General features: G+C 59.2%; 54 protein-coding genes (2 of these 54 running past the window's edge). 19 read left to right on the top strand and 35 right to left on the bottom strand.

Translation table 11 applies throughout. The features are described from left to right. From glgA to RAN89_RS11500, 7 genes are all read right to left on the bottom strand, one after another. Window positions 1-912, bottom strand: partial view of a glycogen synthase GlgA gene (gene glgA, locus RAN89_RS11530; protein WP_313866443.1) — the 5' portion only. It extends 558 nt beyond the left edge of the window; 912 of the gene's 1,470 nt are visible here — the first part of the coding sequence; it begins with the start codon at window positions 910-912; the stop codon falls past the left edge of the window. A gap of 38 nt (window positions 913-950) precedes the next feature. Further along, a complete protein-coding gene (glgC, locus tag RAN89_RS11525) occupies window positions 951-2,255 on the bottom strand; it encodes a glucose-1-phosphate adenylyltransferase (RefSeq protein ID WP_428983757.1) in 1,305 nt (434 codons plus the stop codon). A 60-nt stretch (window positions 2,256-2,315) separates the two neighbouring features. After that, entirely contained in the window at window positions 2,316-3,947 is a 1,632-nt protein-coding gene (locus RAN89_RS11520) for an alpha-D-glucose phosphate-specific phosphoglucomutase (protein WP_313866442.1), read from the bottom strand. 28 nt (window positions 3,948-3,975) lie between these two features. After that, entirely contained in the window at window positions 3,976-6,066 is a 2,091-nt protein-coding gene (gene glgX, locus RAN89_RS11515; protein WP_313866441.1) for a glycogen debranching protein GlgX, read from the bottom strand. A gap of 8 nt (window positions 6,067-6,074) precedes the next feature. Beyond that, on the bottom strand, window positions 6,075-8,261 hold the full coding sequence (gene glgB / locus RAN89_RS11510; RefSeq protein WP_313866440.1) for a 1,4-alpha-glucan branching protein GlgB: 2,187 nt from the start codon (window positions 8,259-8,261) through the stop codon (window positions 6,075-6,077). A gap of 190 nt (window positions 8,262-8,451) precedes the next feature. Beyond that, window positions 8,452-9,414, bottom strand: a complete 963-nt coding sequence (locus tag RAN89_RS11505) for a TraB/GumN family protein (RefSeq protein WP_313866439.1) — start codon at window positions 9,412-9,414, stop codon at window positions 8,452-8,454. Next, window positions 9,404-10,039, bottom strand: coding sequence for a hypothetical protein (locus RAN89_RS11500; protein WP_313866438.1), 636 nt, complete (start codon window positions 10,037-10,039; stop codon window positions 9,404-9,406). Before RAN89_RS11500 ends, RAN89_RS11505 begins: the two co-directional genes overlap by 11 nt. 139 nt (window positions 10,040-10,178) lie before the next feature. On the opposite strand from RAN89_RS11500, the gene yiaA reads away from it, so the two are divergent. Next, entirely contained in the window at window positions 10,179-10,613 is a 435-nt protein-coding gene (gene yiaA / locus RAN89_RS11495) for an inner membrane protein YiaA (protein WP_313866437.1), read from the top strand. 9 nt (window positions 10,614-10,622) lie between these two features. On the opposite strand, the gene RAN89_RS11490 is transcribed toward yiaA, so the two are convergent. Beyond that, window positions 10,623-13,082: a YgiQ family radical SAM protein gene (locus tag RAN89_RS11490; RefSeq protein WP_313866436.1), complete on the bottom strand. Its 2,460-nt coding sequence runs from the start codon at window positions 13,080-13,082 to the stop codon at window positions 10,623-10,625. 296 nt (window positions 13,083-13,378) lie between these two features. Here RAN89_RS11490 and RAN89_RS11485 point away from each other — a divergent pair, with 296 nt between their 5' ends. The 7 genes from RAN89_RS11485 to yihG all read left to right on the top strand — a co-directional run bounded on the left by RAN89_RS11485 (window position 13,379) and on the right by yihG (window position 20,711). After that, entirely contained in the window at window positions 13,379-14,224 is an 846-nt protein-coding gene (locus RAN89_RS11485; protein ID WP_313866435.1) for an ABC transporter substrate-binding protein, read from the top strand. 69 nt (window positions 14,225-14,293) lie between these two features. Further along, window positions 14,294-14,980, top strand: a complete 687-nt coding sequence (locus RAN89_RS11480) for an ABC transporter permease (protein WP_313866434.1) — start codon at window positions 14,294-14,296, stop codon at window positions 14,978-14,980. Beyond that, complete coding sequence (locus tag RAN89_RS11475; RefSeq protein WP_087493732.1) at window positions 14,977-15,690, top strand: ABC transporter permease; 714 nt, start codon at window positions 14,977-14,979, stop codon at window positions 15,688-15,690. The genes RAN89_RS11480 and RAN89_RS11475 overlap by 4 nt, the downstream gene beginning before the upstream one ends. A 5-nt stretch (window positions 15,691-15,695) precedes the next feature. After that, window positions 15,696-16,826, top strand: a complete 1,131-nt coding sequence (locus tag RAN89_RS11470) for a succinylglutamate desuccinylase/aspartoacylase family protein (RefSeq protein ID WP_313866433.1) — start codon at window positions 15,696-15,698, stop codon at window positions 16,824-16,826. 43 nt (window positions 16,827-16,869) lie between these two features. Continuing rightward, entirely contained in the window at window positions 16,870-17,649 is a 780-nt protein-coding gene (locus tag RAN89_RS11465) for an ABC transporter ATP-binding protein (protein ID WP_313866432.1), read from the top strand. Window positions 17,650-17,665: 16 nt separating this feature from the next. Then, window positions 17,666-19,750, top strand: a complete 2,085-nt coding sequence (locus tag RAN89_RS11460) for a diguanylate cyclase domain-containing protein (RefSeq protein WP_313866431.1) — start codon at window positions 17,666-17,668, stop codon at window positions 19,748-19,750. A gap of 52 nt (window positions 19,751-19,802) precedes the next feature. After that, window positions 19,803-20,711: a 1-acylglycerol-3-phosphate O-acyltransferase, YihG family gene (gene yihG, locus RAN89_RS11455; protein WP_313866430.1), complete on the top strand. Its 909-nt coding sequence runs from the start codon at window positions 19,803-19,805 to the stop codon at window positions 20,709-20,711. 17 nt (window positions 20,712-20,728) lie between these two features. Here the strand turns inward: yihG and RAN89_RS11450 are convergent, their stop codons facing one another. The 5 genes from RAN89_RS11450 to RAN89_RS11430 all read right to left on the bottom strand — a co-directional run bounded on the left by RAN89_RS11450 (window position 20,729) and on the right by RAN89_RS11430 (window position 24,060). Continuing rightward, the gene (locus tag RAN89_RS11450) at window positions 20,729-21,232 is read right to left on the bottom strand and encodes a DUF4405 domain-containing protein (RefSeq protein WP_313866429.1); all 504 of its coding nucleotides are present in this window, start codon (window positions 21,230-21,232) and stop codon (window positions 20,729-20,731) included. Between the two features lie 84 nt (window positions 21,233-21,316). Next, a complete protein-coding gene (gene ybgC, locus RAN89_RS11445) occupies window positions 21,317-21,718 on the bottom strand; it encodes a tol-pal system-associated acyl-CoA thioesterase (RefSeq protein ID WP_313866428.1) in 402 nt (133 codons plus the stop codon). Further along, window positions 21,715-22,185 carry an SRPBCC family protein gene (locus RAN89_RS11440; protein ID WP_313866427.1) on the bottom strand — a complete coding sequence of 157 codons (471 nt, stop codon included), beginning with the start codon at window positions 22,183-22,185 and terminating at the stop codon, window positions 21,715-21,717. The genes ybgC and RAN89_RS11440 overlap by 4 nt, the downstream gene beginning before the upstream one ends. 11 nt (window positions 22,186-22,196) lie before the next feature. Next, entirely contained in the window at window positions 22,197-22,946 is a 750-nt protein-coding gene (locus RAN89_RS11435; RefSeq protein ID WP_313866426.1) for a sulfite exporter TauE/SafE family protein, read from the bottom strand. Window positions 22,947-23,061: 115 nt separating this feature from the next. Next, window positions 23,062-24,060 (bottom strand): Bug family tripartite tricarboxylate transporter substrate binding protein, encoded by a 999-nt coding sequence (locus RAN89_RS11430; protein ID WP_313866425.1) that lies wholly within the window; start codon window positions 24,058-24,060, stop codon window positions 23,062-23,064. A 113-nt stretch (window positions 24,061-24,173) separates the two neighbouring features. Between RAN89_RS11430 and RAN89_RS11425 the strand changes: the two genes are divergently transcribed. The 3 genes from RAN89_RS11425 to RAN89_RS11415 are packed head-to-tail and all read left to right on the top strand — an operon-like array spanning window position 24,174 to window position 27,194. Then, window positions 24,174-24,854 (top strand): response regulator, encoded by a 681-nt coding sequence (locus RAN89_RS11425; protein WP_313866424.1) that lies wholly within the window; start codon window positions 24,174-24,176, stop codon window positions 24,852-24,854. Continuing rightward, complete coding sequence (locus tag RAN89_RS11420) at window positions 24,820-26,205, top strand: sensor histidine kinase (RefSeq protein WP_313866423.1); 1,386 nt, start codon at window positions 24,820-24,822, stop codon at window positions 26,203-26,205. The genes RAN89_RS11425 and RAN89_RS11420 overlap by 35 nt, the downstream gene beginning before the upstream one ends. Continuing rightward, a complete protein-coding gene (locus tag RAN89_RS11415; protein ID WP_313866422.1) occupies window positions 26,202-27,194 on the top strand; it encodes a tripartite tricarboxylate transporter substrate binding protein in 993 nt (330 codons plus the stop codon). Before RAN89_RS11420 ends, RAN89_RS11415 begins: the two co-directional genes overlap by 4 nt. A 12-nt stretch (window positions 27,195-27,206) precedes the next feature. Here the strand turns inward: RAN89_RS11415 and RAN89_RS11410 are convergent, their stop codons facing one another. After that, a complete protein-coding gene (locus RAN89_RS11410; protein ID WP_313866421.1) occupies window positions 27,207-28,370 on the bottom strand; it encodes an acyl-CoA dehydrogenase family protein in 1,164 nt (387 codons plus the stop codon). 128 nt (window positions 28,371-28,498) lie between these two features. Between RAN89_RS11410 and RAN89_RS11405 the strand changes: the two genes are divergently transcribed. From RAN89_RS11405 to RAN89_RS11380, 6 genes are all read left to right on the top strand, one after another. Next, on the top strand, window positions 28,499-29,704 hold the full coding sequence (locus tag RAN89_RS11405) for an acetyl-CoA C-acetyltransferase (RefSeq protein WP_313866420.1): 1,206 nt from the start codon (window positions 28,499-28,501) through the stop codon (window positions 29,702-29,704). A gap of 73 nt (window positions 29,705-29,777) precedes the next feature. Further along, window positions 29,778-31,937 (top strand): 3-hydroxyacyl-CoA dehydrogenase NAD-binding domain-containing protein, encoded by a 2,160-nt coding sequence (locus RAN89_RS11400; protein WP_313866419.1) that lies wholly within the window; start codon window positions 29,778-29,780, stop codon window positions 31,935-31,937. A gap of 3 nt (window positions 31,938-31,940) precedes the next feature. Then, on the top strand, window positions 31,941-32,828 hold the full coding sequence (locus RAN89_RS11395; RefSeq protein WP_313866418.1) for a lipase family alpha/beta hydrolase: 888 nt from the start codon (window positions 31,941-31,943) through the stop codon (window positions 32,826-32,828). 19 nt (window positions 32,829-32,847) lie between these two features. Further along, window positions 32,848-33,561, top strand: a complete 714-nt coding sequence (locus tag RAN89_RS11390) for a metal-dependent hydrolase (protein WP_313866417.1) — start codon at window positions 32,848-32,850, stop codon at window positions 33,559-33,561. 166 nt (window positions 33,562-33,727) lie between these two features. Continuing rightward, a complete protein-coding gene (locus RAN89_RS11385; RefSeq protein ID WP_313866416.1) occupies window positions 33,728-34,333 on the top strand; it encodes a chromate transporter in 606 nt (201 codons plus the stop codon). Next, a complete protein-coding gene (locus RAN89_RS11380) occupies window positions 34,330-34,935 on the top strand; it encodes a chromate transporter (RefSeq protein WP_313866415.1) in 606 nt (201 codons plus the stop codon). The genes RAN89_RS11385 and RAN89_RS11380 overlap by 4 nt, the downstream gene beginning before the upstream one ends. Before the next feature lie 70 nt (window positions 34,936-35,005). On the opposite strand, the gene RAN89_RS11375 is transcribed toward RAN89_RS11380, so the two are convergent. The 4 genes from RAN89_RS11375 to rlmB all read right to left on the bottom strand — a co-directional run bounded on the left by RAN89_RS11375 (window position 35,006) and on the right by rlmB (window position 37,651). Continuing rightward, window positions 35,006-35,755 (bottom strand): hypothetical protein, encoded by a 750-nt coding sequence (locus RAN89_RS11375; protein WP_313866414.1) that lies wholly within the window; start codon window positions 35,753-35,755, stop codon window positions 35,006-35,008. Between the two features lie 228 nt (window positions 35,756-35,983). After that, window positions 35,984-36,478: a hypothetical protein gene (locus RAN89_RS11370; RefSeq protein WP_313866413.1), complete on the bottom strand. Its 495-nt coding sequence runs from the start codon at window positions 36,476-36,478 to the stop codon at window positions 35,984-35,986. Between the two features lie 11 nt (window positions 36,479-36,489). Then, window positions 36,490-36,849: a hypothetical protein gene (locus RAN89_RS11365; protein ID WP_428984445.1), complete on the bottom strand. Its 360-nt coding sequence runs from the start codon at window positions 36,847-36,849 to the stop codon at window positions 36,490-36,492. Window positions 36,850-36,871: 22 nt separating this feature from the next. Next, window positions 36,872-37,651 carry a 23S rRNA (guanosine(2251)-2'-O)-methyltransferase RlmB gene (gene rlmB / locus RAN89_RS11360; protein ID WP_313866412.1) on the bottom strand — a complete coding sequence of 260 codons (780 nt, stop codon included), beginning with the start codon at window positions 37,649-37,651 and terminating at the stop codon, window positions 36,872-36,874. 145 nt (window positions 37,652-37,796) lie between these two features. On the opposite strand from rlmB, the gene RAN89_RS11355 reads away from it, so the two are divergent. Next, entirely contained in the window at window positions 37,797-40,634 is a 2,838-nt protein-coding gene (locus RAN89_RS11355; protein ID WP_313866411.1) for a CHASE domain-containing sensor histidine kinase, read from the top strand. A 68-nt stretch (window positions 40,635-40,702) separates the two neighbouring features. Here the strand turns inward: RAN89_RS11355 and RAN89_RS11350 are convergent, their stop codons facing one another. Beyond that, window positions 40,703-41,389, bottom strand: coding sequence for an ABC transporter ATP-binding protein (locus tag RAN89_RS11350; protein WP_313866410.1), 687 nt, complete (start codon window positions 41,387-41,389; stop codon window positions 40,703-40,705). Between RAN89_RS11350 and RAN89_RS11345 the strand changes: the two genes are divergently transcribed. Continuing rightward, window positions 41,388-42,041, top strand: a complete 654-nt coding sequence (locus RAN89_RS11345; protein ID WP_428984444.1) for an arylesterase — start codon at window positions 41,388-41,390, stop codon at window positions 42,039-42,041. The genes RAN89_RS11350 and RAN89_RS11345 overlap by 2 nt on opposite strands. 54 nt (window positions 42,042-42,095) lie before the next feature. Here the strand turns inward: RAN89_RS11345 and RAN89_RS11340 are convergent, their stop codons facing one another. The 16 genes from RAN89_RS11340 to ispG all read right to left on the bottom strand — a co-directional run. Further along, window positions 42,096-42,284 carry a hypothetical protein gene (locus RAN89_RS11340; protein ID WP_313866408.1) on the bottom strand — a complete coding sequence of 63 codons (189 nt, stop codon included), beginning with the start codon at window positions 42,282-42,284 and terminating at the stop codon, window positions 42,096-42,098. A 46-nt stretch (window positions 42,285-42,330) separates the two neighbouring features. Beyond that, window positions 42,331-43,224, bottom strand: a complete 894-nt coding sequence (locus RAN89_RS11335; protein WP_313866407.1) for a DUF2189 domain-containing protein — start codon at window positions 43,222-43,224, stop codon at window positions 42,331-42,333. 53 nt (window positions 43,225-43,277) lie between these two features. Then, a complete protein-coding gene (locus RAN89_RS11330; RefSeq protein ID WP_313866406.1) occupies window positions 43,278-44,483 on the bottom strand; it encodes a PLP-dependent transferase in 1,206 nt (401 codons plus the stop codon). A gap of 28 nt (window positions 44,484-44,511) precedes the next feature. Next, window positions 44,512-45,036 (bottom strand): phosphoribosyltransferase, encoded by a 525-nt coding sequence (locus tag RAN89_RS11325; protein ID WP_313866405.1) that lies wholly within the window; start codon window positions 45,034-45,036, stop codon window positions 44,512-44,514. Window positions 45,037-45,111: 75 nt separating this feature from the next. Beyond that, the gene (locus tag RAN89_RS11320) at window positions 45,112-46,488 is read right to left on the bottom strand and encodes an adenylosuccinate synthase (protein ID WP_313866404.1); all 1,377 of its coding nucleotides are present in this window, start codon (window positions 46,486-46,488) and stop codon (window positions 45,112-45,114) included. Window positions 46,489-46,499: 11 nt separating this feature from the next. Further along, window positions 46,500-47,648 carry an ATP phosphoribosyltransferase regulatory subunit gene (locus RAN89_RS11315; RefSeq protein ID WP_313866403.1) on the bottom strand — a complete coding sequence of 383 codons (1,149 nt, stop codon included), beginning with the start codon at window positions 47,646-47,648 and terminating at the stop codon, window positions 46,500-46,502. Between the two features lie 55 nt (window positions 47,649-47,703). Further along, a complete protein-coding gene (locus RAN89_RS11310) occupies window positions 47,704-47,895 on the bottom strand; it encodes a DUF2065 domain-containing protein (protein ID WP_313866402.1) in 192 nt (63 codons plus the stop codon). A 1-nt stretch (window position 47,896) separates the two neighbouring features. After that, the gene (gene hflC, locus RAN89_RS11305; protein ID WP_313866401.1) at window positions 47,897-48,799 is read right to left on the bottom strand and encodes a protease modulator HflC; all 903 of its coding nucleotides are present in this window, start codon (window positions 48,797-48,799) and stop codon (window positions 47,897-47,899) included. A 9-nt stretch (window positions 48,800-48,808) separates the two neighbouring features. Continuing rightward, complete coding sequence (gene hflK / locus RAN89_RS11300; RefSeq protein ID WP_313866400.1) at window positions 48,809-50,149, bottom strand: FtsH protease activity modulator HflK; 1,341 nt, start codon at window positions 50,147-50,149, stop codon at window positions 48,809-48,811. A 68-nt stretch (window positions 50,150-50,217) separates the two neighbouring features. Then, window positions 50,218-51,390, bottom strand: coding sequence for a GTPase HflX (gene hflX / locus RAN89_RS11295; RefSeq protein ID WP_313866399.1), 1,173 nt, complete (start codon window positions 51,388-51,390; stop codon window positions 50,218-50,220). A gap of 53 nt (window positions 51,391-51,443) precedes the next feature. After that, complete coding sequence (gene hfq / locus RAN89_RS11290; RefSeq protein ID WP_313866398.1) at window positions 51,444-51,689, bottom strand: RNA chaperone Hfq; 246 nt, start codon at window positions 51,687-51,689, stop codon at window positions 51,444-51,446. Between the two features lie 116 nt (window positions 51,690-51,805). Beyond that, complete coding sequence (gene der, locus RAN89_RS11285) at window positions 51,806-53,143, bottom strand: ribosome biogenesis GTPase Der (RefSeq protein ID WP_313866397.1); 1,338 nt, start codon at window positions 53,141-53,143, stop codon at window positions 51,806-51,808. Between the two features lie 12 nt (window positions 53,144-53,155). Beyond that, on the bottom strand, window positions 53,156-54,250 hold the full coding sequence (gene bamB, locus RAN89_RS11280) for an outer membrane protein assembly factor BamB (RefSeq protein WP_313869385.1): 1,095 nt from the start codon (window positions 54,248-54,250) through the stop codon (window positions 53,156-53,158). Between the two features lie 38 nt (window positions 54,251-54,288). Then, the gene (locus RAN89_RS11275) at window positions 54,289-54,936 is read right to left on the bottom strand and encodes a YfgM family protein (RefSeq protein ID WP_313866396.1); all 648 of its coding nucleotides are present in this window, start codon (window positions 54,934-54,936) and stop codon (window positions 54,289-54,291) included. Window positions 54,937-54,948: 12 nt separating this feature from the next. Continuing rightward, complete coding sequence (gene hisS, locus RAN89_RS11270; RefSeq protein WP_313866395.1) at window positions 54,949-56,262, bottom strand: histidine--tRNA ligase; 1,314 nt, start codon at window positions 56,260-56,262, stop codon at window positions 54,949-54,951. Window positions 56,263-56,268: 6 nt separating this feature from the next. Next, a protein-coding gene (ispG, locus tag RAN89_RS11265; protein ID WP_313866394.1) for a flavodoxin-dependent (E)-4-hydroxy-3-methylbut-2-enyl-diphosphate synthase crosses the window boundary here: on the bottom strand, window positions 56,269-57,110 show its 3' portion. Its footprint extends 415 nt past the window's final position; the window shows 842 of its 1,257 coding nt (coding positions 416-1,257); its start codon lies off the right edge, out of view; the stop codon is at window positions 56,269-56,271.

Below are 57,110 nucleotides of genomic sequence, written 5' to 3'. Positions count from 1 at the left end.
GAGCGGCGCATCCGGCTCAATGGCAAGGCCCATGGCGCCTTGCAGCATGGCCTTGTTGATCGCTTTGCCTGCCATGTGGCGGGCGTCAAAATTTTGTTCCAGCAAGGCGTCGCTGGCAGGGTTCCACACCGTGTCATCCACTGCATTCAGGATGCCGCTCAGGGCATCCCGCCTTGCCATCAGCAAACCGTCCAGCCCGCAGCCCTGCTCAGGCGTCTGGATCTCGCGGGCATAGGTGGGGCTCACGGTAGTGATGTGGCTGGCATAAAACAAGCCTGCCTTCATGAAGGAGAGCTGGCCATGGAATTCCATGCCCTGCACGTGAAAAGCTTCGCCCGGCAGGCCCAAGTCGCCGAAGTATTGCGGGCCAAATATGCCTTGGTACGCCAGGTTGTGCACGGTAAATACCGAGGGTACCCGCGTGGCGCCGCGGTCGGCCCAGAGCTTGAGGTAAGCGCTGGCCAAACCTGCGTGCCAGTCGTGGCTGTGCACCAGTTGGGCGCGCCACAAGCTGTCCATGCCATGCGCCAGATGGGCTGCGGCTTGGCCAAGTGCCGCGAAACGGCGGTGGTTGTCGCCATAGGGCTGCTTGTTGGCATCTTCATACGGATTGCCCGGTCGTTCGTAAAGGCCAGGCGCTAACAGCACATAAGCGCCCTGCTGCATGTCGCCGCGGGCGAGCGCCGGCAAGTCGCCATAGACGACTTCCACCATTTCGCCCCACGGCATCACAAAAGCGCCCACCGGACTGGGGTTGCGCAAGCCCGCCACGATGGCCGGAAAGCCAGGCAACAGCACCCGCACATCGCAGCCGGCTTCATGCAAAGCCGCCGGCAGCGCACCGGCAATATCAGCCAGCCCTCCGGTTTTAAGCAGAGGGAATATTTCGGCACTGACTTGCAGGATGCGCATAGGTTCTTTCTTTACAGAGGGGGGAGACGCGCAGCGGCTCAGGGGGTGCTTAACTTCTTGAGCATGTCTTTGGTCACCAGCACCACGCCGTTGTCGGTGCGCTCAAAGCGTGCCGCATCTGCCACCGGGTCTTCTCCAATCACCAAGCCATCCGGCACTTCCACACCCCGGTCAATGACCACACGGCTCAGGCGACAGCCACGGCCGATGGTGACTTCGGGCAGCAGCACGGCCTGGTCAATCACGCAGAACGAATGGATGCGAACGCTGCTGAACAACACCGAGTTGCTGACGATGGAGCCCGACACAATGCAGCCGCCCGACACCATGGTGTTAATGGCCTGGCCGTGCTTGCCGTCCGCGTCCTGCACAAACTTGGCAGGTGGCAACTGGCGCTGGCTGGTCCAGATGGGCCAGTTGGTGTCGTAAATATCCAGCTCAGGGGTGACCGAGGCGAGGTCGAGGTTGGCTTCCCAAAAGGCGTCGATGGTACCCACATCGCGCCAGTAAGGCACGGCGTCCGGGGTGGACGACACACAGGACATGGAGAAGGGATGGGCCACCGCCCTGCCCTCGCGCACCACGCGGGGAATCACGTCTTTGCCGAAATCGTGGCTGGACTCAGGGTTGGCTAAATCGTCTTCCAGCAGATCGTACAGATACTTGGAGTCGAAGATGTAAATGCCCATGCTGGCCAGAGACACAGCATCATTGCCCGGCATGGCGGGCGGATTGGCGGGTTTCTCGACAAACTCGGTGATCTTGCGGCTGCCGTCCACGGCCATCACACCAAAGGCAGTGGCCTCTTCGCGTGGTACTTCAATGCAGCCCACGGTGCAGCCAGCGCCGCTCTCCACGTGGTCTTTGAGCATCAGCGAGTAATCCATCTTGTAGATGTGGTCGCCGGCCAGCACCACCACGTACTCAGGCTTGCTGCTTTGGATGATGTCCAGGTTCTGGTAGATCGCATCGGCCGTGCCGCGGTACCAGTGCTCCTCGTCCACCCGCTGCTGGGCGGGCAACAGGTCGACCATCTCGTTCAGCTCAGCACGCAAGAAGCTCCAGCCACGCTGCAAGTGGCGCAACAGGGAGTGCGACTTGTACTGGGTGATCACGCCGATGCGGCGGATACCGGAGTTCACGCAGTTGGAAAGCGCAAAGTCAACGATACGGAACTTGCCACCGAAGTACACCGCAGGCTTGGCGCGCCGGTCGGTCAGCTGCTTGAGGCGGGAGCCACGGCCACCCGCCAACACCAGGGCGATGGTGCGGCGCACCAGCATATGGGGCTGCATGTGGCGCTCTTGGAGCGCGAGGTTGCGGGCGTTGTCTGTAGTACTCATGATTTTGTCTCCTGTCGCTTGGTTTTGATGTGATGAAAGTGAGGCCTGCGCTTCTGCGGCTCAGGTCGTCACAGTGGGTTGGTTCATGCCGGTGAAATGGCGGATGCGTGCCACCATTTCAGCCAAGGCAATCAGGGGTTGCAGTGCCTCTTGGGCGGGGATGTCCTGACGAGTGGCATCGGGCTCATGGCGCTCCAGGTAGATGCGCAAAGTCGCGCCTTCGGTGCCGGTGCCCGAAAGGCGGAACACCACGCGAGAACCATCGGTCAGCACGATGCGCACGCCCTGCTTCTGGCTCACGCTGCCATCCACCGGGTCGGTATAGGCAAAATCATCCGCAAAGTCCACCGGCAATCCGGCGATGGAGGTGCCACCCAAGGTTGGCAGAGACGCGCGCAAGTCGCGCATGAGCGCATCGGCCTGCTCGGTGGGAATGCCTTCGTAATCGTGGCGGGAATACACGCAACGGCCGTATTGCGCCCAGAGCTCGCGCACCAGCTCCTCCGCCGATTTGCCGCTGGCGGCAATCAGGTTGAGCCAGAACAGCACGGCCCACAAACCGTCTTTTTCGCGGACATGGCTGGAGCCGGTTCCGTAGCTTTCTTCGCCACACAAGGTGACTTTGCCGGCATCCATCAAGTTGCCGAAAAACTTCCAACCCGTGGGGGTCTCGAAACACGGAATGCCCAGCGCCTTGGCGACGCGGTCCACAGCAGTGGAAGTCGGCATGGAGCGCGCGACACCCGCAATGCCAGCGCGGTAGCCCGGCACCAAGGTGGCATGGGCTGCAATGACGGCCAGGCTGTCGCTGGGCGACACCACAAACTTGCGGCCGACGATCATATTGCGGTCAGCGTCCCCATCGCTCGCAGCACCCATGTCCGGGGCATCGGCAGCGAACAAATGGGCGATCAGGTCTTCGGCATTCACCGGATTCGGGTCCGGGTGCAAACCACCGAAATCTTCGAGTGGCGTGCCATTGACCACTGTTCCTGCTGGAGCACCCAGCTCGCCCTCCAGCAAGGCTTTGGCATAGGGGCCGCCCACGGCGCACATGGCGTCATAACGCAGGGTGAAGCCGCCCGCAAACAACTTGCGGATGGCGTCAAAGTCAAACAAGCCGCGCATCACTTCGGCATAGTCGGATACGGGGTCAATCACCAGCACCTCAGTGCTGCCGATGTGTTGGCTACCCAAAGTGTCCAGGCTGATGTCGGCCGTATCCATGGTGCGTATCTCACGAACGACCTTGGTGCGCTCAAAAATCGCCTCGGTGACCCTCTCAGGTGCGGGGCCGCCGTTGGCCACGTTGTATTTGATGCCGAAGTCACCCTCCGGACCACCGGGGTTGTGACTGGCGGACAGCACGATGCCACCGCTGGCGCCATGGCGGCGGATCACAGCACTGACAGCAGGGGTCGACAAAATACCGCCCTGCCCGACGAGTACCCGGGCATAGCCCTTGGCTGCAGCCATACGCAAGATGGTTTGAATGGCCACGCGGTTATGGAAGCGGCCATCGCCCCCCACCACCAGCGTCAAGCCGGCAGCATCCGGCAGCACATCGAATAGGGCTTGAACAAAGTTTTCCAGGTAACGGGGCTGCTGGAACACGGTAACTTTTTTGCGCAGGCCCGAAGTACCGGGGCGCTGGCCGTCAAAAGGCGAGGTAGGTATGGTGATGCGTGACATGGTGGTGTGACAGTGGTTGGGTTTGAATCTAGAAAACAGGCCGCATAGCGCTGAGCAAGACCAGACTATCGGCTTGTACTGTGAATAGGGGACTGACCGTTGAAGCGGGTTCGGCCCCGACACTTTCCGAGGCTGTATCCAGGCAAAGATGCCAATCGCCCGCCGGCAAGGTGAATGCTTGTGCCGAGGCCGATGGGTTGAGCAGCAACAGGACCGCTTCCGAAGTGCCGAGCTGCAATTGAACCGCCAATGGCCCGCCCTGAGGTGCTTCCCAATCGCCAGCTTCCAAGGTGCGACCGTCGGACAATGCCCACATTGCCACCGGGCCGGACCCAGCTTCACCGGCATGGCTGCGCCACCATCCGGTGGCCTGCAAGGCCGGCAGCGCACGGCGTAACGCAATGGCACGGGCGACAAAAGTGCTCAGGTCGTGGCGAGTCGCTTCCCAATTCAGCCAAGTGATGGCGTTGTCCTGGCAATACGCGTTGTTGTTGCCGCCTTGGCTGTGGCCCAGCTCGTCACCCGCCAAAAGCATGGGCGTGCCCAGCGAAAACAGCGTGGCGGCCAACAGAGTGCGGCGGTGGCGTGCACGGGCTTGCACCACTTGCGCATCGTCACTCGCACCCTCCACCCCATGGTTGACACTCAGGTTATGGCCATGGCCATCGCGGTTTCCCTCTCCGTTGGCGTCGTTATGACGATGGCAGTAGCTCACCACATCCATCAGGTTAAAACCGTCATGCGCCGTCACAAAGTTCACGCTGCTGTATGCCGCGCGACGCAATGGACTGAAAGCCTCTGCGGAACCCGCCAGGCGGTTGGCCAATGCACCGCGGTGGGTACTGTGTTGCAGCCAAGCGCTTCGCTGCGTATCGCGGAAACGGTCGTTCCACTCCAGCCAACCCGGTGGAAAAGCACCCACCTGGTAGCCGCCAGGCCCGATGTCCCAAGGCTCAGCCACCATCATGCAATTGCGCAGCGTCGGATCCTGCGCGATCGCCATCAACAACGGGGCATGGGGATTGAAGCGGTAGTCTGTCTCCGCAGTTCCACGGGCCAGGACGGGCGCGAGGTCAAAACGGAAGCCATCCACCCCATAGTCCGTGACCCAGGTGCGCAAGCTGTCCATCACGGTACGCAAGACCACCGGGTGGTTCAGATTGACGCAGTTGCCGCAACCCGTCCAGTTAAGGTAACGGGATGCGTCGCCAGGCTCCAGGTGGTAGTAAGTGCCGTTGTCGATGCCACGCAGACTGAGCAGGGGGCCAAATTCATCGGTCTCCCCCGTGTGGTTGTAGACCACGTCCAGAATCACCTCTATCCCTGCTGCGTGCAAAGCATCGACCATGGCCCGGAACTCGGTGCGGGGAGTGCTGCCGGCGGTGCCGCTCCAATACCGGATTTCCGGCGCGCTCCACGCGATGGGGCTGTAACCCCAGTAGTTGGACAAGCCCAGGCGCTGCAAACGCTCTTCATCGGCACGGAAGGCAACGGGCATCAGACTCACGGTGGTGACGCCCAGCGCCTTCAGATGTGCAATGGCTGCAGGATGCGCCAGGCCCGCATAGCTGCCCCGCAGCGCCTCCGGCACGCCCGTATGCAGCCGGGTGAAGCCTTTGACGTGCATCTCATACATCACACGTTGCTCGGGCCGCACCACGGGCCCGGGATTCACAGTTGGCAGCGGCGCACAAACGCGTGCTTTCAATGCGGTAGCGGCATTGTCCCGGCTATCGGGCAGCTGCCGGCCGCGCGCGGAATCCGGCGTATGCGCCCAGTGAAGGTCCGAACCGTCATAGCGCCCCAGCACCTCGCGGGCATAGGGGTCCAACAGCAACTTGGCCGGATTGAACCGGTGGCCTTGCTCGGGTGCCCATGGCCCATGGACACGAAAGCCGTATACCTGCCCCGCACGCCCGCCGGGTAGCAGGCCGTGCCACACATCGCCTGTTTTGGCGGGCAAGGGCAAGCGCTGCAACTCGGTCAGGCCTGCCTCATCAAAGAGGCACAAGTCCACCGAAGTAGCGTTAGGCGCTGCCAAGGTGAAATTCACCCCCTCCGGCGCGAGGGTGGCGCCCCACTCGGCAGCATTTCCCGGCAACATGCTCGACAAAGACATGGAACGACTCATTCTTCTCCGGGAATGAGCACAAGGCATGCCAGCGGCGGCAAAGTAATGACCAGCGACTGACCCAAGTGATGCGCTGCGACCGGCTCAGTGCTTCGCGCGCCCGAACTCAGGCTGCTGCCGCCATACACACCGTTGTCGGTGTTGATGATTTCGCGCCAGGCCCCTGCCACCGGAACACCGATGCGGTACCCGGGTCGAGGCACGGGTGTGAAGTTACAAACCACCACCACGACCCGACCGTCTTTGGCCCGCCGTTGAAAGGCGATCACGGACTGTGCGGAATCGTCATGGGCAATCCACTCAAAGCCCTCTGGCTGCACATCCTGCTCATGCAACGCAGGGAACGCGCGGTACACGCGGTTCAGATCACGCACCAAACGCTGCACCCCCTGATGCGGCGCTTGTTGCTCCAGATGCCAAGGCAGCTGTGCGCCGTCGGCCCACTCAGTGGGTTGGGCCAACTCGCATCCCATAAACAGCAATTTCTTGCCCGGGTAGGCCCACATGAAACCGTACAGCGCACGCAAATTCGCAAACTTTTGCCATTCGTCCCCCGACATCTTGCCAAGCAAGGACGCCTTGCCATGCACCACTTCGTCGTGTGACAGGGGAAGCACGAAGTTCTCGGTAAACGCGTACATCAACCCGAAGGTGAGTTGGTTCTGGTGGTACTTGCGGTGTACCCCGTCCATGGAGGCGTACTGCAAGGTGTCATGCATCCAGCCCATGTTCCATTTGTAATGAAAGCCCAGGCCACCGCTCTGCAAGTCCGGAGACGGCGGACGGCTCACACCGGGGAACGCTGTGGATTCTTCTGCGAGTGTGATCGCTCCAGGACGCTCGGTACCCACCACATGGTTCATGCGGCGCAAAAATTCGATGGCCTCCAGGTTCTCTCGGCCACCGTGTTTATTGGGAATCCACTGCCCCGCCGCACGGCTGTAGTCCCGGTACAACATGGAAGCCACTGCATCCACCCGCAGACCATCCACCCCGAAACGTTCCAGCCAATACAGCGCATTACTCACCAGAAAGTTGCGCACTTCGGTGCGACCGAAGTTGTAAATCAGGGTGTTCCAATCCTGATGGAAGCCTTCTTTTGGATCTGCGTATTCATAGAGGTGGGTGCCATCAAATTCTGCCAAGCCATGTGCATCACTCGGAAAATGGGCAGGTACCCAATCCAAAATCACACCCAGCCCTGCAGCGTGGGCAGCATCCACAAAATACTTGAAATCCTCGGGCGTCCCAAAACGCGAAGTGGGCGCAAAAAGCCCCAAGGGCTGGTAGCCCCACGATCCGTCAAAGGGGTGCTCACTCACCGGCAAGAGCTCCAAGTGCGTGAAACCCATCTCACGTGCGTAGGGCACCAAGGTATCTGCTAATTCGCGGTAATTCAGCCAGCGCCATCCATCGGCCTTGCGCCAAGAGCCCAAGTGCACTTCATAAATGCTGAGTGGCTGTTGCAGGCCATTCGCGCGGACGCGGTCACTGCCCATGGGCAGGCGGGGCAACAAACCGCAAACCACGCTGGCAGTATCAGGCCGAAGCTGCGCTGAGAACGCAAAAGGGTCCGCCTTGGTCGTGATGGCATCGCGGGCGTTCCATATCTCGAACTTGTAGAGATCACCCTTGCTCACATGCGGAATGAATATCTCCCAAACACCGCACTCCCGTCGCAGCCGCATCGGGTGCCTGCGCCCATCCCACCCATTGAAGGAACCCACCACCGACACACGTTTGGCGTTCGGGGCCCACACGGCAAAGCTGGTGCCGTCGATTCCGCACATTTGGGTGGGATGAGCGCCAAGGCACTCATAGGGGCGCAAATGGGTGCCTTCAGCCAGCAGCCATATATCCATCTCCTGGAGCACGAACGGAAAGCGATAAGGATCCTCGAGGGTGGAGACTCCTGCTTGCAGGTCCTGCCAATGAACTTCTAACCTGTAATCAGGAAAAGATGCTGTGTCAGCCAGCACCAATGAGAAAACATCCGTGCCCTCATGCCGTGCCAATTCACCAAGCACTTCGCCGGATTTGCGATCCACAGCGAGCACCTTGTGTGCCGCAGCAAACAGCGCCGTTATACGCACACCGCCCGCTTCCGTATGGGGCCCGAGAATGCTGAAAGGGTCTGCATGTTGGGCCCGCATCAAGGCACCCAGGTCGTGGTCTGTCAGCATATGTCTCTCACATTCACCCGTGCTCATGGGCAACAGGTTTGTCATTGGTTTAAATCACAGCTTATTCCATAAGTCTGCAAAAAAGAACGCTCCGCTTCAGGTGATTCGTGAAAATCAAAATTTTGTAACCGTTACGACAAAAAGTTACCAACATAGTGATGCCTCGTGAGGGTGCGGTGTGCCTTGCGCATCAGGGTAAACGCTCAATGGCATAGCCCATTCGGGCTAACACGGCCGGCAAGCCCCGTGGACCGGACATGTGGAGACTCCCAACCGCGGCCAAAACTCGCGAACCACTTCGGTGCATTGCATCAATTTGGCGCGCCATGGCCGGGTTTCGCTCGTCCAACAAACGCTGCATTTGTAACTTTTCCATGGGAGTTACCACGCACTCGCACCAGTGCTCGTAGGTATCCAAGCGGCGGACATCGCCGCTCTCCCACATGCTCACCAAATCCAGCAAGCTCTCTCTGGCATGACCGGATTCCAGCTCATTAAGCCCATCGATGAGGATCTGACCTGCCTCTGCATCATCTGCGGCCAAAAGCGCCCGAAGCTGTAACTCCACGGTTTCCAGCGAAACGATTTTCATACCGCGCGCGCGCGCCATCATGGCCAGAAACATTTCTGAACCGAATTGACCATCCAACCCATCCCGGCGCGCGAGGTTCAGGGACAAACCCGCCAGCAACAATTCCGCAGGAACTTGGTCAGCGGACTCGACCGGCATGCACTGCACCTGCAACTGGCGCCCCAGTCGTGCCCGCGCACCCTCCTCCAATTTGCGTTTGGGCGTCTTGGCCAGAGCTTGCCCCATTTGCACAGCCACATCAGGATCCAGCGGGTCCAACTCCAGGGCCAATGTGTTGGTGCTTCTCAGCGCCTGCTCCAATGCAGGCCCAGCGGCCAGCCATGCCTCACGGCCCACATGCAAAGTGCCATAAAGATAGGAGCTGTGCCCGTCCTTGCTCACTCGCCATAGAAAACCCCGGTCGCGGGCCTGCCGCTGGGCCACAGAAAACATTTCGGGAGACAAAGGCTTGGGCTCGGGCGGGCACTCGTTTTCAGCGGCCGCAGTCCACGCCGATAAACCCAGCAGACAGGCACCAAGAACTCGATGCTTGAATGATTGCCAAAAGGTTCTAGCGTTCATGGGCTTTGCGAACCGTTTTGCGCAAGCGCTCAACCATGGCTGCTGTGGCTTCATGGCACATATTCAGACTGACGCGGGTACCGCCATCCCAAAATTGAAAATCCTGCATCCCGGCTGGAGCGACACATGCTGCGGGTTGTGGCACCGCTGCCGCGCTCAATTCCAACAGCTCTTTGCTGAGCTTTTGCATGCGCTGCACCTCAGACACGTAGTTGCGCTCTGTGTGCACGACCTCCAGCATCTCAGGACCCTGCAGCGTACGGACCAAGCGGCAACGGCCGTAATCCCTGGGTAGCACTAACCTGAGAGAAAGTTTCTTGTCGCGGGAGAGCGCCTGCCCATCCACCAGAATGAAGCTGCGCTTGTCCCGATCAAAAACGAAAACTGAATACAGACCGGTTTGCGGATTTTGCGTGACCACATCTACGAATCCGTTTCGCAGGGAGCGCACCTCATCAGGGGCCTTGTAACTCTCCGCTTTCACGACAGGACAGCGCTCGACCAGGCTTTCAAGCGTGCTCGATTCGTATTGCTGGATGGCCTTCGGACTGTTACTGAACTGAATGGGCGCCTGGGCCCAGGCAAAGGCGGGCAACAGCAACGCTATCGTGATTACCCTGATCATTTTTTGGAAAAAGTCCGACATTTATTGAGAGAATGGCGCCGGCACTGCACGTGCAACCAAAAACAATAGCTTAGCGCCATCGGGCAGCCGCACTCCGGTTCGTCGAAGCCAATCCTTTTATTTCGTCACACATCTACCCATGAAAACATCTATCCAGTTTCCACAGTCTTCTTCCGGCGCCTATGTGGGCGCCACTTTCGCGTGCCTGGGCTTGGGCGCCGGTGGTTTTCTGCTCGGCCTGTGGAATGCTGAAATGCAGCTGAACGAAAAAGGCTACTACTTCACCTTGCTGGCCTTTGGCTTGTTCGCCGCCGTGTCGCTGCAAAAATGTGTACGCGACAAGCTGGAAGGAATTCCGGTCTCCGGCGCCTACTATGGCATCTGCTATCTGGCGGTAGGTCTGTCGTTGCTCTTGTTGGGCACCGGTTTGTGGAATGCAACCCTGCTGCTATCCGAGAAGGGCTACTACGCCATGTCCTTCGTGCTCGCCTTGTACAGCGCCGTTACCGTGCAAAAGAATGTGCGAGACAAAAAGGCCATCGCCGCCGGCGACGACGGCGACACCCTGCAGTAACTAGCGAAATCAGCGCGGCTTACGAACCGCCTTGAATGAGGGTTTGGGCGCTCCGGTGTCACGGGGCGGCAAACCGGTGTGCTGGGTCAGGATGCGACCCTTGACCGGCGCTGCGGCTTTTCCGAGTGGCTGCACCCGAGCGGCGGCAGACTTCACCGGAGCCACCGTCGAGTTCTTTTTGCGGGCGCTCTGATATCCACCGTCCACCAGGGGCTGGAAGGTCGGAATCAGGTGGTGCTTGCCATTGCCGATCAGGTCAGCGCGGCCCATCGCCTTGAGCGCCTCGCGCAAGAGTGGCCAGTTGTTGGCGTCGTGGTAGCGCAAAAACGCCTTGTGCAAGCGGCGACGCTTTTCACCCCGCACGATGTCCACCGTTTCCTCTTCACTCTGGGCGGTGCGGTGCACCCGCTTCAGGGTGTTACGACCGGAGTGGTACATGGCCGTAGCGGTGGCCATGGGGCTGGGGTAAAAGGTTTGCACCTGGTCTGCGCGGAAGCCGTTTTTCTTGAGCCAGATGGCCAGATTCATCATGTCCTCATCGCTGGTGCCAGGATGGGCTGCGATGAAATATGGAATCAGGTACTGCTTTTTGCCTGCTTCGGCGCTGAACTTTTCGAACAGCTGCTTGAACTTGTCGTAGCTGCCGATGCCGGGCTTCATCATCTTGGTGAGCGGACCCAGTTCGGTGTGCTCCGGCGCAATCTTCAGATAGCCGCCCACGTGGTGCTGCACCAGTTCTTTCACGTACTCCGGGCTCTTCACCGCGAGGTCGTAACGCAGGCCGGAACCGATCAGGATCTTCTTGATGCCCTTGAGGGCACGGGCGCGGCGGTAGATCTTGATCAGCGGATCGTGGTTGGTCGTCAGGTTCTGGCAGATGCCGGGGTACACGCAGCTGGGCTTGCGGCAAGCTGCTTCAATCTCGGGGCTCTTGCAACCCAGGCGGTACATATTGGCCGTGGGGCCGCCGAGGTCAGAAATCGTGCCGGTGAAGCCTTTGACCTTGTCGCGGATATCTTCCACCTCTTTGATGATGGACTCTTCCGAACGGCTCTGGATGATGCGGCCTTCATGCTCGGTGATGGAGCAGAAGGTGCAGCCGCCGAAGCAGCCACGCATGATGTTCACGCTGAAGCGGATCATCTCCCACGCCGGGATTTTGGTGGCGCCATCATGGCTCCCGTTTTCATCGGCGTAGGTCGGGTGGGGGCTGCGGGCGTAAGGCAGATCAAACACAAAGTCCATTTCCGCCGTGGTCAGCGGAATGGGCGGCGGGTTGATCCATACATCGCGGGCGGTCGCGCCCTCGCCGTGCGCCTGCACCAGCGCGCGGGCGTTACCGGGGTTGGTCTCCAAGTGCAGCACCCGGTTGGCATGTGCGTACAGAATGGGATCGCTCTTGACCTGCTCATAGCTGGGCAGTCGGATCACCGACTTTTCACGCGGCGGCACCTTGAGCTTCGCTTTACCGGACAGCGCGGGGTTCGCGAAAAAGGTCAGAGGCGCAATGACTGCATTGACGTCCGCTTTGGAGTCTTTTTGGGCACTAGCGCCCATGGAATCTGCGCGAGCAGCTCCTGAATTTGTAGCGCCCGCAGCCTCAGCGGCAGCTGCCGTGGCTTTCGCTTCATCTTCCTTGGCGCAGGTGGCGCCATTTTCGGCAGCTAGCTCGCTGGTGGTCATGTAGGGGTTCACATGGGCTTCGACCCGGCCCGGCTCATCCACCGTGGTGGAGGTGATTTCGAACCAACCCTTGCCCGTTTCGTCCTCAGGTCGACGCACAAAAGCGGTGCCCCGCACGTCTGTGATGTTCTCGACCGGCTCCTTCGCAGCCAAGCGGTGGGCAATTTCCACAATCGCGCGCTCGGCATTTCCATAAAGCAGCAAATCGCACTTGGCATCCACCACGATGCTGCGGCGAACCTTGTCGCTCCAGTAATCGTAGTGCGCGATGCGGCGCAGACTGCCTTCGATGCCACCCAACACAATGGGCGTGTCTTTGAAGGCCTCGCGGCAGCGCTGGCTATACACAATGGCCGCCCGGTCCGGGCGCTTGCCGCCCACATCACCCGGCGTGTAGGCATCATCACTGCGTATCTTGCGGTCCGCGGTGTAGCGGTTGATCATGGAATCCATGTTGCCGCTGGTCACCCCCCAGAACAGGTTGGGTTTGCCCAGCGCCTTGAATGCTTCAGCACTGGTCCAGTCCGGCTGGGCGATGATGCCCACGCGGAAGCCTTGTGCCTCCAACATGCGACCAATGACCGCCATACCGAAACTCGGGTGGTCCACATAGGCATCGCCCGTAACGATGATGATGTCGCAGCTGTCCCAGCCCAGCTTGTCCATTTCCGCGCGGCTCATGGGCAGGAAAGGGGCGGTGCCAAAGCGGGACGCCCAGTACTTGCGGTAACTGGAAATCGGCTTGGCGGCGCGCGCGAAGAAGGAGACGTCGACTGGGGCGTTCATAGGAGTCCGGGGGATAACCCGCGAGTGTAAGGTTTTAAGTCCGCCAACGCACTTTTAGGGGCTTAGCAACGGGCACCGCAATTCCGAAATCGCAGGGCCAGTCGCCTCAGAGACTTTTCGCATTCGGAACTTTTTATTACTTTCGACTTCCGAAAACGCCAAAAGCGCATTTTCCACCGGTACAAACCCCCATGCCCTGAGTTGGGGCGGCACCAAATTTGCTGTGCTTAGCCCGTAGAATGATTTTTCTTGTTTTTCAACCGCCGGCACTGTCCGGCAAATCTAAGGACTTTTCCATGAAGAAACTCCTGCTGGCACTGGCAGTCACCTCCGTTTTGGCTGCTTGCGGCAAAAAAGAAGAAGCTGCTCCTGCAGCGCCTGCTGCGCCCGCATCGGCTCCTGCCGCTGCTGCTCCCGCTCCCGAAGCCGGTCCCCTGAAGGTCGCCATCGACCCCACCTACGAGCCGTTCACCTTCAAGTCCGCCGACGGCCAGCCCACCGGCTTTGACGTGGACATCGCCAATGCCCTGTGCGAGCAGATCAAGCGCAAGTGCGAATTCGTGGAACAAGTCTGGGACAGCATGATCCCCGGCCTGAACGCCAAGAAGTACGACGTCATCATTTCCTCCATGTCCATCACGGATGACCGCCTGAAGGAAGTGGACTTCACCGACAAGTACTACAACACCCCCAGCCGTCTCGTGCTGAAAAAGGGCACCAAGTTCACGGACGCAGCTTCCATCAAAGGCAAGAAGATCGGTGTTCTGAAGGGCTCTACCCAAGAGAAATACGCTCTGGGTGACCTGAAGCCTGCTGGCGTGATCGTGAACTCCTACGAAGCACAAGACCAGGTCTACCTGGACATCAAGTCCGGCCGTCTGGACGGTACCGTGGCCGACTACATGGAAGTCACCGGTGGCTTCCTCTCCAAGCCTGAAGGTGCCAAGTACGAGTTGGTCGGCCCTGACTTGAAGCAGCCCCAGTACTTCGGTTACGGCGCCGGCATTGCGCTGCGCAAAGGTGAAGACAAGCTCAAGGGCGAGTTGAACGAGGCCATCAAGGCCATCCGCAGCAATGGCACTTACAAGACCCTGAACGACAAGTACTTTGCCAAGTACAACATCGACGTTTACGGCGAATAAGTCTTGTAAAACCGCATCCAACGGGGCGCATCTCTGCGCCCCGTTGCGTTGATTGCCCCCTCTGCTCCCATGAACTCCTATTACGTCGCCATATTGCAAGGCTCGGTGCTGACCATCGGCGTTTCGCTGTGTGCCTTGCTGGTGTCTATCGTCCTCGGCCTGCTGGGAGCAGCAGCCAAACTGTCAGGACGACCGGTGCTGGTTGCCCTGTCCAGCACCTACACCACCGTCATCCGGGGCGTCCCGGATCTGGTGGTCATGTTGCTGGTGTTTTACGGCGGCACCATCGGAATCAACCACTTGCTGGAACTCTCCGGCAGCAAAAAAACCGTCGATATCAACCCCTTTCTGGCCGGCGTGCTCACGATCGGCTTCATCTACGGCGCCTACATGACCGAGACGTTCCGCGGCGCCATTCTCTCCATCCCCAAGGGCCAAATGGAAGCTGCTTGGGCCTTCGGCATGGGACGCATCCGAGCCTTCATGCGCATTACTGCCCCGCAAATGGTACGCTACGCCCTGCCCGGCTTTACCAACAACTGGCTGGTATTGATCAAATCCACAGCGTTGGTCAGCTTGATAGGTTTGAAGGAGATGACCTATCTCTCCAAGCAGGCCAGCGCGGCCACCCGCTCACCGTTTGAGTTTTTCTTGTTCAGTGCAGCCCTTTTCTTGATTTACACCAGTGTCTCCCTGTTCGTGCTCCGCAAAGTGAATGCGCGTTACAGCCTGGGAACCAAGCGGGGTGAGCTATGAAGTGGCATGTCATCTTCGAGCCGCAGAACCTGCAGCTCTACATCACCGGCATCTACACCACCCTCGGCCTGCTGGCTTCATCGCTGGCGATCGGCGCCGTATTGGCATTGATCTTCGCCCTCGCGCTGACCAGCCGCTGGGCCATTCTGCGTTGGGTGGTGGGCAGCTACACCTATGTCATCCGCGGCACGCCACTGTTGATTCAGGTCTACCTGATCTATTACGGACTCGGCCAGCTGGAATGGATCCAGGCGCGCTGGGACGATGTCTGGCCTTGGACGCACTTCAAGGAGCCCTTCTTCTGCGCCTTGCTGGCATTCAGCCTGAACACGGCCGGCTACACCGCGGAAATGTTGGCCGGCGCGATCCGCGAGACAGCAGCCGGCGAATTGGAAGCTGCGCAGGCTTACGGCATGAGCCGTTTCCAGGCCATGCGCCGCATCGTGCTACCCAGCGCCCTGCGTCGCACCTTGCCCGCGTACAGCAATGAGGTCGTGATGATGCTGCAGAGTACCAGCCTGGCGAGCGCCGTGCCCAGCATGCTGGACGTGACTGCCGCTGCAAGCCGCGTTTACTCAGACTATTACCTTCCCTTCGAGGCCTACATTGCGGCCGCAGCCATCTATTTGGTAGCGTCTTTCTGCCTGATCGGTATTTTCCGCGTGGCTGAAAAGCACTTTCTTGCCTACCTCGCGCCCCGCAAACACTGACCATCATGCAACGCAAAGACCACACGCTGCTTTCCAACAGCTTGGGCAGCCATCGCAGCCTGAGCAGTTTTCATTACGGCCAGGCGGGTGCCCGCCCCAAGGTCTACATCCAGGCCAGCCTGCATGCGGAAGAACTGCCAGGCATGCTGGCGGCATTTCATTTGCGGGCTTTGCTGGACCAAGCGGAGGCCGAAGGCCGGATCAGGGGCGAAGTGATTCTGGTGCCCGTGGCCAACCCCATTGGGCTCGCGCAACGCATAGACCACAAGCCCTTGGGGCGATTTGAGCTCGACAGCTCGGAGAATTTCAATCGCCATTACCCGGACCTTGCCAAGGCCGTGTACGACACCATCAAGCCCCTGATGGGCCCGGACGCGGCCGCCAACGTGACTGCCGTGCGCAAAGCCATGGGCCAGTATCTGGAGCAATGGAAACCGGACACTGAATTGCAAAGCTTGCGCCGCGCGCTTCTCATGCTGTCCCACGACGCCGACCATGTCATCGACCTGCACTGCGATTGCGAAGGGGTGATGCACTTTTATACCGAGGAACCTTGCTGGCCCCAACTGGAGCCCCTGGCGCATTTGCTACAGGCTCAAGCGATCCTGCTGGCCCGCAACTCAGGCAGCGGTCCGTTTGACGAATGCCTCTCCGGCGCCTGGTGGCAGCTGGCAGAGCGTCTGGCCAACGATGGCATCCAAGCACCTCTGCCTCAGGGCTGCAACAGCACCACAGTGGAGCTGCGCGGCGAGTCCGATGTGACGCACGCATGGGCCCAATCGGACGCCCGGGCGGTGTTGGACTTCATGACCCACTGCGGCACCATCTCCGCGGCCAGCCCTGTGCAGATTCCTGCCCCTGCGGCCCAACCCACACCATTAGCGGGCTCTGAGACTCTGCGCACGCCAGTGCCGGGCGTCGTCGCTTATATCGCGGAAGTCGGACAGACACTGTCGACCGGTGACCTGGTTGCTGAAGTCATCAATCCGATCGAGAACACCCGTCACTCCATTCGTGCCGGAGTGCCGGGCATGTTTTATGCGCGCGTCCGAGACCGCTACGCCCATGCCGGTGCCGAAATCGGCAAGATTGCCGGCGCCACCGCCTTCCGAACCGGCGAGTTGCTCGGCGCCTGAGAAACAGCCGTCGCTCCCCTGCCCCAGACAAGCCATACCCACCATGACCGATACCAAGCCCCTCAAACTCCAGGTCGAGAACATCCACAAACGCTTCGGCAGCAACGAAGTGCTGAAAGGGGTGTCCCTGTCTGCCCATGCCGGCGACGTGATCAGTATCATCGGCAGCTCCGGCTCCGGGAAAAGCACCTTCCTGCGCTGCATCAACATGTTGGAAAAGCCTCATCAGGGCCGCATCAACGTGGCAGGCGAAGAATTGGCGCTCGTCGCCGGCCCCACCGGGGAACTGGTAGCCAAAGACCCCAAACAGTTACAGCGCCTGCGTACCAAGCTGGCCATGGTGTTCCAGCATTTCAACCTCTGGGCGCACATGACGGTGCTGGAAAACATCATTGAAGTCCCCGTGCACGTGCTGGGTGTGCCCAAAGACCAAGCCGTTGCCACCGCCCGCAAATACCTGGCCAAAGTAGGACTCTCCGGCGTGGAAGACCGCTACCCGGCCCACATGAGCGGTGGCCAGCAGCAGCGTGTGGCGATTGCGCGCGCCCTGGCGGTGGAGCCGGAGGTGATGCTGTTCGATGAACCTACCAGTGCGCTGGACCCGGAGCTGGTATCCGAAGTACTGCGGGTCATGAAGAGCCTGGCCGAAGAAGGCCGCACCATGGTGGTCGTCACGCACGAAATGGGCTTCGCCCGCGAGGTGTCGAATCACCTCATCTTCCTGCACAAAGGCCTGATCGAAGAGCAAGGGCACCCCTCCCAGGTATTGAGTGCCCCCAAGAGCGAACGCCTCGCCCAGTTTTTGTCAGGCAGCCTGAAGTAACCCAGGCTGTGATGCCATGGTGAGCCCCGAGCGCGATACCTCGACCCTGTTCGAGCACTTGCCTATCGGGGCCTACCGCGTGGCCTTGGACGGCCAACTGTTACAGGTCAATGCGGCGTTTCTTCGGCTGCACCGATGCCAGGATTTTGCGCAGCTCCACAGGCTGTACAAAGAGAGTGGTTTCAACACGTATGTCCAGCCGCAACGGCGCAAGGACTTTGAAGCCGAATTGCGCCAGCAAGGGAAAGTGAAGGACTTTGTATCTGAGCTATTCCGCTTGAGTGATGGCAAGCCCATTTGGGTGCGAGAACATGCCCATGTGATTACCGACAAGGTGGGCAAGTTGCTGGGTGTTGAGGGCACGGTCGAAGACATCACACGAGAACGCAAAGCCCGCTCCGCCCTGCGCAAGAGCGAGGCCATGTTGCGCAATGTGATGCAGACCATCCCAGACCAAATCTGGGTCAAAGACCTCGATGGCGTGTACCTGACCTGCAATGACGCATTCGCATCAGCGCTGGGCATCCAGGTCGAAGACATCATCGGAACGAGGGATGCGCATTGGGTTGAAGAATCGATTGCACAGCGCTTCCTGCTGTCTGACCAATGGGCATTGCAGGCGGGGCGCACGGTCACTTTCGAAGAAAACAACGCCTCCCACATCAACCCGGATGAACAGCTGTTTGAAGTACACAAAACCCCCATGAGAGACGCCCAGGGAAAGGTGATTGGCATTTTGGGGGTGTCACGCAACATACAGGCCCGAAAGGATGCCGAAGCCCTGCTGCGCGACACTACTGAGCAATTGGAACTCGCCATCATGGGCGCCGAACTGGGACGCTGGGACCACGACCTGAGCATGGAACCGGGCTACCGCATGGATGCCAGAGCCTTCAGCATGCTGGGGCGGGCTTCGGACGATGCCACCTTGCCACGCGCATGGAGCCAGTTCGTACACCCCGATGACCTCGCCCCGGTCGCGCAGGCCCTGCACAGCCACCTGAGTGGGCAGAGCACCGCCTATCAGGCTGAATACCGCGCCCTGCATGCCAATGGCAACTGGATCTGGCTGAGCAGCCGTGGCAAGGTCGTCCAGACCCGCAAAGACGGAACGCCCCTGCGCATGGTGGGAACCTTGATGGACATCACTGCGCGCAAACAAGCCGAGGAATCGCTTCTCGCCACGCGCGCAGAGTTACAAGCCACCCTGGACGCCCTGCCCGACCTGTTGTTCGAATTCAGTGCCCAGGGGCATTACAGAGCAGTGCACAGCCAATTCAAAGGTGCCTTGCGTTTGGCACCGGACAAGCTCATAGGCCGCACCCTTCATGAAGTGCTGCCGCGGGATGCCGCAGACGCCTGCATGCGGGCCCTCCGGCAGGCAACGGAAGAGGGTCGCTCCAACGGGGTGCAGTACTGCCTGGACGTAGGCAGCAACCAGAAATGGTTTGAGCTATCTGTAGTACGCAAACCCCGCGTGGGTGACGAGGAACTGCGCTTCATTGCCATTGCGCGTGACATCACCGAACGCAAGGAGGCCGAAGAAGCCATACGCCACCTTGCTTTCCATGACCCGTTGACAGGGTTGCCCAACCGCAGACTCCTGACCGACCGATTGCAAAACGCCATTGCCCAGAGCCAACGCAGCCGGGAACACGGCGCACTCATGTTTCTGGACCTGGACCGCTTCAAGCAGCTGAATGACAGCCGGGGCCACGAAATCGGCGACCAGCTCTTGCAAGAGGTAGCCAGACGCCTTCAACATTGCATCCGGCAGGTGGACACCGTCGCCCGACTGGGCGGGGACGAATTCGTGGTTCTACTGCACAACCTCGGGAGCGAGCCGGATGCAGCGCGCTTGCACACTTCCATGATCGGTTACAAGATTCTGGCCAGCCTGAATGAGCCCTATGTTCTGGGCGATGCACAGCACTCCACGACGCCCAGCATCGGCATCACCTTGTTTGCCGGGAGTCCGACAGAGGCGTCGGAGGTCCTGAAAAAAGCGGATACTGCCATGTATGCAGCCAAGCAACGGGGACGCAACAACGTCTGCTTTTTTGAAGATATTCCACCGATTGCGCCCTCCAAATCTGCGTGAGAAGCTCCTTTTTTCATAGCAATCGTCATAGGCGCAACCCTTAGAGGTCTGTATGCTGAACATCCTCCCCCCTCTCCTGATCGGCGTCATTGCCAGCGCCTTGCTGGTGCTCAACATCTTCTTCTGGGTGCCCGTCCTGCTGGTAATGGCAGCAATCAAGTTGGTGTTGCCGTTCACATGGGTACGCCTGCGTTTGGACCCGGTGATTCTTTCGATCGCAGAGAGCTGGATCAGTTGCAATAGCGGCTGGATGGCGCTGACGCAACGCACAGAGTGGGATGCAAAAGGTCTTGAGGGACTCCAGCCCGACAGCTGGTACATGGTGAGCAGCAATCACCAGAGCTGGGTAGACATTTTTGTTTTGCAACACCTGCTGAACCGGCGTATTCCCTTGCTGAAATTCTTTCTCAAACAGCAGCTGATCTGGGTGCCGGTCATGGGCTTGGCCTGGTGGGCACTGGAGTTTCCCTTCATGCGCAGGCACAGCGAGGCCTATCTGAAGAAGCACCCGGAGATGCGCGGCAAAGACCAGGAAACCACGCGCAAAGCCTGCGAAAAATTTTCACTCGTTCCGACCAGTGTCATGAACTTTTTGGAGGGAACCCGCTTTACACCGGCCAAACACGCCCAACAGCAATCGCCCTACCCCCATTTGCTCAAGCCCAAAGCGGGTGGCCTGGCCCTGGCGCTGCAAGCCATGGGCGACAAGTTTCACAGCATTCTGGATGTGACGATCTACTACCCCGACGGAGTTCCCACCTTCTGGGATTTTTTGTGCGGCCGATTACGGCGAGTGGTAGTGCGCGCCCGCTCCATCGAAGTTCCGGGTGAGCTCATGCAGGAAGACTACGGCCAGGACGCCGCTTTCCGCGCGGCCTTTTCCACCTGGGTCAGCGCGCTGTGGCAGGAGAAAGAAAACACCCTCGCACAACTGCAAAGTGAGTTCCCACCCAAGCCCTGACGTGAACGAGGGGCCGCTTATCTGGCGGGAGCTTCGGCAATAGCAGCCAAGGCCCTCATCTGGGCGCCCAGATCAGAGCCCACCAAATCTTTGACTGACTGAGCAGGGTTTTGCGCCGCAATGCCTTTGGCGGCAAGCCGGGCCGTGACCTCGGACACGTCCAGCTTTGCCAACTGCGCCACGGCACTCAATGGGGCCGCGGCCATCATCTGCACCGGAGCCACAAAAGGCGGCTTGGAGTCACCTCCACCCAACCGGAGAAAACTCAAACCCAGCACAGCTACAAATCCAAAGATGACGGCCTTGCCGGCCACTGTCTTGAAGTAACGTTTGAACGCCATGTTGTTGAGCAGGATGTGCATCACCACAACGATCACAAAAATCCAACTCAACCACTCGTGCGCGAGCTTGTTCAAACCGGAATCGAGGTGAAAAAACATCAACATGCCCGTGACAGACAGCAGCGTGAAGCTGCCGATCACTGCAGGTGTGATCCATGGGCGTTGGGTAGCGATCTTCATTCTAGAAATTTCTCCTTGTTACAGGAGGATTCTCAAAGCCACGGGTAAAAACGCAGTGGCTGCTTCGTAAACCCGCCGTAAACCTCAGGCGCCGGAAATCGCCTGTAGCACCGGTTTGGGAATGCGGCAGGGCTTCAAGGTCGCTGCCTGCACGCAGCCGATACGGATGCGGCCCTCTGCCAGCAGGGTTTCGCCGCGCCAGGCCTGTTGGGTGAATACCATGCTGGCAGCACCCTGCTCTTCGATGCGGACCGTAATGTGCAGCAGGTCATCCAAACGCGCAGAACTCAGATACCGGGTGTGTACCTCTGTCACCACAAACATGGTGCCCGTTTCATCGCGCAAGCGCTGCTGCTCTACACCGGCAGCCCGCAACCACTCGGTGCGGGCGCGTTCAAAAAACTTGAGGTAGTTGGCATAGAAGACGACGCCACCCGCATCGGTGTCTTCCCAATACACCCGTATCGCAAACCGGAAATCCGTCATAGCGTCGCGGCCAGTTCTTCGAGTTGCCGGGTCGCAGCGGCCCAACCCTCATGGAAGCCCATGGCCTCGTGCTGTTGCATATCGGCTTCGGACCAATGCAGGGCGCGGGCCAGGTAGTGCGTGCCTCCGCCCGGAGCATCTGCCAGCGTGATCTCACCCACCATGAAGGCCTTGCCGCTGGGCACCCATGCGCTGACAAAAGCATCGGTAAACACCAATTTGCGGCCGGGCTCTACCTGCAAAAACACACCCGCGTTCGGCATTTGCTCGCCGTTGGGTCCCACCATATGGGTGAAGAAACGCCCCCCTGCATGGAGCTCCATATCGGCATGGCTTACCCCCCAAGGCTTGGGGCAAAACCATTGGCACAGCAGGGCAGGCTCGGTCCAGCACCGCCACACGGCTGCACGCGGGACGGCCAGGCGACGCTCCAGCGTGAGCGCGAATTCGGGGGTATTGCTTGTCATGGATAACTCCTTCAAGGACTCACGAAAACCGCATCCCCGATCAATTTGATCGACACGGCAAACAAACTGACCTGCACGATGCGGTAGAACCACTGGTCTGCCAAGCGACGTGTCAGGTAGGCTCCTGCGACCGCCCCCACCAGCGCAAACGGCACCAGCCAAGCGGCGTAATGCAAGGATGCCGTTGAGTAGGGCCGCAAGTTCTGGTACGGAATGATCTTGGCGGCATTGATCACCGCAAACACAATGGTGGACGTGCCGGCAAACGCCGCCTTGGGCAATTTCTGCGGCAACATGTAGACCTGATAGGGCGGCGCCCCCGCGTGGGAAATAAAGCTGGTAAATCCCGCCAGAGTCCCCCAGAACCAGCCTTTGGCCAGATGCGGTGGCTGCGCAACGCTTGCGTTCTGGTCCCGCAACCAGAGGTTGAGACAGAACCCCACGCCTACCAAGCCAATCATCAGCATGATCGCGCGGTCCGACACCATGGACGCCGTCGCCCAACCGACTCCCACCCCTACGATGCCGGCCGGGATCAAAATCTTCAAATTCGGCCGGCTGAATTCGCGCCGGTACAGCCATACACCAGCCACATCAGAGATCACAAAAATAGGGAGTAACAGCACTGCCGCTTGGACTGGCGACATCGCCATGGACAGGATAGGCACCGCCAACATGCCGACCGCCGGCAAGCCCCCTTTGGACGACCCGACCAGAAAAGCAGCCAGACCCGCCAGCAGAAACAGTGCATCAAACGTCATGCGGAGATCATAGTGGCGCGGCCAGCGGACTACGCGCCCCCTCAAAAAACAAATAAAAAGAGCTGCTAGCGCCCGTGGGATATGCGCGAACAGCTACTTAATTCATAGCGCCTACTCAGCTCAACCCATCCGGCTTGATCTGGGCCCGCTCGATCACGGCTTTCCACCGGACCTTCTCCGCCTTGATAAAAGCATCAAACTCTTTGCCGGTGTTGCCCACTGCCAGCGCGGTCTCTTGCGACAGTTTGTCTTTCACGGCAGATCCTCGTGCAGCCTTGATGGCCTCCAACTCCAGCTTGTCGATGTTCGGCTTAGACCACTTTTTGGGTGCCAGCAAACCGTACCACTGCGTCATCTCAAAGCCCTTGTAGCCCTGCTCGGCCACGGTGGGCACATCAGGCAACTGCGGCAAGCGCTCGGCAGTGCCGGTGGCGATGCAGCGCAGCTTGCCCGCCTTGATGAAGGCCAGCAACGCAGGCGCACCGACAGAGGCCGCTTGCAAACGCCCCGCCATCAAGTCGGTGAGCATGGGGCCCGTACCACGGTAAGGCACATGCAACATGAAGGTACCGCTCACCATCTTGAGGTACTCAAACGCCAGATGCCCTGCACTGCCGTTGCCCGCTGATCCGTAGTTCAACTGACCGGGGCGAGCCTTGGCATAGGCTACAAATTCCTTGATGTTCTGTACCGGCAAATCCGGATGCACCACGTACAAGCTGGGCACCTTGGAGATCAAGGTAATGGGCGCGAAATCGCGGTCAGCGTCATAGGGCAGCTTGGGGAAGATGAACGGATTCACCGCCAAAGTGCCGATGTGCCCCAGGATGAACGAGTGTTCATCGCTGTTGTTGGCCACCTCTTGCATGGCGATGTTGCCGGCTGCGCCGGGCTTGTTCTCAACAAAAACGTTCTGGCCAATGGTTTTTGCCATCTCGCCCGCGATGGCGCGCGCCACAATTTCCGAGCTGCCACCGGGTGCAAACGGCACTACCAGCCGCAAAGGTTTGTTGGGCCAGGTGCCCTGAGCAAATGCAGGCGGCAGCCAGACGCTGCTGGCCGCGGCTGCTCCGGTGGCCAGCCATTGGCGGCGATTCATGGAAATTTCGTTCATCGGGTCTCCTCGTTATGGTGCCTTGGTATTCAATATCCGCTACGGATGATGCAAGGCCCAACCTAACAAGTTCCTATCAATTGGGCTGGGTGAACGGACCCATAATCCGCGCCATGCATATCCTGTTGGCCGAAGACGAACACAGTTTGGGCGAGTGGCTCAGCAAGGCCTTGGAACAATCCGGCCACAAGGTGGACTGGCGCAACGACGGGCGCTTGGTAGAGCTTGCCTTGGGCGACACGGATTACGACGCACTGGTGCTGGACCTGGGCCTCCCGGGCAAGAGCGGCACAGACATCCTGCGCAGCATTCGCAGCCGGGACAACCGCCTGCCGGTGCTGGTGCTCACCGCAAGAGACTCCCTGACAGAACGCGTCAACACCCTGAATCAGGGCGCTGACGACTTCCTGCCCAAACCCTTCGCCCTCGCGGAGCTCGAAGCCCGACTGACGGCTTTGGTGCGCCGAGCCCGCGGGAGCGAGCACCCCCGGTTTGCAGCCGGCCCTCTCAACTTCGATACCGTCACTCGCCAATTTACCTTGCACGGGGCCATGCTGGCACTCTCCCCGCGCGAGCACGCGCTGCTCAAGGCGCTCATCATGCGCAGTGGCGAACCGCTCTCAAGGCAGCAAGTGATGGATCGGATCTTCAGTGACGAATCCGACGTCCTACCCAGCGCCATCGACATGCTGCTGCATCGCCTGCGCAAACGTCTGGAGCACAGCGGCGTCCACATTCACACCTACCGGGGACTGGGCTATGTTCTGGAATCGGATACCCCAAGCCAGCCTTAAAGTCCGCCTGCTCGTGCTCCTGTTGCCGGTGATGGCACTGGTCACGGTGGGGAGCTTGTGGATGACCCGCAGTGAATCTGTGGCAGCCGCCAATGCCGCCTATGACCGCTCGTTGTTGGGTGCCCTCAAAGCGCTGGACCTAAACATTTCCACCGCATCGGGCGGGCTGGCGGTGGAACTGCCCTACCGCCTGTTTGAGTTTTTCCAGCTCACAGCCACGGGCAGCGTGTACTTCCGGGTCGCCACTGCCGATGGGCTGGTGGAAATCGGCAACCCCGATCTTCCTGCCCCACCACGGCCGCTTCTGGCCGGACAACCCCAGTTTTATGACGCCCGCTATTTCGATGAAACGGTCCGCGTGGGCGCCTTCATGCGGCCGCTCTCGCAAGCGGTGGAGAACTCGGGAAGCGCATTTGTCGTCATCCAGGTAGCGGAAAGCACCTCGTCACGGGAGCAATTCACCCGCAGCTTTCTACGCCGCAGTCTGTTGCGGGACGCCGTGTTTCTCGCGGCCATGGTGCTCGCGGTCATCGTCGGTTTGACGCTGGCACTGCGCCCGCTCTCGCGCCTGGCGCGCCAAACCACGGACCGCAGTGCGGACGATTTGCGCCCCCTGCCAGTGCAGGATCTACCCGGTGACATCCGCCCGCTGGTCGATGCCATCAACCAGCAATTGCACCGCACTGAACAGCTGATGGCGGAACAACGCGGCTTTGTGGACGATGCCTCGCACCAGCTGCGCACACCACTGACCGTGCTCCGCGCCCAGCTCGACTACATCCTGCGCGAGAAGGACTCGGCCTCCAAAGCGCTGGCCCTGAATGCGCTCTCTGAGGCGCTGGAGCTCGCCATTCGGGCCACCAACCAACTGCTGGCGCTGGCCCGTAGCGACACCGGCCTCACCCAACGCGAAGTCTTTGACCTGTCTGCCCTGGTGCGCGAGGTGGCTATGGAGCTGATGCCATTGGCACGCGAACGGGGGGTGGATTTTGGTGTCGATGTACCGGAACGGGGCTTGGAGGCAAAGGGAGACCGCAACCTCCTGCGCCAGGCCCTGCTCAACCTGGCGCACAACGGTCTGGAACACGGCCGCGCCAGGGGCACCGTCACCCTGATGGCCAACAGCACAGAGACAGGCTATGAGATCCAGGTCATTGACGACGGCAACGGCATGGCGGCGGACGTACTGGCGCGCGCGGGGGAACGCTTTGTCAAAGGACGGCACAGCAGGGGCTCCGGTTTGGGCATGGCCATTGCGCGGTCTGTGATTGAGGCCCACGGCGGGCAGCTACAGATACGCCCGGTGGAGCCCGGCCCCGGTCTGCACGTCGTGCTAGGGTGGCCACGATGAAACTGCTTTTCAAATCATTGTGCAGCGTGCTGATGATGGTGTGCGCCGCGGCACTTGCAGGCCCCGAAGGCGGGCGCTGTATTGCGCCTGCCAAAGCGGGCGGTGGATTCGACCTCACCTGCCAACTCGCAAGAGACATGTTGGCACAGCCCCACAACAGCCGCCCGCCCTTGGCGGTGGTGTACCAGCCCGGCGGCATAGGCGCGCTGGCCTTTAAAAACACGGTAACTCAACAACCGCCGGACGGGAAAACGGTGGTTGCGTTCTCTTCGGGCTCCTTGCTGAACTTGGCGCAAAACCGGTTCGGCCCCTACAACACCCGCAGCGTGCGTTGGTTGGCGGCTGTGGGGATGGACTATGGCGTGGTGGCGGTGCCGCGCGAGTCGCCTTACAAAAATCTGCCGCAGCTGCTGGAAGCCTTGCGTGACAAACCCGGCAGCATCGTCTTCGGCGCAGGCGGCTCCATCGGCAGCCAGGACTGGATGAAAGCCGCCCTCCTCGCCCGTGCGGCGGGCGTAGGGCACAAGGTGATGCGTTTTGTCGCTTTTGAAGGCGGCGGCGAAGCACTGTCCGCATTGGGCGACAACCATGTTCAGGTGCTGGCGGGCGATGCGGCAGAGGTCGGCCGCCAGGTGGAACAAGGCGTTGCGGTAAGGGTGTTGGCCGTGCTCTCAGAAAAGCGGCTGGCGGGCCGCTGGGCCCATGTGCCCACTGCCAGAGAACAGGGCTTTGACATCGTGTGGCCCATTCTGCGGGGCCTGTACATGGCCCCCGGCGTGTCAGACCGCGACTTCAAGGAATGGACCGACGCCCTGGCCAAGGCCGCCGGCCAACCGGCCACGGCGCGAGCGCTCACCAAAGCCGGAATGAACCCTGCATGGATTACCGGCCGGGCGCTGGACCAACTGGTAGACCAACAGGTGGAGAACTACCGCAAGCTGGCTGCGGACTTCGGTCTGGCGCCACGCACCGGCTCTTTGCAGCCTTAGGCGCCCACCCGCCTACTTGCCGCCCAGCCCCATGGACCGGGTGATCACTTCTTTCATGATCTCGTTCGTGCCGCCGTAGATGCGCTGCACCCGGGCATCGGCGTAGGCGCGGGTGATGGGGTACTCCCACATGTAGCCATAGCCGCCGAAGAGTTGCACACATTCGTCCATCACCTTGCACTGCAGGTCGGTGGTCCAGTACTTGGCCATGCTGGCAGTGGCCGTGTCGAGCTGGTCTTTGCCGATCAGCTCGCAGCACTTGTCCACAAAAACGCGGGCCACTTGCACTTGCGTTTGCAGCTCGGCCAGCACATAGCGGGTGTTTTGGAAGCTGGCGACCGGCTGGCCGAAGACCTTGCGCTCTTTCACATAATCCACCGTCCAGTCGATGGCCGCCTGGGACGCTGACACGGCCCCGATCGCAATCTGCAAGCGCTCCCAAGGCAACTGCTCCATCAAGCAGATAAAGCCTTTGTTTTCATAGGCCGCACCGCCCAGCAGGTTCTCGGCGGGTACCCGCACATTGTCAAAAAACAGCTCCGAAGTGTCCTGGGCTTTCATGCCCATTTTCTTGAGGCGTTGGCCCACACTGAAGCCGGGCATGCCGCGCTCCACCAGCAGCAGGCTGGTACCTTTGCCGCCGGCCGCCGGGTTGGTTTTGGCCACCACCACCACGAGGTCGGCATGCCAGCCATTGGTGATGAAGGTCTTGCTGCCGTTGAGCAAGTAGCTGCCGTCAGGCTGCTGGATGGCCGTTGACTTGATGCCCTGCAGGTCCGAGCCGGCCGCCGGCTCGCTCATGGCAATCGCGCCCACCATCTCGCCGCTGGCCAGCTTGGGCAGGTACCTGGCCTTTTGCTCGGGCGTGCCGTAGTGCAGGATGTAAGGCGCGACGATTTCGCTGTGCAGCCCGAAGCCGATACCGGTGAAGCCGCCGCGGGCCAGCTCCTCCATCTGGATCACCGAGTACAGCTTGTCCGCCTCGGAGCCGCCGTATTCCTCCGGCATGGTCATGCACAAAAAGCCGTTCTCGCCGGCCTTGTTCCACACCTCGCGAGCGACATAGCCCTGCTCTTCCCAGTCTGCATGGAAGGGCGCGATTTCCTTTTCCATGAAGCGGCGGAAGCTTTCGCGGAAAGATACGTGGTCCGGGGTGAACAGGGTGCGTTCGATCATGGTGTCTCCTAAGGGAAAGTCATTAGTTATTTTTACAAAGCGTTTGCTTGGTAAAAACAATATACTGCAAAACAGCTTGCAGGCGCCAGCCTGCGCAGCCGCACTCCCCAGACAACACCGGAGACCCCATGACCGAAGCCTATGTGTTTGACGCCATCCGCACGCCCCGTGGCAAGGGCAAGAAAGACGGCAGCCTGTTTGAAGTCAAACCCGTCACCCTGCTCGCAGGGCTGCTGACTGACCTGCAACAGCGCCACCAGTTCGATACCGCGGAGGTGGACGATGTAGTCATGGGCGTGGTGTCCCCCGTGGGTGACCAAGGCGCTGTGCTGCCCAAAGTGGCTGCCCTGAAAGCCGGCTGGGACTTCCAGTGCGCGGGTGTGCAGATCAACCGCTTCTGTGCCTCCGGCCTGGAGGCGGTGAACATGGCCGCGCAAAAAGTGCGCTCCGGCTGGGAAGACCTGGTGGTGGCAGGCGGCGTGGAAAGCATGAGCCGCGTACCTATTGGCTCCGACGGCGGTGCCTGGGCCATGGACCCCGAAACCAATAGCCAGACCTGCTTCGTACCCCAAGGCATAGGCGCAGACCTGATTGCCACACTGGAAGGCTTTACCCGCGCGGATGTGGATGCCTATGCTCTGGAATCGCAACGCCGCGCCACCAAGGCACAAGCTGCCGGCTATTTCGCCCGCTCAGTCATGCCGGTCAAAGACAGCCTGGGCCAGACCATTCTGGCGCGCGATGAGTTCATCAAACCTGGCACCACGCTCGAAGGTTTGGCAGGCCTCAAGCCTGCCTTTGGCGACATGGGCGGCATGGGTTTTGACGCCGTGGCCCTCACGCGCTACCCGCAGGTGGAGCGCATTCACCATGTGCACCACGCCGGCAACTCTTCGGGCATTGTGGATGGCGCAGCGGCGGTGCTGATCGGCAATGAAGCCGCTGCCAAGGCCCACAACCTGGCCCCGCGCGCCCGCATTGTGGCCACGGCCTTGAGCGGCGCTGACCCCACCATCATGCTCACCGGCCCCATGCCCGCCACGCGCAAAGCGCTGGCAAAAGCCGGGCTCAGTGTGGACGACATCGACCTGTTTGAGGTGAACGAAGCCTTTGCCGCAGTGGTGATGCGCTTCATGAAAGAGATGAAGGTGCCACACGACAAGGTCAACGTGAATGGCGGCGCCATCGCTATGGGCCACCCGCTGGGGGCTACGGGCGCCATGATTCTGGGCACGCTGATTGACGAGCTGCACCGCCGCAAATTGCGCTACGGGCTGGCCACCCTGTGTGTGGGCGGCGGCATGGGCATTGCCACCATCGTCGAGAGGCTTTAAAGACTTTTCGGCCTCTAGCGCTCGTCTTTATTGCGCAAGCAGCTCCTACTTTTATAGCATTTTCACCCACACCATGAAAACCATCCGCTACTCCCTGGACCACGGTATCGCCACCATCACCTTTGATGAGCCGGACTCCCCCGTCAACACCATGTGCCTGCAATGGCAGCAGGACATGGATGCCGTGGCCGCCCAGGTGCTGCATGACAAAGACAGCATCACCGGCATCCTGCTGGCGTCTGCCAAAAGCACCTTCTTCGCCGGCGCGGACCTCAAAGCGGCCATGCGACTGACCCCGGCGGATGCACCGCGCATCTTTGAAGAAATCGAGCGGGTGAAGCGCAACTTCCGCACCATTGAGACCCTGGGCAAACCGGTGGTCAGCCTGCTCAACGGCACGGCCTTGGGTGGCGGCTGGGAGGTTGCGCTGGTGGGCCACTACCGCATCGCAGTGGACGACCGAAAAACCCAGTTCGGCCTGCCCGAAGTCACCCTGGGCCTGCTGCCGGGTGCCAGTGGCGTGACCAAGATGACGCGTCACCTGGGGCTGATGGGCGCCCAGCCTTATCTGGTGGAAGGCAAAACCTTCAACCCCTATGAGGCTAAAGGGCTCGGGCTGGTGCACGAGCTGGTAGCGCCCGGCCCCGACGCCACAGCCGAGATGCGCGCCAAGGCGTTGGCATGGGTTGCCGCCAACCCGACAGCCCAACACCCTTGGGAAGCCAAAGGCTACAAAGTGCCGGGCGGCCTGCCCAGCAGCCCCGCGGTGGCAGCCATGTTGCCGATTGCGCCCGCAGTCATCAAGAAAAACACCCGGGGCCTGTACCCCGCGCCCGAGGCCATCATCGCCTGCATGGTCGAAGGCTTGCAGGTGGACCTCGACACCGCGCTGCGCATTGAAAGCCGGTACCTGGCCAAGCTCATGTCCGGCTCACAGGCCAAGGCCATGATCAACACCTTCTTCTTCAACCTGAACGCCATCAAGAGCGGCCAGAGCCGCCCGGCTGGCGTGCCCCGCTTCAAGCCTGCCAAAGTAGGCCTGTTGGGCGCCGGCATGATGGGCGCGGGCATTGCCTACAGCCAGGCCAGCAAAGGCATCACCACCGTGCTCAAGGACGTGAGCCAGGAAAAAGCAGACCTCGGCAAGAGCTACAGCGCCAAGATCACCCAAGGCCGTGTCGACAAGGGCCGCATGAAGCCCGAGGCCCAGCAACAGATCCTCGACCTGATCCACCCCACCGGCAGCGTGGCAGACCTGCAAGGCTGCGACTTGATCATCGAGGCCGTATTTGAGAACCGCGAACTCAAAGCCAAGGTCACCCAAGAGTCCGAGCCGCTCTTGGCACCGGGTGGTTTCTTTGCGTCCAACACGTCCACCTTGCCGATTACCGGTCTGGCCAAAGCGAGCACCAAACCCGAAAAATTCATCGGCATCCACTTCTTCAGCCCGGTCGACAAGATGAAGCTGGTCGAAATCATCAAAGGCAAAGCCACGGACGATGAGACTGTGGCCCGCGCTTTTGACTATGTGCAGGCACTGGGCAAATTTCCCATCGTGGTGAACGATTCGCGCGGCTTTTTCACCAGCCGCGTGTTCGGCACCTTTGTGATGGAAGGTGCAGCCATGCTGGGCGAAGGCATTCCCGCCGCGGCAATTGAGAACGCAGGCATCCAAGCCGGCATGCCGGTGGGCCCATTGGCCGTGCTGGACGAAACGGCGCTGACCTTGAGCCTGCACGTGATGGACCAGACCCAAAAGGACTTTGAGGCCGAGGGCAAGACCTATATCGCCACACCCGGTGAACTCGTAGTCGAGAAAATGGTGAAGCAGCACAACCGCCCCGGTCGCGCCGGTGGTGCGGGCTTTTACGAATACCCCTCTGAGAAAGGTGCCAAGAAGTTCCTCTGGCCCGAACTCAAAGGCCTGTTCGAAAAGTCCGATGTCGCTTGGGACATCACCGACCTCAAAGATCGCCTGCTCTACCGCCAAGCGATAGAAACAGCGCGCTGCCTGGCCGAGGGCGTTCTCACCAGCGTGCACGATGCCAACATCGGCTCGATCTTCGGCATCGGCTTCCCGGCGTGGACCGGTGGCGCCATGCAGTTCATCTACGGCATGGGCATCGACACGTTTGAGGCTCGGGCGGCCGCTTTGGCCACACAATTCGGAGGCGGTTTTGCCTTGAGCGATGATGTGAAATCCGCCATACGGCGCTTTCAACCCATGTACTGATCCATGCTCGCCAGACTCCTGCAACGCTTTTTGTTGGCCCTTGCCCTTGCGGGCGCCGGTTTGGCCGTGCTTTGGCATGGCGCAACAGGCGATGTGATGCTGGGCGCGCTCTTGATGCCGTGGCTGGCGGTGGTGCTCAGCACCTCCTACACCATGCTCAAGAGTCGTGCCCCGGGGGAGCCCTCAAGCATGTTCTACCGTGCCTGGTGGGGCGAAACCGTGGCCAACTTCCGCACCTTTGTACTGCGCCAGCCGTGGGCAGAGCCCCAACCCGCTGTCCTACCTGCTACGGATGGGTTGAAACGCGTGCCAGTGCTGCTGGTGCATGGTTATGTGTGCAACCACCGCTTGTGGGACGACATCGCCCCCCGCCTTCGTGCCGAGGGACATGATGTGCTGGCGATCAATCTGGAGCCTCTGTTCACCTCCATTGACCAGTACGCGGAACACATCGAAGCATCGGTACAAGCTCTGATGAAACACAGCGGGCAATCTCAAGTGGCACTGGTCGGTCACAGCATGGGGGGCCTGGCCATCCGGGCCTGGATGCGGCAATGTGGCAGCACACACGTGGCCCGCATTCTGACCCTGGGCACGCCCCATGCCGGCACCAAAGCCGCCAAACAGAACCGCACGCCCAATGGCCGCCAGATGCTGTGGGACAGCGCCTGGCTCCAAGGCCTGGCGGAATCCGAGCCCCCCGAGCGGCGCGCGCTGATGCGCATCGCACTCACCCCGCAAGACAACATTGTTTTTCCCCAACGGGCACAGACTCTGCCGGGAGTGACACCCGTGGTATTCGAAGGCTTGGGGCATGTGCAAATGTGCAGTGCGCCTGAGGTGATCAATTGGGTCGCCAACGAGCTGAAAAGCCCGCCCCTTGCGGCCTGACACTGATCCGGAACACTCCATGAGCCAACTCACCGTACGCAAACTCTTGATCGACTTGCAGACTCCATTTGCGGTGCGCTGGTGTTCCGGCGACGCATTCAAGTCCGCATTTTTCAATGCGCTGTCCATGAGCTTCCCGCTGGGCGAGCAGTACTTCATGGACTCGGTGCGTGCAGGCCTCAAAACCTTGCCGCCTGACGCGCAGCAACCGTTTGCCGCCGAGGTACAAGGCTTTGTGGGCCAGGAAGCCACCCACCGTCGCATCCACAGCCTGTTTAACGAGCAGCTTGCCCGGCAAGGCTTTGACAACGCCATGGAGCACCGGATTGCCCGGCGGCTGAAGGCCCATGCCCATCTCGATGTGCGCATGCATGTGGGCGCCACCGCGGCTACCGAACACCTGACCGCCCTGTTTGCCGACTGGATGCTCGCCCACCCCGAGGCCATGATGGGCACCGAAGACCGCTTGCGCACCTTGTGGCTCTGGCACAGCGCCGAAGAGAGCGAGCACCGTAGCACCGCCTTCGACGTGTACCACGCCATAGGGGGCAACCATGCGTGGCGCGTGCGCCTGTTCCGCTACATCACCTGGACCTTCTTCACCGACGTGGCCCGGCAGACGGTGCGCAACCTCTGGCGCGACAAGGCACTGTTCCGCTGGAGCACCTGGCGCAGTGCCTGGCCTTTTTTGTTCGGCCGCGAGGGCATCATCCGCAGCAACTGGCCGCTATGACGCGACTATCTGCGTGAAGACTTTCACCCCAGCCAACACCCGGCAGAGCGCTCAGCGCAATGGCTGCGCGACAATAAGCACCAGTTCACACCGGTAGGCCCGTTGAACGCCCCGGCAAGCTGATCCCGCGGGGCGGCAGCACCGGGCCGGAATCACCTCGCAGACCATGCCCGACACTCCAGACACCCGCCCGGCCCCGCAGTCCAAAACAGAGCTTTTTTACGCCTTTTCCATCCTTGCACTGCAGGGCTTCGGGGGCGTGCTGGCGGTCGTGCAACGCGAACTGGTGGACAAGCGCAAATGGCTCACGGCCGAAGAGTTTGTCGAAGACTGGGCCGTCGCCCAGATCCTGCCGGGCCCCAATGTGGTGAACCTGTCGCTCATGCTGGGCGACCGCTACTTCGGTTGGCGGGGCGCACTCACCGGCGTGGCCGGCATGCTGTGTTTTCCGACCATCGTGGTGTTGTTGCTGGCGGCCCTGTTCGCCGGCGTGGCCGACGTGCCTGAGGTACAAAGTGCCCTGCGCGGCATGGGCGCTGTCGCTGCCGGCCTGATTGCGGCGGCCGGTTTGCGGCTGGTGGGTGCGCTACGCAGTAACGCGATGGGCATTCTGACTTGCTGGGCGCTGGTGGTAGCCACCTTTGTAGCCGTCGCCCTGATGCGCCTGCCGCTGGCTTGGCTGCTGCTGGCGATAGGCCTGCCCGCCTGCCTCTGGGCCTACCACTGTCTGGGCCGGATAGCTACTGCCAACACCAGCAAGGAGCGCCTATGAACGCCCTGCCCGCGGTCCAGTGGCTGGACCTGTTTCTGCACTTCGCGGCCCTTTCGCTGTTGGCGATTGGTGGCGCCATCACCACCGCGCCGGACATGCAGCGTTATCTGGTGGTCGAACATGGGTGGATTGACAACGAACAGTTCACCTCCAGCATCGCCTTGTCGCAAGCCGCACCGGGGCCCAACATCCTGTTTGTAGCCCTGCTGGGCTGGAACATCGGGCTGAGTGCTGCCGGCGTGCCACCCGGCACCGCAGCCACCACATGGCAAGCCTATGCCTTGGCGCTGGGCGGTGTGGCGGTCACCATGACCGGCATCATGCTGCCCAGCACCACCCTCACTTTCATGGCAGCGCGCTGGGGCCACCGCAATCGCGAGCTGCGCGCGGTACGGGCATTCAAGCAAGGCATGGCCCCCATCGTGATTGCGCTGTTGGCCGCCACCGGCTGGATACTGGCCGCCAACCACAAAGGCGACGAACACCACCTAGGTTTGTGGGCCGTCAGCCTGGTGACCTGCGCATTGGTCTGGAAGACCCGCCTTCACATGCTGTGGATGCTGGGCGCCGGTGCGATTGCGGGGTGGATGGGGTGGATTTGAGGACTTTGGAGCGGTGGCCGCTCAGGGCCACAACCGGCCGTTGGTGAACGTCTGCTTCTATGCAGCAGGCCTATTCGCCAAAATACTCAAAGCATGGTCCTGGGTGCTTCAGCTTTCCACAGGCTGGGCACTGTTCTATGGGAACATGCAGGCGCATAGCGGTTACCCACTTTTGAATAGCCTGATCAAAAAGTGCAGCGTTGGACGCGTTTGCTGGACGCCAATCATCAAATCGCCCCATTCCACCGAGAGGCACTGAGCGAAAGTGTTTCGCCGCAACTCCAGCATTGCCTTCCAGGAGAGCCTTCAGGCAGTCTCGAATTGAATCAACGAAAGAGTCGCTGCGGCCATCTTCATCGCAAATTCGAAGTAGCTCCGTAGTCGTGGCCACTTCTTGCGAACAGCCCGCGCTTGGTGACACATCTACGGAGTCGCGAAGTTGAGAGTCGAGCACCGCCTTGACATTCGGGGAATGAAACACTCGACTTTCAGAAAGTCCTTGTGATGAGTGCCAGACATAAAATGCGATTAAATTGGTTGCGTCATCACACTCAGCTCCCGTCATTTCCATATTCGGAAACTTGCATACCAAGTAGCCACGGTCGTTCCGCCCGTAGGTTCCATTGATAGTCAGTGCTTCAAACTTTCCCACATCCTCCCAATAGGGGCGCGAGGCGTCTACAACTTCCCGCCACCAAGTGACTCGTCCCATTGCCTCAAATCGCATGCACTCGCGATAGACAACACAAAAGAAAACGCCACCAGCATGCAAATCCGTGAACGCTAGGGGGCCAGAGAAATAGGGGCGATTTAGTTCCATATGAGAACAATCAGTCTAGCTTGAAAGCTACTGGCATTCATCTTCCTGCAAACAAGCGTTCGCTTCGGGGTATCTCGCCTGGACTATTGCATTTCCGCCTCTTTTCGGCTGAAGCTAAGGGGCACTAGCAGGTACTCATGAATGTCTGCTTTCGAGCGACGAGCCTGATGCAGCGTACTTCCGCTTTGGGTCGACACCTGCCCAACTCTAGTGCCCTACCCAGTCCTCCTAACGCCGCCTCCACGCAAGCACCGTGGCAAAAGCAAATACCGCAATCCCCGCCCATTTCAGTGATGCACAGATGCCAGCCGCGAGATACCAGGCCGCACTGGCTGGTGTTCCCCCTGCACCAGCCCCGGTCAGCACCCAGTGCAGCAGGTTTTCCGCTGCATCAAACGCAGCGGCTGCGGGCAACAGCAAGGCGAGCCCGTGCATGGGCAGCAGGCTCTTGAGGGGTTCAAAAAAGCGGGTGCGCGCCACGGCCAGATAACCGGCAGCACCGTAGCTCCATAACAGAAGCCCATCGATGGGCAAATGGTGGCGAAACCGTTGCACGCCCTCGGGGCCCCAAGCCTGCAGCACGCGGGCAAACGCATCGGGGGTGAAGGTGAGCTGCAGCGCCACCACGCTCGGTTGCAGCGGTGCCAGATACACCGCCAACGCGCACAGGCACAGCACACTCACCACGACAGCCAGCTTGAGTGATGTGGTGGTGGGCTGCATGGCAACCGGGTTTAACGTGGGTTCTCGAAGAAGAGGTAGTTCGAGCCGTAATCGCTGATTTCGAAATACACCTTCTTTTCGCCACTATCTGCCACGAAGTTGAAGTTCTCGTCGAGCACCCCGTAGCCATAGCGGTAGGGGCGTGGCTTGCCGTCATCGGTACCCATGGCGGTGGAGAGTTTGTCGATTTTGATGAAGCGGCGCACCAGCTTGTCGCCGGCATAGAACTCCAGCACGCCGTTGGTGCCAGTCCAGTTCTGGATTTCACGGCCGAGCTTGTTTTGTTGCTCCTGGGTACAACCCATCAAAAGAAAAACGGCTGCAGCGCTCGTCGCTATTGCGCGGGCAGCTATTGACGTTATAGCAATCATGAAACTCTCCGGAAGGGTTGATTTACTTGCTGGCAGCTGTGCGCTGACGCAGGGCTTCGTACAAACACACGCCACTGGCCACCGACACATTCAGGCTTTCCACCGCGCCCTGCATGGGAATGCTCACCAGCTGGTCGCAGGTTTTGGCAGTGAGCTGGCGCATGCCATCGCCCTCGGCGCCCAACACCAACGCCACCGGCCCTTTCAGGTCGGCCTGGTACAGGTTGCTGGTGGCCTGGTCGCTGGTGCCTATGATCCAGATATTGCGCTCCTTGAGCTCGTTGAGCGTGCGGGCCAGATTGGTCACCATGAAGTACGGCACGGTTTCGGCCGCACCGCTGGCCACTTTGGCCACGGTGGCGTTGATGCCGGCCGCGTGGTCTTTGGGGGCAATCACGCAATGCGCACCGGCGCCATCAGCTACCCGCAAGCAAGCGCCAAGGTTGTGCGGGTCAGTCACGCCGTCCAGCACCAAAATCAGCGGGTTGGTGCGCTCAGCCACGGGCAACTCGGCATTGGTGGCTTCCAGGTTTTCGAGCAACTCATCCAAGGAATGGACCTGCTTGATCTCTTGCACCCGGGCGGCCACACCCTGGTGGCCGTGGCTACCGGCAAGTTTGGCCAAGCGCATGCCGTCGGCTTCGATCAGGCGTACACCGCTTTCTGCCACTTTGTCGAGAAACTGGCGCATGCGCGCGTCACGGCGGGTGGGCTCGTAGTAAATCTCGATGATGGATTGGGGGGCGGTCTTCAGGCGCACGCCCACGGCATGAAAGCCGAATAAAACTTTGGGGGAGGACATGGGAGGATTATCGACCCTGGCGCCTGCACCGCCGTCTGGGGCTACAGAGGCAATATCGGTCTTTTGTTAGTACGACCATCATATTTGATTCACTTTTATCATTTAAAATGTTTTAATGTGATATTCGCTTCATTTTTCTAATTCCATGAGCACTACCAACATCGCTGGTCTCACTGTAGGCAAGCCTGCGGCGTGGCTCATGGCATTGCCGCCATTGGCAGCCAACGCAGTGTGCGCGTTGGCCTATGTGCTGGTGGCAACGCTGGTGCACTTGCTGTTTGCCTTGCCCAACCCGCTGCTGGTGGCTGGCACTGCGGCTTCGGGTGTTGCGGTCGCGGGGGCCCTGATGTGCGGGCGCAAGGTTTTGCCTGGTCTATGGTTGGCGCGCCTGGTGTGGGACCTCTGGCTGATGGAAGGCACTTCCGGGTCCAGCGAATGGGCACTTGCCAGCCTGGGGGCATGTGCTCTGGTGCTGCAAACTGAAGTGGCGCGTGTCGCCGTGTTGGCATTGCAAATCCTGCCCAGCAAACTGCGGCGTCTGCGCAAAAGCCTGTGGATCTGTGGCGCGGGGCTGCTCGCGACCAGTGCCGGTGCCGCCTTGTACCTGCTGGTTCTGTCCCAGATGCAGGAGGCCGCAGCCGTGCAACATTGGGGCCTGCAAGCTGCGGGGCTGCTCCTGCCGGAATGGGCAGGCATCGCCCTCCTCCTGCCCCTGACCATTCTGTGGCTGCAAGATGACGCATGGCGGGAGCCCCGCAAATGGCGCGTGAGCACACTGGTGGCACTGGGCGCCGCGCTGACATTGGGGGTCACCGCACGCGCCGTATGGATGGACGAACAACAGACCTTGGCCCGTTTGCGGGACTCGAACACCGCATTGGCCCAACGTCTGGATGCCGATTTCCGCAGCGCGCATCAGGCGGTGCAGATCCTGCAGAGCCACTTGCGCAATGCGCCTCGAGAGACTGCCGCGCAATTCAGTGACGTGGCTGCTGCGATACAGGCCAGCCATCCACATGTGCAAGCGCTCAGTTGGAACCCCTTGATACCCCACGAGCAGCGCCATCAGTTCGAGCAGCGACTGCGTACCGAATACGGCCCGCAGGCAGCCTTGGTAGACCGTACAACTGACGGCACCCTGATGCCCAGCCGGAGAGCCGACTTCTATGTCGCGGTGGAACACATTGCCCCCCTGGAGAAGAACCGCGCTGCTTTGGGCCTGAACATTCATGCCAACCCCGCTCGGCGTGCTGCCATCGATCAGGCCTTGCGCAGCGGAGAGCCGGCCATCACCCCACGCATCCAACTGGTGCAGGAGACCGGCAAATCATGGGGCGCGCTGTACCTGAGTCCCGTGGCACCAGCTGGGCCCCAGACAAACACGGACCCAAAACCCACCCCAGTCGGCTTTGCCGTGGCGGTGCTGCGCATGGAGGACATTGTGGACAGTGCGGTTGAAAGCCTGCGCTTTGCCAACTTTCGTCTGGCCAGTGGTGAGGCGCCGCGACGCCAGGTAGTGCACTACCAGTTTGTAGATCAGAACGAGCCGGCCGAGACGCAAGCCTTGTTCGAGGATGGTCAAGCGGCCAAGCCTCCCATGCGCGGCCTGCTGCATAACGCCAGTCTGCTCTCGTTGCCGGTCCCGGCACCTGTGAGCCAGACCATCCGTTTTGCCGACCGCAGCTACGCCCTGCAAGCCACGCCCAGTGGCGACTTCTGGCAGGGTGAGCTCAGCCGCGCCCCATTCTTTGCGCTGGGGACCGGCATATTGCTGACCTGGCTCACCCTGGCCGCCAGTCTGATGCTGACCGGATCCACCCAGCTGCTGACCATCGCGGTAGAGCGGCGCACCCGCCAGTTGCAAGAGGCGGATGCGGCCTTGCAAACCACCAATTTGCGGCTGCAGCACCAGTCGTTACAACTGCGGTCGGTGCTTGAGGCCATGGACCAAGGCTACATGGGCTTTGACGCCGATGGCGTGCTGGTGCTCTCCAACGACAAGAGTTTTGACTTGATCGCAATGCCTCCCGGTGAGGAGCGCGAGAGCTACCTGACTGTGGCCCGCCATATCGGACGCAATTTCCAGCTGGCGCAGGCGCAGGCGCTGTCGGTGGCGCAAAGCATGTTGAGTGTGCGCAACAACAAAGAACACCATGTGTACCGCGACCTGGTGCCGGTCAAGCCCGACTCAGTGGCCAGCTACCTCGACATGCGCGTCCACACCTTTGAAGACCCCACTCTGCGCACCATCGTGCTGCTGCACGACACCACGCCCGAGATGCAGCTGGAGCGCTCCAAGTCGCAGTTCATGTCATTTGCTGCACATGAAATCCGCACCCCACTGACGGTGATCCATGGTTATGCCGACCTGCTGGCCACGCGCACGCTGAACGCTGACAGCGTCAAGGAGATGGGGCTGCAGATACTGCGCAAATCCCAGGGACTGAATCAGTTGCTCCAACGCATGTTGGACCTGTCGGAGCTGGACATGAACGGGCTGGATATCAAGCGCACCCGCATCACCGACCTGGGGGCCCTTTGCGCCATGGCCGCCCGGGGCATTCAGATACCCGAGGACCGGGAGCCGCCTGTCGTTCAGCATATGGACCCGATCCCCTGGTGCCGTGTCGACCCGGTGGCGATCACCATGGCGGTGACGGAGCTACTGCACAACGCCTATGCCTTCAGCCCAGCGGGCACTCCGGTCACGATCCATGTGGGCCCGCTGAATGAAGATGTAGACAACCCCGGTGGTGTACGCATCCGCATCAGCGACCAGGGCCAAGGCATGACGCATGAAGTGCAGCAACACATCTTTGAGCGCTTCTACCGCGCCGACAGCTCCGGCAAACACCCCGGATTCGGCCTGGGCCTGAGCACCGCCAAACTGATTGCGGACCTGCACAAAGCCCAACTCCACATTGAAAGCACACCACAGCAAGGAACGGTTGTCACCATCGACATCCCCCAAGGGGACGTTTAGGCCAAAATCAGCCCTTGGCGCCCGGGGAATGTGCGCGAGTAGCTACTGATTTAATAGCAAAAAGGCCCTCAGGCAGCCACCGCTTCGGGGACGACCCGACCCGCCTCGATAAGGATACGGCGGTCACAACGCGCAGCGATGCTTCGGTCATGCGTCACCAGAACCAGGGTAGTGCCTTGCTCGCGGTTGAGGTCGAACATCAGTTCCATGATTTTTTCACCGGTGGCAAAGTCCAGGCTGCCGGTGGGCTCGTCGGCCAACAACACGGCCGGTTTGACCACAAAGGCGCGCGCCAGCGCGACGCGCTGTTGCTCTCCGCCTGAGAGCACCTTGGGATAAGAATTCAAGCGCTGGGACAGGCCCACGCGTGACAGCATTTCGGTGGCGGCAGCACGGGCGTCTTTGCGGCCATCCAGTTCCAGGGGCAGCATCACGTTTTCCAGTGCAGTCAGATTGCCCAGCAACTGAAAACTCTGGAACACGAAACCCACCTGCCGGGCACGCAGCGCGGCGCGGGCATCTTCGTCCAGGGCGAATAGGTCCTGCCCGGCCAAGCGCACGGTGCCGCCCGTGGGCGTATCGAGACCGGCGATGATGGACAACAAGGTACTCTTGCCGGAGCCCGAAGCCCCCACAATGGCTGCGGTCTCACGGGCATTGAGTGCAAAATCAATGTCGCGCAGGATCTCCAGCGTGCCGGTGGAATCTGTCACCGCCTTGAAAACATGCTCAACCGAAATAATGGAATCACTCATGGGGCTCTCTGTAGTTCGTAGACACTGTATCGCGCTGCTCATTTTGGCCTCTTTTGCAGGGGCAAACACAGCGCATGCCAAAGAGTCCCCTGCATCTGCCAAAGTGCTGGTGCTGGGCGATTCGCTGAGCGCGGAGTACGGGCTCAAACGCGGTACCGGATGGGTTGCTCTGATGGAGCAACGCATGGCAGCCGACAAAGTAGCCGCCACGGTAGTCAACGCCAGCATCAGCGGGGACACCACCTCCGGCGGCAGATCCCGTCTGCCTGCTTTGTTGGCGCAACACAAACCCACCTTGGTCGTGATTGAGCTGGGTGGTAACGATGCCCTGCGCGGGCTGCCGTTGAGCATGACGCAAGACAACCTGATGGCCATGACGCGCGCGGCCCAGGCCAGTGGTGCCAAAGTGCTGCTGGCGGGCATGCAAGTGCCGCCCAACTACGGCCAGGATTACACCAAGCGCTTCAGCGAAACTTTTGCCACGGTAGCCAAATCCACCAAAGCGGCTTTGGTGCCATTTTTGTTGAAAGGTGTCGCCGATGCGCCCAATGCAGCGGCCCTGTTTCAGGCGGACCGCATTCACCCCAAGGAAGAAGCGCACCCGACCATTCTCAACACCATGTGGCCGGCAATAAAAAACCTCTTGCGGTAGACGTACCCCAAGAGGTTTGGCCGCTGTGAAGCGACGGTTGGCGGATTGAGCCGATCAGGCCGGGGGGGCTTCGTCAGGCGCTTGAGCCGCCGCCGAGGCCGCTTGTTCCGCTGCCTCATTGGGGGTCAACTCCACGCCGTCGCCCGTCTTGCGCTCGGCTTTTTGCTTGAGCTTTTCTTCTTTCTTTTTACGTTTGGCCAGTTCTTTCTGACGTTTTTCGTATCCGTAGTTGGGTGTTGCCAAAGTGTGCTTTCGTTAATTGAGGCCACTGTAACACCTTGCCGCACCCTCACGGCGACGCGGCCGGGTTTTCGACCGGGTTCACCGGACTTTCATCCAAGGGCCACTGCACAGCGCCGCGGTACGCATGCCAGGTCGCATGGCCCAACCAAGGCCCCACCAGCAGCAAGCCTAGGTGCCAGGGCAACGCCATGGCGACCGCGAGCAGGCCGGTCAGCAAAGCGCCCCACAACACCATGACGCCCGTGTTCTTCAAAAACACCTCAATGCTGGTGATCGCGGCAGAAATGGCATCGGTGTCCCTGTCCAGAATCATGGGAATGGACACGACGGTCAGCGCAAAGACCAATACGGCAAATCCACCGCCGACCACGGCATACGCGAAAACAAACTCGAGGTTCTGCGGATTGAACACCGCTTGCACCACGCCAGTCGTCGAGGGCATGCCGGTATTGAAAAACACCGCAAACACCACCAGCGATGCCCTGCCCCACAGCAACTCCAACACGATGAGCACGAGCACCAGCATGGCCATGCTGGGAATATGGCGGTCCCAACAAACGATGGAGGCACCCAGCGCGGGCGGTATGCCTGCCTCGCGACGGCGGCTGACCTCATAGAGGCCCATGGCCAAAAACGGGCCAACCAATAAACAACCGGAGGCAATGGTCATGGTGTACTCCGGGCTGTTTCTGAACACGGCGCCGAGAACCAGCGCCATGGTGGTGAACGCAATGCCATAGAAGAGTGCAATGCCGGGATGAGCCATTAGGTCACTCGCTCCCCGCCGCAGCCACCGGAAAGGGTCCATCAACTTCAACGGGAGAATCGTCTTCCGGGGCGCCTCGGAGGGCGGTGGCACATACGGAGCCGGCTCCAAATCAGGCGAGCGCACGGCACTGGTGGCATCGAGAGATTCGGTAGGCGAGGAAGTGGTGCTCATGCGCGGCAGAATACGCCGACACCCGCCACTTGCCTACTCAGGAAAACGCGCAGTCAGCGCAAGACTTCCAGTGCCTGGGCAATATCGGCCTGCAAGTCGGCCAGATCTTCCAGGCCAATAGAGAAGCGCACCAGCGTTCCCCGCAGCAGATGCTCCGGCCAAATCGTACGCATGCTTTCCAGTTCGTAAGGCACCACCAGACTGATAGGGCCGCCCCAGCTGTAGCCCAGCTTGAACAGCTTGAGAGCGTCGCAAAAGGCATCTGTTTGGGCTTGGGTAAACCGGGAGTCCAGCATCACACTGAAGAGACCGGCGGCTTTGCCCTCTTCCCCACCCGTCAGAGCCATCCAGTGGCTGTGCCCGGGGGACTCCGGCAAGGCCGGATGCAGCACCTGCACAAACTCCGGCTGGGTTTGGGCCCATGCCGCGAGGCTGCGTGTGGCCACATCGTGTGCGCGGTAACGCAATCCGATGGTAGGCAGGGAGCGCAACACCGCTTCCACATCGTTCATGCCAACCCCGATACCGAAGCGCATATGGGTCAACTTGAGCTTGAGGTGCAGCCCGGGGTTGCGGGTGATCACGCTGCCCATCAATACATCGCCACCGCCGCTCGGATACTTGGTCAAGGCATGCGCCGAGACGTCTACCGCCACCGGACTGCTGGCACCGGGGACGAGGTCAAACGGGTTGAAGGCCAAGCCTGCGCCCCAGGTGTTGTCGAGCGCGGTGAGCACCTTGCGGCGCTGGCAAATCCGCACCATTTCAACAATGTTGGGAAACTCCAGGCTCACAGAGCCCGCCGCCTCCAGCCACACCAGCTTGGTACGGCTCGAAATCTGGGCTTCCAGATCCTCAGGGTCCATCGGGTTGTAGTACTGGTGGGTAATCCCCCACCCCATCAACTCGCCTTCGACGATGGACTTGTTGGGTCCATATGCGTTATCCGGCAAGAGGACCTCGTCGCCGCTTTTCAACAAAGACAGCGCCACCAGTCCCAGCGCCGCGAGGCCACTGGGAACCAACAGACACTCTTTGCCTCCCTCCAGGGTCGCGAGGCGCTCTTCCAGCGCATAGCTGGTGGGGGTGCCGTGCAAACCGTAGGTGTAGGCGGACTTGTCTTTCCATTCGCGGCTGCGCATGGCAGCCACGGTAGGGAAGAACACCGTAGACGCTTTGAATACGCCGGGTTGCGGCGCTTCAAAACCAGCTGGTGGCTGGTACGGATGATGAATGAGGTGGGTGATCCGGTCTGTCATGCGGCGAAATCTGTGAAGCGCTGGAGCGTCAAACGCTCCACTTCTGGATCAGCTGCTGGGGACGCAAGGAGTCGTAGCTCTCAAATGGCTGGTGAATCCAGGGGTTGGTCGGCAGGAACTCCACTGAGTAGTCGGGCGTAAACACGCTCACCGCCTTGGTCCAGATCACCGCGCTACGCAACTCGGTGATGGGGGCGTAGTTGTTCTTGAGCTGATTGATCACCGCGTTCAAGGTGTGACCGGAATCCGCCAAATCGTCAACCAGCAGCACTTTGCCAGCGATTTCACCCTTAGGAGTGGTGATGTAGCGGGCAATGTCCAGGTTGCCTTGCTGGGTGCCGGCTTCAGCGCGGTAGGAGCTGGTAGACATGATGGCCAGCGGCTTGTCAAACACGCGCGACAAGATGTCGCCGGGACGCATGCCCCCGCGTGCCAGGCACAAGATGGTGTCGAACTCCCAACCGGACTGGAACACCTTGATGGCCAGCTTTTCGATCAGGTTGTGGTACTCGTCATAACTGACATAGAGATGCTTGCCGTCTTCAGTCAACATCAGCGTGCTCCTAAAAAAGTAGCTGCTTGCGCAGGATTTACGGGGGCTAGAGGCTCAAATAGCATTCAAAATCGGTCAGTCAGCGAGGTAGGGATGGCGCATCATGATGGTGTGGTCGCGGTCCGGGCTTGTAGACACCATGTGAATGGGCACACCAGTGACTTGCTCAATGCGTTGCAAGTACAGGCGAGCTGCCACAGGCAACTTGTCGTACTGGGTCACACCGACGGTGCTGTCACTCCAGCCTTCCATGACCTCATAAATGGGTTTGCAGCGCTCGATCTCGTCCGCGCCCATGGGCAGGATGTCGACTTTTTCGCCATCCACTTCGTAGCCGGTGCAAAGCTTCAACTCCTTGAGACCATCCAACACGTCGAGCTTGGTGATACACAGGCCGGACAAACCGTTGACTTGGGCGGAACGCTTTAGCAATGCAGCATCAAACCAGCCGCAACGGCGTGAGCGACCGGTAGTTACGCCCTTTTCAGCGCCCACGGTGCTCATGTGGTAGCCGGGTGTGCCGGGCACTTCCCACTCCAACTCGGTGGGGAACGGACCACCGCCCACACGGGTGCAATAAGCCTTGGTGATCCCCAGGATGTAATGCAACATGCCGGGGCCCACACCGGAGCCTGCTGCGGCATTGCCTGCCACGCAGTTGCTGGAGGTGACGTAGGGATATGTGCCGTGGTCCACGTCCAGCAATGTGCCTTGGGCACCTTCGAACAAGAGGTTGGCGCCTGCCAAATGGGCCTCGTTCAACTCTCGCGACACATCCGCCATCATGGGCTTGAGCAAGGCAGCGTGTTCCATCGCTTGCTGGAATACTGCTTCAAACTGCACGCGGCCATTGGCCATGAAAGGCGCCAACAAAGGGCCGAAATCGAACGCTTCAGAACCCAGATAGGTCGCGAGAACGTGGTTATGCAGGTCCAGCAGTTCGCGCAGCTTGGCCGCGAAGCGCTCAGGGTGTTTCAAGTCTTGAACGCGCAAGGCACGTCGCGCAATCTTGTCTTCATAAGCGGGGCCGATACCGCGGCCTGTGGTGCCGATCTTGGCCGTGCCGCCTTTTTCGCGGAAGGCCTCACGAGCCACATCCAGCGCCACGTGGAAAGGCAGAATCAACGGGCAGGCTTCGCTGATGCGCAGGCGCGAGCGCACTTCTACACCGGCTTTTTCCAGACCTTCAATTTCTTCAAACAACTTGCCTGCTGACAACACGACGCCGTTGCCGATGTAGCACTTGACGCCGGGGCGCATGATGCCGGAAGGAATAAGGTGCAATGCGGTTTTGACGCCATTGATGACCAGCGTGTGGCCCGCGTTGTGACCACCTTGGAAGCGGACGACCCCTTGGGCGCTTTCCGTGAGCCAATCGACCAGCTTGCCCTTGCCTTCATCGCCCCACTGGGTGCCGACGACCACTACATTTCGACCTTTGGTTGTATTCATTTCGCTCTGGATTAAATAGCTGTTACGACCCACTGACCAGCGGCTTGCACCAGCTCACGGTCGCAATGGAACTCATCGACTTCACTTTCGTGTCCGGGAAGGACACACACCACGGTTTCGCCCTGCCGGCGCAAATCCGCAATTGCTGCTCGCAAGGCCGCAGCCTCACCCCAAGGCGCGCGAATCGCAGCCCGCAGGGGGCGCATATCGGCTGCTTGGGCCAATACCTTGACATCCAAACTGAAGCCCACGGCAGGACGTTTGCGCCCGAACACCGAACCGACCTCGTCATACCGGCCACCACGGGCCAGGGCGTCACTCGCCCCTGCTGCATAAATCGAAAAGCGCATGCCGGTGTAGTAGGCATAACCGCGCAAATCGGCGAGGTCAAAGGAAACCTTCACACCCTCCAGATGACCTGCCAGCCATTGCAGATGTTCCAGCGCTTGGCTGATTCCTGGCAAGGCCGGCAATTCTTCACGAGCCTGCTGCAGTACATCTGCATTGCCGTACAGGTTGACGAGGCCACGCAAAGCAGCGCCAACGGGCTGTGGGCAGGATTGCGTCAACTCTGCCAATGCGCTGCTGTCCTTGGATGTGAGAGCAGACAGAACTTCGTTCTTTTGAGCGCTGCTCAAACCGGACTCGTCGAGCAAACTGCCCACTATACGGGCGTCCGCCATGTCCACTGTGAGTACACCGACCTTACAGGCCTTCAGGGCGTCCAAGGTGAGTGTCAACACTTCCAGGTCAGCTTCCAGCCCTGCATGACCATAGATTTCTGCGCCGAACTGCAAGGGCTCGCGAGTCGCATGAGGGGCAGCAGGTCGGGTATGCAATACAGGCCCGCAATAGCAAAGACGCGTGACTCCACTGCGGTTCAACAAGTGCGCATCTATGCGTGCCACTTGGGGCGTGCTGTCTGCACGCAGGCCCATCATGCGGCCGGATATCTGATCGACCAGTTTGAAGGTCTGCAAATCCAACGCTTCACCGGTGCCGGAAAGCAGTGACTCCAGATGCTCCAGCATAGGTGGCATCACGAGCTCGTAGCCATAGCATCGGGCCATGTCCAGCAGATCTCGACGTATTTCTTCGATGTGGCGGGCCTCGGAAGGCAGCACATCGGCAATGTGATCCGGAAGGACCCAAGCAGACATGGAATTGAGGGGAGGCTGTTAAAACCGAGATTTTACCGGCCTTGAGGCTCGGATTTCAGGGCAGCAGCCACCAAATGCAGAACAATCCGCACAGGATGCTGCACAAGCCGAAGAAACGTATCTGCCCATCCTGCAATTGCAAGAGCTGGGAAAACAATTTGCGCCACCCTTGGGGTGATGCAAAAGGAAACAAACCCTCCAGCACCAGCACCAAAGCCAGTGCCATCCAAAGTGCGTCAGCGTTCACGCTACTTTTTGGCCGCAGCTGCAGCGTTACCGCCACTGCGGAAAGTCTTGAAAAACTCAGAGCCGGAGGGATCCAGAACCATCACGTCACTCTTGTTGGCGAAACTGCTCTTGTAGGCTTCCAGGCTGCGGTAGAACTGTGCAAACTGGGGGTCTTTGCCGAAGGCATCGGCGTAAATCCTTGCAGCCTCCGCATCGCCCTCACCCTTGATTTTCTGGGCGTCACGATAAGCATTTGCGATCGTGATTTCGCGCTGGCGATCTGCATCAGCACGGATTTTTTCACCTTCTGCAGCGCCCGTGGAGCGCAGCTCATTGGCCACGCGCTTGCGCTCTGCCTCCATACGGCGGTAAACAGACTCTGTGATGGCTTCCACGTAATCAACCCGGGTGATACGCACATCCACAACGTCTACCCCCCAAGGTTTGGTACCACGCACCTTGTCCAGAACCTCCGCTTTCACATCAGACATCAGGGCTTCACGCTTGAGGGACAAGAGTTCTTTTACCGTACGCTTGTTGATCTCTTCCTGGAATGCGTTACGCACCACCCGGTTCAACTGGCTAGCTCCGGCGCTCTCATTCAGGCCTACGTTGCGGATGTAGTCGGAGGGCTCAGTGATACGCCAACGCACATACCAGTCGATGACCACGCGCTGTTTTTCAGCCGTGAGCATGGGCTCGGCATCTGTGCTGTCCAAGGTCAACAAGCGCTTGTCGATATAGGACACATTCTGAAAAGGTGGCGGAAGCTTGAAGTTCAAGCCGGGCTCGGTGATCACTTCCTTGATTTGACCCAAGGCATAGACCACGCCGAATTGCCGCTGATCCACCACGAACAAGGTGGAACTAGCCAGCGCCAACAGCACCAGCAACGAAGTGAAGATAAGTCCGATACGGTTCATAGTGTTGTCCTAGCGCACGTCGCGTTCACGGGTTCTCGCGGCATCGCGGCTGCGTGGATCGTTGTTGCCAAAAGTTGTCGCAGGAGCGGCAGGCGCAGACTGAGTGGATGTAACGGGACCGGAAGCCGGTTCAGCCGCAGCAGGCGCGCCTGTTAGCTGCAGCACTTTATCCAAAGGCAGGTAAAGCAAATTGCCACCCTGCTTGGAGTCCACGATGACCTTCGTCACGTTGCTGTAGATCTGTTGCATGGTATCCAGGTACATACGATCCCGCATGACCTGAGGCGCCTTCTGGTACTCGGCATACACCGATCGGAAACGTTGGGCATCACCTTGCGCCTGCGCTACTACACGGGCTTTGTAGGCGTCAGCCTCTTCCTTCAATCGGGAAGCGGAACCGACCGCGCGGGGTACCACATCGTTGGCGTAGGCTTGGGCTTCGTTCTTGGCACGTTCACGCTCCTGCCCGGCCTTCAAGACATCATCAAACGAAGACTGCACTTGTTCAGGTGGGCGAACTCCGCCTTGCTGAAGGTTGACCCCGACCACCTCAACGCCAACCTTGTAGCGATCCAGAATGGTTTGCATCAGGGCACGTACCCGCGGGGCAATCTGATCACGCTCTTCAGACAGCGCCGCATCCATTTTCATCTTGCCCAATACTTCACGGATTGCCGTCTCGGCAGCCTGCACGACCGCCTCACTCGGATTCTTGCTTTCGAACAAGAAAGCTCGCGCATCGCTCAAACGGTATTGCACTGCGAATTTGATGTCGAGAATGTTTTCATCCTCAGTCAGCATGGCCGACTCTTTCAGTCCAGTGGCCTTGAGAACCACATCGCGGCCGACATCCACCGATCGGATTTGACTCACGAATACCAATTCATGCTTCTCAATCGGATATGGAAGACGCCAATTGAAACCCGCGTTCACCGTGGATTTGTATTTTCCAAATTGGGTAATGACGGCCTGCTGGCCTTCTTGCACGATAAAAAAACCCGTGCCCAACCAGATCAGGACCAACACTCCGACAATCAAGCCAGCGCCAATACCAGCATTCTTCATGTCAGGTTGAAAGCCGCCGCCATTGCCTCCAGCGGGTTTCTTGCCTCCGCCGAACAAGCCAGCCAGTTTCCGGTTGAAGTCCCTCCACAGCTCATCAAGATCGGGGGGGCCGGATTGGGACGTATTTTTGGGGCCGCCGGACTGCGGCCCCGCAACAGGCGAAGGCCGCTCCGCCTCGGGCTTGGCCTGACCCTCTGGACCCTGCCCTTCCTGCTTGTCGTCACCACGCCCCCAACGGGAATCGTTCAAATTGAACACATTACGCAACCAGGGTGCCAATGGCATGCTCTTCATTCGAAACGCAGATAGTTTCATGGAATCTTCTTTAGTGCTGTGGGGCGCATTGTGCCAATTCACACACCGTCCCCAGAGGGCTCAGGGTGAATTGACGGCAAGTCATTCAAATCTGTCGCAGATTTCGCAATTTCGGCCAATTTTTGGCGCAATAAAGGCATTCCGGTCAAGTTGCGCGCGCTTACGAATATACGTGGAGTCTGTAGTCCCTGGATTTCATAGGTATCTTCCAAACGCAAGGGTTGTGCATCTGCGGAAATAGCGTCAACTTTGTTGAAGACCAGCAGTTGAGGAATGTCGTCGGCACCAATCTCTTTGAGCACTGCCTGGACTTGGGCGATTTGCTCCGGAAAGTCCACATTGGCAGCGTCTACGACGTGAAGAAGCAGGTCAGCATCAATTGCTTCCTGCAAAGTTGCCTGAAAAGCATCCACCAAACCATGGGGCAAATCCCGAATGAACCCTACCGTGTCGGACAAGGACACTGATCGATTGGCTTCACCAAGATACAGTTGACGGGTAGTGGTGTCCAAGGTGGCGAACAGCTGATCAGCTGCGTAGGCGCGTGCCTTTACCAAGGCATTGAACAGTGTGGATTTGCCCGCGTTGGTATAGCCGATCAATGAAATGTTGAAAGCATCACGGCGCTCGCGTTGACGGCGTTGCGTCTGTCGCTGTCGCTTGACTTTGCCCAAACGCTCTTTGGTTCGTTTGATGTTCTCGCTGATCATCCGGCGGTCCAGTTCAATCTGGGTTTCGCCGGGCCCCCCGCGTGTTCCGATACCCCCTCGCTGACGCTCCAAATGGGACCAGCGGCGTACCAAACGTGTGCTGAGGTATTGGAGTCGAGCCAATTCAACCTGCAACTTGCCTTCATGACTCCTCGCCCGTTGTGCGAAGATCTCAAGAATCAAGAAGGTCCGGTCATTGACCGGAAGCTGCATGTGCCGCTCCAGATTTCGTTGTTGACCGGGACTAAGCGACTGGTCAAACAAAATTTCGGTGGCACCGGTCTGCAGCGCTAGCTGCCGGATTTCCTCTGCTTTTCCGGAACCTACAAACAACGCTGCATCGGGAGCGCGGCGTTTACACACAACACGCCCCACGGGTTGCAAACCAGCTGTTTGAGCCAGAAGTCCGAGCTCTTCCAGCTCAGAATCGAAATTCGGACCACCCAGATCGACACCAACCAGTATGGTTGGCGCCAATTTGCTTTCTTGGGGATTATTCAATGGGAGAAAAATTCACTGCGGGAGGATCCAAAGGATCCCCCACTTTTGAAGCATCAAGCAGATGCTGCTTCGTCACCAGCGGCTGCCAGGTTCACTGCGCGTCCGGGAACAATAGTTGAAATGGCATGCTTGTAAACCATTTGTGTCACTGTATTGCGGAGCAAGACCACGTACTGGTCAAAAGATTCGATCTGTCCCTGCAACTTGATGCCGTTCACCAAATAAATGGAAACAGGCACATGTTCACGACGCAAAGCGTTCAGGAAAGGATCTTGGAGGAGTTGGCCTTTGTTGCTCACGATATTCTCCGTGTTCAAAAAATGATAAGGGTTTGACGATACCACACATGCTTTGAGCCCCTCCTACTGACGAGGAGTTTACGCATAGGGACTAGTCAAGTAACTTGCTGCTTGACTTAATCTTTATCAGCAAATGGGTTTTGAGAAGACTTCATCTCGATACGCAAAGGTGTTCCCACCAAATTGAACTCCTTGCGGAAGCGACCTTCCAAAAACCGCTTGTAGGCTTCGGTCACATGCTCCAGGGAGTTTCCGTGGATCACGATAATGGGCGGATTCATCCCACCTTGGTGGGCATAACGCAATTTGGGCCGGTATGCGCCGGTCTTCTTCGGTGTCTGGAATTGCACCGCCTCCAATAGCAGACGGGTCAATACCGGCGTCGGCATCTTGCAATTGGCCGCTTTGTGCGCTTGAGTAATTGCTCCCCAGAGCGGGCCTAGGCCCTGGCGTTTTTTAGCCGAGATGAGATGCAATGCAGCGAACTTCAAGAAGCCCAGACGGGTCTCTAAAGATCGTTTCACCAACTCGCGTTGGTATTCGTCAATCGCATCCCATTTGTTAACCGCCACAACCACAGCCCGACCGGATTCCAGAATATAGCCCGCTATGTGGGCGTCCTGGTCAGTTACGCCTTGTTCAGCGTCGATCAACAACAAGACGACGCTGGCAGACTCAATAGCCTGCAACGTCTTGACGACCGAGAATTTCTCGATGGCCTCAAACACTTTGCCCTTTTTGCGCAATCCTGCTGTGTCTACCAATTCAAACTTCTGACCTTCCCGCTCAAAAGGGACAGAAATGGCATCCCGCGTGGTACCGGGCATATCAAATGCCACCAAACGCTCTTCACCCAACCATGTGTTAATCAGTGTCGATTTGCCTACGTTTGGCCTGCCTGCGACTGCAAGCTTAATCACGGAAGGATCAGACGGTTCAGGGTCCTCCTCCGGCTCTTCAAGATGCAACGCGTCCAGCGCCATCTCGACCAAAGAGCGCATGCCCTGACCATGGGCAGCAGATACTGGGAAGACCTCACCCAAGCCTAACTCAAAGAATTCAGCAAGCTGAGAGCCGGCTTTCATGCCTTCCGCTTTGTTAGCCACAACAAGGCAGGGCTTGCCAAGCTTTCTCAAATAGTTGCCGATGTCATGATCCTGCGCGGATAGCCCCGCCCGAGCATCCACCACGAATACAACCACATCAGCTTCAGCAACCGCCTGCCGGGTTTGCTTCGCCATCTCTTTGAAGATGCCGCTTCCGGCATCGGGTTCAAAACCACCGGTATCGATGACAATGAATTCCTGCTTGCCGTGTTTGCCATTGCCGTAATGGCGGTCACGCGTCAAACCGGCATAGTCGGCAACGATCGCGTCACGGGTTTTCGTCAAGCGATTAAACAAGGTCGACTTCCCGACATTCGGGCGCCCCACAAGGGCTATAACAGGCTTCATTCGGGACCTCTCTTATTCTGGACGGAAGGCAAAAACACCTCCCTTTTGGGTCACAACGACCAACGTTTTTCCAGCAAGGACAGGCGACGCCCCCAGTGGTGAACCATCGAGCACCAAACGCCCCAAAGAGGAGCCGTCTGTTTTTGACAATAGATGCACGAGTCCGGCACTGTCAGGTACCGCCAGAGTTTCTCCCAAGAGCAAAGGTGTTCCCAAATCTCGCCACTTCAGGGTCGCCAATTGCCATGCAACCTCCCCATCAGCGCGCCGCCATGCCAAGAGCCTGCCATCGGCCTCTGTGCCAAACACCAACTTGTCATCGCCAGAAACACCAGTAAATCCGTTGGCAGCTCTGGACCAAATCACCTTTTGATTCGCCAGACTGACACACGCTACTGCATTCTGATAGGCGCGAAGGCACACATCAGACCCCAAGCGACTGACTCCTGGCATCAGGTCCACCAGGCGGTCTACCTCATTAGTCCCGCGACTGACGGAAACTGGAATGTCCCAACGCTGGGTACCTGTCAATGGATTCAAACCCACTAACCGCCCACCGATTCCTGCCACCAGGGTATCACCCGCAGGGAAAAGTACAGCGGCCCGGTCCAACACCAGGCTATCGCTCCCCCTTTGTTGTTGCCAAAGGCGCTTACCCGTTTCGCTGTCGAAAGCAATAAGTGTCCGGTCCGGAGTGATCACAAATATGCGTCCACCAGCAACCAGGGGTGGCGTTACGGCGACGGAAGTCAACTTTTGTTGCCAGATCCGCTTCCCTTTCTGCAACACAACCAACTCCCCATCGGTCGTGACGACAGCCGTCTTTTCGCCATCTGCTCCGACACCAGCAGAAATTTTCTTGCCTAAATCTGCCGTCCAGCGGACGCCCCCGGTATTCGAATCCAAGCTCGAAATGGATCCTGAACTGGATGCCACATAGACGTCGGAGCCAACCAGCTTTACCTCAAGCGGGAAACCGACCTCCCCAATCGATGCAGACCAGACCTTCTTCACCGCCAAAAGTGAAGCCGCGGGAGCGAGTTCTGCTGGCTTGGGCTTAGACGGACCGGCACAACCAGCCATCACGACGGCCATTACCCCTACCATCAGAAAATTAGCGGTCCGTCGCATGTTCAGATTTCGACTCACTTCGATTCGCCGGCACCTAGCGCAGCCAGTTTCACTTCCACCAAACGACGGTATTGATCACGCTCAGCCAAATGTTTGATCGCGTCCTTGTACAAAGCCACCGCTTCTTCGGTCTTACCCTGCGCCATCATGAGGTCGGCTTTTTTGTCTGCAACAAGCCCCATGAACTCGACGGGAAATTTGCCATCCAAGATCTTCGCAGCCGCATCAAAACTCTTGGCCTCAATCAACAAACCCACTTGTCGTATTCTCGCCAATGCCGCCAATCCTGGGTCCGCGCTACTCTCAGCAACGGTGGTCAACGCAGTTTGGGCCACGTCAGGTTTTCCCGAGAGGTAAGCCACTTTGGCAAGGGTGAGACCTGCTTGCTGGGTATACACGGTTGAGGGGAATCGCTGGCGCATATCTCCATAGGCACGGTCTGCAGCAGCAACATCGCCACCAGCAATAACTCGATCCACTTCTTCATACATGGCGGAAGCTTGTTCAGCCTGCCGCTTGGACCACCACTGATAACCATTCCACGAGGCAAAGGCACCAAACACGATGATCAACAGCCAGGAAATAGCGTTTCCATACTGCTTCCAAAAATGTTTCAGTTGATCGAGTTGCTCTTGCTCTTCGAGATCTAAATGATTTGCCATGTTGAACCTGGTTTAAACGGTTGGATAAAGGCTAGCAGCCCATGTTGCCATCTCATCTATCCGAAGAGTGGCTTGCGGAACATTCGAATCCCGCAATGATTTGACAGTGACCTGTCCGGAAGCGAGTTCATCAGGACCAAACACGAAAGCGAACCGTGCGCCCGAAGCATCTGCTCGTTTGAATTGAGACTTCATGCTGGGCATCCCTTCAGAGGTGCTGGCTTGCATCTGGACAGAAAGCCCAGCCTCCCGGAGAACATGCAGCGAAGGCATCACAGCTTGCAGGTTTGCGACATCTGTAATAACGGCAAAAACATCCAAACCCGGTTGCCTCAGTGCCACGCCCGACTCTTTGATTAACTCCAGAACGCGCTCAACGCCCATGGCCCATCCCACTGCGGGAGCTGGCTTTCCGCCGATTTGCTCTATCAAGTAATCGTACCGGCCGCCCGCACAAACGGTGCCTTGGGATCCCAATTTCGTAGTGACAAACTCAAACACCGTCAAGTTGTAATAGTCCATTCCCCGAACCAAGCGAGGGTTCACCGTGTAGCTCACTCGGTGAGCATCCAGTATTTTTTTCACCGTTTCCAGATGCTCTCTGGAAGCATCACCCAAGAAATCGATCAACTTGGGAGCGGACTCGATCACAGCCTGCATTCCGGGATTTTTGGAGTCCAGAAGGCGGAGTGGATTCAGGTGCAAGCGCCGCTTGGCTTCTTCATCCAGCAGATCCAGATGGGATTCAAAATGCTGGATCAAGGCAGCTCTGTGCGAGTTGCGTTCGTTTGGCTGCCCCAGACTGTTTATCTGTAACTCGATATCCGCCAAACCCAACTCTTTCCAGAGCATGTGGGCCATCAGAATCACTTCTGCATCGATTTCAGCGCCACCGAACCCGAGTGCCTCTGCCCCGATTTGGTGAAACTGCCGGTACCGCCCGCGCTGTGGTCGCTCATGCCGGAACATGGGCCCCATGTAATAGAGACGCTTAGGACCGTTGTAAAGCATCGAATGCTCCACAGCTGCGCGCACAACTCCCGCTGTATTCTCCGGCCGCAAAGTCAGCGCCTCGCCATTCAAACGGTCTTCAAAGGAATACATCTCCTTTTCGACGATATCCGTCACTTCACCCAAGCCCCTCACAAACAGGGAGGTAGGTTCAACAATAGGCGTGCGTACATTTTCAAAGGAAAAGCGCCGCATTAATTCCCTTACGCGGGCCTCCAATGCTTCCCATACCGCAGATTCCGGCGGCATGATGTCGTTCATGCCTTTGACGGCAACAATCTTGTCCGCCTTGCGCGGACTATTCTTCTCGGACATAAGCTCTCAAATACTGGGGGTACGGGGCGTGAAACGCTCCCGGATGTAGTTTTCCACTACGTTCTGGAAATCAGCGGCGATAGACTCGCCGCGCAAAGTCATGCGTTTCTCTCCGTCAATAAAAACGGGCGCTGCCGGAGCTTCACCGGTACCGGGAAGACTGATACCGATATCGGCATGCTTACTTTCTCCCGGTCCATTGACGATGCAGCCCATGACTGCGACCTTCATGTTCTCGACGCCGGGGTACTGTGTACGCCATACAGGCATCTGGTCCCGCAAGAAGTCGTCAATTTGCTTGGTCAGTTCCTGGAAAGTGGTACTGGTGGTTCTTCCACACCCCGGGCAAGCAGTGACGCTTGGAACGAACTTGCGAAGACCCAGAGACTGAATAATTTCTGATGCGACCACTACCTCTTGCGTTCTGGCCTCGCCAGGTGCAGGCGTCAAAGACACTCGAATAGTGTCGCCGATACCCTCCTGCAACAGAATTCCAAGAGCAGTTGCGGAGGCTACCGTACCTTTGGTGCCCATTCCAGCCTCAGTCAACCCAAGGTGCAATGAGTATTTTGAACGCTTAGCTAATTCGCGGTAAACCGCGATCAGGTCCGTGACGCCGCTCACCTTGCAGGAGAGCGTGATCTGATGCCCCGCCAGCCCGATCTCCTCTGCGCGCTGAGCAGACTCCAAGGCTGAAGTGATTAAAGCCTCATACATCACCTGCTTGGCATCCCAAGGGTTAACTCTCTGGTTATTCGCATCCATCAAACTGGCGAGCAATTCTTGATCAAGGCTTCCCCAATTCACACCAATCCGAATCGGCTTATCCCATTGAATAGCGGCTTCAA

Origin of the sequence: Rhodoferax mekongensis, assembly GCF_032191775.1 — a bacterium.
Lineage (GTDB): Bacteria > Pseudomonadota > Gammaproteobacteria > Burkholderiales > Burkholderiaceae_C > Allorhodoferax > Allorhodoferax mekongensis.
The sequence above is the reverse complement of the archived record's forward strand: the minus strand, read 5'-3'. Positions and strand labels throughout refer to the sequence as shown.

Bases quoted from the DNA above. Each gene is read 5' to 3' on its own strand.
- RAN89_RS11380 (WP_313866415.1), top strand. From the start codon at position 34,330: ATGAACGCCCTGCCCGCGGTCCAGTGGCTGGACCTGTTTCTGCACTTC.
- hflC (WP_313866401.1), bottom strand. From the start codon at position 48,799: ATGAACCGTATCGGACTTATCTTCACTTCGTTGCTGGTGCTGTTGGCG.
- der (WP_313866397.1), bottom strand. From the start codon at position 53,143: ATGAAGCCTGTTATAGCCCTTGTGGGGCGCCCGAATGTCGGGAAGTCG.
- RAN89_RS11275 (WP_313866396.1), bottom strand. From the start codon at position 54,936: ATGGCAAATCATTTAGATCTCGAAGAGCAAGAGCAACTCGATCAACTG.
- RAN89_RS11520 (WP_313866442.1), bottom strand. From the start codon at position 3,947: ATGTCACGCATCACCATACCTACCTCGCCTTTTGACGGCCAGCGCCCC.
- RAN89_RS11320 (WP_313866404.1), bottom strand. From the start codon at position 46,488: ATGAATACAACCAAAGGTCGAAATGTAGTGGTCGTCGGCACCCAGTGG.
- RAN89_RS11405 (WP_313866420.1), top strand. From the start codon at position 28,499: ATGACCGAAGCCTATGTGTTTGACGCCATCCGCACGCCCCGTGGCAAG.
- RAN89_RS11315 (WP_313866403.1), bottom strand. From the start codon at position 47,648: ATGTCTGCTTGGGTCCTTCCGGATCACATTGCCGATGTGCTGCCTTCC.
- rlmB (WP_313866412.1), bottom strand. From the start codon at position 37,651: ATGTCCTCCCCCAAAGTTTTATTCGGCTTTCATGCCGTGGGCGTGCGC.
- hisS (WP_313866395.1), bottom strand. From the start codon at position 56,262: ATGTCCGAGAAGAATAGTCCGCGCAAGGCGGACAAGATTGTTGCCGTC.
- glgC (WP_428983757.1), bottom strand. From the start codon at position 2,255: ATGAGTACTACAGACAACGCCCGCAACCTCGCGCTCCAAGAGCGCCAC.
- RAN89_RS11420 (WP_313866423.1), top strand. From the start codon at position 24,820: ATGTTCTGGAATCGGATACCCCAAGCCAGCCTTAAAGTCCGCCTGCTC.
- RAN89_RS11440 (WP_313866427.1), bottom strand. From the start codon at position 22,185: ATGACAAGCAATACCCCCGAATTCGCGCTCACGCTGGAGCGTCGCCTG.
- RAN89_RS11485 (WP_313866435.1), top strand. From the start codon at position 13,379: ATGAAGAAACTCCTGCTGGCACTGGCAGTCACCTCCGTTTTGGCTGCT.
- RAN89_RS11415 (WP_313866422.1), top strand. From the start codon at position 26,202: ATGAAACTGCTTTTCAAATCATTGTGCAGCGTGCTGATGATGGTGTGC.
- glgX (WP_313866441.1), bottom strand. From the start codon at position 6,066: ATGTCTTTGTCGAGCATGTTGCCGGGAAATGCTGCCGAGTGGGGCGCC.
- RAN89_RS11390 (WP_313866417.1), top strand. From the start codon at position 32,848: ATGAGCCAACTCACCGTACGCAAACTCTTGATCGACTTGCAGACTCCA.
- RAN89_RS11500 (WP_313866438.1), bottom strand. From the start codon at position 10,039: ATGATCAGGGTAATCACGATAGCGTTGCTGTTGCCCGCCTTTGCCTGG.
- RAN89_RS11395 (WP_313866418.1), top strand. From the start codon at position 31,941: ATGCTCGCCAGACTCCTGCAACGCTTTTTGTTGGCCCTTGCCCTTGCG.
- RAN89_RS11335 (WP_313866407.1), bottom strand. From the start codon at position 43,224: ATGAGCACCACTTCCTCGCCTACCGAATCTCTCGATGCCACCAGTGCC.
- yihG (WP_313866430.1), top strand. From the start codon at position 19,803: ATGCTGAACATCCTCCCCCCTCTCCTGATCGGCGTCATTGCCAGCGCC.
- RAN89_RS11490 (WP_313866436.1), bottom strand. From the start codon at position 13,082: ATGAACGCCCCAGTCGACGTCTCCTTCTTCGCGCGCGCCGCCAAGCCG.
- RAN89_RS11345 (WP_428984444.1), top strand. From the start codon at position 41,388: ATGGGGCTCTCTGTAGTTCGTAGACACTGTATCGCGCTGCTCATTTTG.
- bamB (WP_313869385.1), bottom strand. From the start codon at position 54,250: ATGGTAGGGGTAATGGCCGTCGTGATGGCTGGTTGTGCCGGTCCGTCT.
- hflK (WP_313866400.1), bottom strand. From the start codon at position 50,149: ATGCCATTGGCACCCTGGTTGCGTAATGTGTTCAATTTGAACGATTCC.
- RAN89_RS11470 (WP_313866433.1), top strand. From the start codon at position 15,696: ATGCAACGCAAAGACCACACGCTGCTTTCCAACAGCTTGGGCAGCCAT.
- RAN89_RS11375 (WP_313866414.1), bottom strand. From the start codon at position 35,755: ATGGAACTAAATCGCCCCTATTTCTCTGGCCCCCTAGCGTTCACGGAT.
- RAN89_RS11430 (WP_313866425.1), bottom strand. From the start codon at position 24,060: ATGAACGAAATTTCCATGAATCGCCGCCAATGGCTGGCCACCGGAGCA.
- RAN89_RS11350 (WP_313866410.1), bottom strand. From the start codon at position 41,389: ATGAGTGATTCCATTATTTCGGTTGAGCATGTTTTCAAGGCGGTGACA.
- RAN89_RS11435 (WP_313866426.1), bottom strand. From the start codon at position 22,946: ATGACGTTTGATGCACTGTTTCTGCTGGCGGGTCTGGCTGCTTTTCTG.
- RAN89_RS11450 (WP_313866429.1), bottom strand. From the start codon at position 21,232: ATGAAGATCGCTACCCAACGCCCATGGATCACACCTGCAGTGATCGGC.
- RAN89_RS11385 (WP_313866416.1), top strand. From the start codon at position 33,728: ATGCCCGACACTCCAGACACCCGCCCGGCCCCGCAGTCCAAAACAGAG.
- glgB (WP_313866440.1), bottom strand. From the start codon at position 8,261: ATGCTGACAGACCACGACCTGGGTGCCTTGATGCGGGCCCAACATGCA.
- RAN89_RS11370 (WP_313866413.1), bottom strand. From the start codon at position 36,478: ATGCAGCCCACCACCACATCACTCAAGCTGGCTGTCGTGGTGAGTGTG.
- RAN89_RS11400 (WP_313866419.1), top strand. From the start codon at position 29,778: ATGAAAACCATCCGCTACTCCCTGGACCACGGTATCGCCACCATCACC.
- RAN89_RS11325 (WP_313866405.1), bottom strand. From the start codon at position 45,036: ATGTTGACTGAAGACGGCAAGCATCTCTATGTCAGTTATGACGAGTAC.
- RAN89_RS11425 (WP_313866424.1), top strand. From the start codon at position 24,174: ATGCATATCCTGTTGGCCGAAGACGAACACAGTTTGGGCGAGTGGCTC.
- RAN89_RS11505 (WP_313866439.1), bottom strand. From the start codon at position 9,414: ATGAACGCTAGAACCTTTTGGCAATCATTCAAGCATCGAGTTCTTGGT.
- ybgC (WP_313866428.1), bottom strand. From the start codon at position 21,718: ATGACGGATTTCCGGTTTGCGATACGGGTGTATTGGGAAGACACCGAT.
- RAN89_RS11475 (WP_087493732.1), top strand. From the start codon at position 14,977: ATGAAGTGGCATGTCATCTTCGAGCCGCAGAACCTGCAGCTCTACATC.
- RAN89_RS11330 (WP_313866406.1), bottom strand. From the start codon at position 44,483: ATGACAGACCGGATCACCCACCTCATTCATCATCCGTACCAGCCACCA.
- RAN89_RS11480 (WP_313866434.1), top strand. From the start codon at position 14,294: ATGAACTCCTATTACGTCGCCATATTGCAAGGCTCGGTGCTGACCATC.
- RAN89_RS11365 (WP_428984445.1), bottom strand. From the start codon at position 36,849: ATGATTGCTATAACGTCAATAGCTGCCCGCGCAATAGCGACGAGCGCT.
- RAN89_RS11465 (WP_313866432.1), top strand. From the start codon at position 16,870: ATGACCGATACCAAGCCCCTCAAACTCCAGGTCGAGAACATCCACAAA.
- RAN89_RS11460 (WP_313866431.1), top strand. From the start codon at position 17,666: ATGGTGAGCCCCGAGCGCGATACCTCGACCCTGTTCGAGCACTTGCCT.
- yiaA (WP_313866437.1), top strand. From the start codon at position 10,179: ATGAAAACATCTATCCAGTTTCCACAGTCTTCTTCCGGCGCCTATGTG.
- RAN89_RS11355 (WP_313866411.1), top strand. From the start codon at position 37,797: ATGAGCACTACCAACATCGCTGGTCTCACTGTAGGCAAGCCTGCGGCG.
- RAN89_RS11410 (WP_313866421.1), bottom strand. From the start codon at position 28,370: ATGATCGAACGCACCCTGTTCACCCCGGACCACGTATCTTTCCGCGAA.